The organism is Pseudomonas sp. HP_01 (assembly GCF_055284355.1).
In genome coordinates, this window is record NZ_JBTOPV010000031.1 from 1 (window position 1) to 44,141 (window position 44,141).

Sequence of the window (44,141 nt, forward strand, 5' to 3'; positions counted from 1 at the left end):
CCCGCCCCCCCCCCCCCCCCCTCGCGGGCCGGCGGTGGGCGCGTGCGCCCGGGGCGCCCCCTGTCCGTCCCCCCCCCCCCCCCCCCCCCCCCCCCCCCCCCCCCCCCCCCCCCCCCCCCCCCGCTCCTACCGTCCTGCACAGCTCAATAGTGATACCACTTCAGCTCCAGCATCACTTCATTCACCGGTGAGGTCAGCTGGCTGAAGTCCCGCTGCGCACTGAGCCGCAGCCCGAGGTTGCGCGACAGTTCCCATTGCTGATTGAGGCTGACGTTGCGCCGCACTTCGCCATTGGTGAAGTAATCGCCTTTGGTTTCCAGGCTGAAGTTACCCAGTGGATTGCGCCACAGCACACCGGTGTTGAACCCCGCGGCTGGGGAAATCAACGCGGAGAAATCGTTGTTGTGCTCGACTCGCACCGTTCCCATGGCGAAGCCCAGCACGTCGTCCCCAAGCTTCCACGTGCCGCCGGCGCCGCCGTTGACATGGCTGACCAGGTTCTCGTCGCCGTGCTTGCCCAGTACGCGCTCAAGGCCGCCCGCCACTTGCCATGACCACGGCTGCAGCAGCTCGTTGCGCGGTGTCAGCGAGCGTATTGTCGCCAGATCGAGCCGCTGCACTTGCCAACGATTGTCTTCATATTGGCGCAGCTTGAGCTGGAGGATTTCGATCTGCGCGCCCAGCGGGAAGCCGTACGCGTTGTCGTTCAAATCGTGGTACGCCATGCGCAGGCCGTATTCGGCAAACGCCTTGTCATCCCGCGTCCCCGCACCCAGTTGCCAAGTGCGCGACTCATGCCCGTCTTCCGGCAGTCCCGGCCGCTCAATCTCCAGCGCAGGTGGCGGATTGGTGCTGATCGCGCGCAGTAGTTCATAGCTGCGTTGAGCGCTTGTAGGATCACGCTCCTGGCCATTGGCGCGATACCGCTCCAGCCTGTAGGCCGCGTCCTGAATCATCGCGCGACGTTCCTTAGGCAGGGCGATGTAATCGGCACTCTGCATTTGCTTCTGGTCCGCACTGACTTTCAACACCCATTGCTGCTCGTCGTGATTCAACGGCTCGGCGCGGCTCAGCAGCTCGCGCTCCCGGGACGGGCGATAGTCGATCTTCTCCACAAGTCCTGCTTCTTTCACAGCACGAACGGTGTCCGTGGGAATGGCCGTCAGACGAAACTGCGGCGTCAGGTCCAGGCTCGGGCGAGCCACTTGGAGCAGCTCCAGCAAACGGTAGGAGCAGTTTTCGTCGAAGAAGAAATAGCCGAAGCGAATCTGTTTGAGTTCCCATACGTGCTCGACCATGCGCCGGGTTTCTTCCGGCGTCAGATTGAGGCGGTATTCCCACAGATCACGGTTCTCCAGGCTACGGTACTCGGAGAGTTTTTCCTGATAAGGCACCAGCGCGAACAGACCCGGGTAGCCTCCCGCCAGGCCTTTCCACGCATACAAAATGCTGTTGTCGGAACCCTCGATGTAAGCGCCGAAATTGATCGCGTAGCTGAGCAAGGCAGTCTTGTTGGCCTGCACGTCCGCCTGATCGATGCGCAGCAGCGTGTGGCCGAACATGGAAGACGGGCTGTTGAGGTACGCCGCCGGGAAAATCAGCACCGTGCTGTCCGGGGCCACATCGGAAAACCATTTGTTGAATTCTTTGCAGTCGACCGCAGGCAGATCGGTCAGCTTCAATTCGTCGCGCAAGAAACGCGTGCGGGAGGGATAAACGCATTGCGGATGCGCGTTTTCCTGGCCCTGGGTGACGGGACGGTAGATCGCCTCAAGGGTCGCGGCCAGTTCGGCTTTTGGGTCATGGGCGCCGTTTTGGGCGAGGAAGAACTTCGGATCATCGACATAGCTGCGCCAGCCACCCAGCTTGCCGGCTTCGTAGTGACCAATGGAGATCCAGAATCTGGAATTGGCCAGTTGCTGCAAACGATCATTGTCGACGTGAGGCGAGGCGTACAGCGGGGCGCAGACACAGAGCACCAGCCAGGCAAGGCGTTTGAGCATAGATTGGCAACTAGTCAGAAGTGGGCAGGGCGGAGAACCTGCCTTCCGAGGAGGAAGGCAGGCGGCACGACTTTAAGCTTGGGTCGCGTATTTAGCCAGAGTCGGATCGTTCTTCAGGATGTCGATGGTGTTGGTGTGAACATCTTCAGCAGTGGCGTCGGCCTTGGTGAAGATCTGCTGATAGTGCTCGTGGGTGACTGCGGCGAAATGCGCACGGTCTTCCGGTGCAACGCCCAACACGACCGCGTACGTGGTCAGTGCTTCGCCTTGGCCCATGGCCATGTCTTTGGAGAGCTCGTCCATCATGCCGTTCATGGCAATCCAGGATTTGCCGCCATAAGTCAGTGCGCTGTTGGTGGAGCAACCGTTAGTGCCCGAGGTCATGCCGAAGGTGGCGTTACCCGAAGTACCGTTGGTGGTGGAAGCGAGGAAGTGAGCGGGAGTACCGCGTTGACCTTCAAACAGCATGTTGCCCCAACCGCAGTCCGGACCGCCAGGAGCTTGAGCCATGGCGTTGATGGACACAGCGGCGAAGAGAGTACCAAGAAGAATCCGTTTCATAGCTTTAGTCTCTGTTGTTTCAACCAAGGGTCGGATTCCTGGCCGGAAGTGCGCCAGGGCGAACCGGCTATTTAAATTGTTGCCGGTCGCGCAACTTGGAGTTTAGGCACGATATGAACGTTCCGTCAGTAATTACAGATTGTTGCGTGTAATCCGCTTCCGCCGGGTGTGTAGGTCGCTTCCTCATACGGAAAAGCGATCAGGCGGTTCATGCCTTGCCAGTGCGGTGCGGCGAGCGCCAGAATGCGCCCATCTGCCCCGCCTGATGTAAGGATGTCCGATGCCCGATTCTGTTGCTGCCAGCTTGCGACTTGCGCCTGAAGCGCTGACCCGTCCCTTTTCCGCTGAACAGTTCAGCTTCACGACAACCAACGATCTGGAACCCTTTCGCGGCGTGCTCGGTCAGGAACGAGCGGTCGAAGCCCTGCAATTCGGCGTCGCCATGCCGCGCCCCGGCTACAACGTGTTCGTCATGGGCGAGCCCGGCACCGGCCGTTTTTCCTTCGTCAAACGCTACCTCAAGGCCGAAGCCAAGCGCATGCAGACGCCGTCGGACTGGGTCTACGTCAACAATTTCGACGACGCCCGTGAGCCGCGCGCACTGGAACTGCCACCCGGCAGCGCCAGCGCTTTCATTGCCGACATCAACGGACTGATCGACAACCTGCTGTCGACGTTTCCTGCGGTGTTCGAGCATCCGTCCTACCAGCAAAAGAAGAGTTCGATCGACCGCGCCTTCAATCAGCGCTACGACCGCGCCCTCGATGTCATCGAGCGTCTTGCGCTGGAAAAGGACATCGCGCTGTACCGCGATAACACCAACATCGCGTTCACCCCGATGCTCGAAGGCAAGGCACTGGACGAGGCCGAGTTTTCGCAGTTGCCGGAAGCCGAGCGCGAGCGTTTTCACACCGATATTTCGACGCTGGAAGAGCGGTTGAATGAAGAACTCGCCAGCCTGCCGCAGTGGAAGCGCGAGTCCAACAACCAGATGCGTGAGCTCAATGAAGAGACCATCATCCTCGCGCTTCAGCCGCTGCTGGCACCGTTGTCGGAGCAGTACGCGGAAAACGCCGCAGTGTGCGCCTACTTTCAGGCGGTGCAGGTCAACCTGCTCAAAACCGTGGTCGAGCAACTGGTCGACGACAGCAAAACCGATGCCCAGGCGCGCAAGCTGCTCGAAGAGCAATACTGCCCAAGCCTGATGGTCGGCCACTCTGTCAGCGGTGGCGCGCCGGTGGTGTTCGAGCCGCACCCGACCTACGACAACCTCTTTGGCCGCATCGAATACAGCACCGATCAGGGCGCGCTTTACACCACGTTCCGGCAAATGCGGCCTGGGGCATTTCACCGGGCCAACGGCGGTTTCCTGGTGCTTGAAGCCGAGAAAATGCTCAGCGAGCCGTTCGTGTGGGACGCCCTCAAGCGCTCCCTGCAATCGCGCAAGCTGAAGATGGAAGCGCCACTGGGTGAACTGGGCCGTCTTGCCACCGTGACCCTGACCCCGCAGACCATCCCGCTGCAGGTCAAAGTCATCATCATTGGCGCGCGGTCGCTGTATTACACGCTTCAGGACCTCGATCCGGACTTCCAGGAGATGTTCCGGGTGCTGGTGGATTTCGACGAAGACATTCCTATGGTCGACGAGAGCCTGGAGCAATTCGCCCAGTTGCTCAAAACCCGCACCTCGGAGGAGGGCATGGCGCCCCTGACGGCGGATGCGGTTGCGCGCCTTGCCACGTACAGCGCGCGTCTCGCCGAGCACCAGGGGCGCTTGTCGGCGCGTATTGGCGATCTGTTTCAACTGGTCAGCGAAGCGGACTTCATCCGCAGCGTGGCCGGGGACGAACGCACCGACGCCGGGCACATCGAGCGCGCGTTGAAAGCCAAGGCCACCCGCACCGGTCGCGTTTCCGCACGCATTCTCGACGACATGCTGGCGGGCATCATCCTGATCGACACCCATGGGGCGGCAGTCGGCAAGTGCAACGGCCTGACAGTGCTGGAAGTGGGGGATTCCGCGTTCGGTGTGCCGGCGCGCATTTCGGCGACGGTCTACCCGGGCGGCAGCGGTATTGTCGACATCGAGCGTGAGGTCAATCTGGGCCAGCCGATCCACTCCAAAGGCGTGATGATCCTCACCGGTTATCTGGGCAGCCGTTATGCCCAGGAATTCCCGCTGGCCATTTCCGCGAGCATCGCGCTGGAACAGTCCTACGGCTACGTCGATGGCGACAGCGCTTCCCTCGGCGAGGTCTGCACGCTGATTTCCGCACTCTCGAAAACCCCGCTCAAGCAGTGCTTCGCCATCACCGGTTCGATCAACCAGTTCGGCGAGGTTCAGGCGGTCGGCGGCGTCAACGAGAAGATCGAAGGCTTCTTCCGACTCTGCGAAGCCCGAGGTCTGACGGGTGACCAAGGCGCGATCATTCCCCGTGCCAACGTCGCCACGCTGATGCTCGACGAGCGCGTGCTGCAAGCCGTGCGCGCCGGGCAGTTCCATGTGTACGCCGTGCGTCAGGTGGACGAGGCGCTAAGCCTGTTGGTGGGCATGCCGGTCGGTGAAGCGGATGAAGACGGTCAATTCCCCGATGATTCAGTCAACGGCAGGGTAGTGGACCGCCTGCGCGACATCGCTGAAATGCTCAGCGACGACGACCTCAAAGAGCTCGAAAAGGAGGCGCCACAATTACAGCCCGAGCTGAAAAGCTAGGCCTTTGACGTCAATGAAACGGGGCGCTTGATGGCAAAATGACCATTCGGCGCCCTTTTCGTTTTCGCGCTTTTCCAACGGGGTATTTGTTCGATATTGTCGGGTTGCAGCAGTTGTCAAAGGGACTGACGCGTTTCCCTCGTTATGCGAAGGAGATGAATACTGCAATCAATAAGGAGCTCGCCATGCCGCGCAGCCTCTGCCTTACTCGCCAATGCCTGGGTCTGGTGACCCGAATCGAATGTGTCGTTCGCCCGCTGTCAGGCGATAAAGGAATGTGGACCTTGTTGTTCGCCGCCGGGATGTCTGGCGAGCAGCCCTCCGCACTGAAGGCTCAGGGGCCTTTTCATGGACCGGTTGCTGCCGAATCGGTGCTTGATGCCATTGCTGAAAGCCTGGTGTTGCATGGCTATCAAGCGGCAGAGGAAATCCCGATCTGGGGGCTTCACCTGCAGGGGGAGCTGCGAAGAATCAACAGCGACGCCGCCCAGAGTCAGCGCACTTCTCCGGCCAGCTGACCCTGCGTTTCGACGAGTCCCGCGTTTGTTGTCTGCAGTCTGCACATGCGGATTCGTCGAGCGTTCCCTAAGCCTGATCTCGCGTTATTGTTTCAACTCTTTTCGCGGTGGGTTGTGCTAATCGGCCTTCCCCCTATACTCGCGGGCTTTTAAATTATCTGTGAGCTTCAATGGAACGTTTTATCGAAAATGCCATGTACGCATCGCGCTGGTTGCTGGCGCCGATCTACTTTGGTTTGTCTCTGGGGCTTCTGGCGCTGGCGCTGAAGTTTTTCCAGGAAATCTTCCACATCATCCCCAATGTCTTCGCTCTGGCTGAGTCGGACCTGATCCTGGTGCTGTTGTCATTGATTGACATGGCACTGGTCGGCGGTTTGCTGGTGATGGTGATGATCTCCGGCTACGAGAACTTCGTGTCCCAGCTGGATATCGACGAAGGCAAGGAAAAGCTCAACTGGCTGGGCAAGATGGACTCTTCGTCGCTGAAGATGAAAGTCGCCGCGTCCATCGTCGCGATTTCGTCCATTCACCTGTTGCGGGTGTTCATGGACGCCAAGAACATCGAGCCGCAATACCTGATGTGGTACGTAATCATCCACATGACCTTCGTGGTCTCGGCCTTTGCGATGGGCTATCTGGACAAGCTGACCAAGCACTGAGTGCCTGCGCTTGTGGCGGCGCGGCGATAGCAGCGTTCTGAGCAAATATGACCAGTGGCACTGCTGGTCCCTTGCGCTCAGGCCAGGGTCAGCGAGACTTGGGGTTCGCTCATTCAGCCAGTGATCACGAGGCTTAGCCATGAACTTGCAGGAACTCAACTCACACGCCGGCGCAGGCCGCATCGACGAACTCAACCTCATCTCCATCGAAGGCGGCATCTACCTGCTGGAAGCACGGATGCAGGGCGTCGCACACCGTCTCGTCGACACCCATAACAAGGCGTTGCACCTGCGTTCCGTCGAGCACGCGCGCGAGCTCTTGCAGTCGGTGCCGCCTTTGCCGTTCAGTCTGGTTCACGCCGTGGTTCACGATGAGATGTGCGGCGTACACGATGACCTGGATCAGAACGTCAAGATTCCCCTGTCCATTCGCTCGGCCTGGTAGAGGTTACGGGTATTACGCTTTGTGCTAGGCTGCCCGGCCTTTAAATACGGGCGCCCGAGGGCGCTCTTCAGCGGAGCAGTGTCATGTCCGAAGTCAATCTGTCCACCGACGAAACCCGCGTCAGCTACGGTATTGGTCGTCAGTTGGGCGACCAACTGCGTGACAACCCGCCACCGGGTGTCGACCTCGACGCCATTCTGGCCGGCCTGACCGACGCTTTTGCCGGCAAACCGAGCCGTGTTGGCCAGGAAGAAATGGGCGCGAGCTTCAAAGTCATTCGCGAAATCATGCAAGCCGAAGCAGCCGCGAAGGCTGAAGCAGCGGCCGGCGCCGGGAAGGAATACCTGACCGAGAACGCCAAGCGTGATGGCGTGACCACTCTGGCCTCCGGTCTGCAATATGAAGTGGTCACTGCGGGCGAAGGCGCTCAGCCGACCCGCGAAAGCAACGTGCGCACGCATTACCACGGCATGCTGATCGACGGCACTGTGTTTGACAGCTCCTACGATCGTGGCGAGCCAGCTGAATTTCCGGTTGGCGGCGTGATTCCAGGCTGGACCGAAGCCCTTCAACTGATGAAGGCCGGCAGCAAATGGCGTCTGTATGTTCCTAGCGAACTGGCGTACGGCGCTCAGGGCGTTGGCAGCATTCCGCCGCACAGCGTTCTGGTCTTCGACGTCGAGCTGCTGGACGTTCTGTAAGATTCTGTAGCGACCGCTTCACGCTCGACAGATGCCGAGTCAGCCCCGCGCTGGCTCGGCATTGTCGTTTTTGCTGTTCCCATCAATGCAGCTCATTGGCCGGACGCAACGCCCGCGCATAGCAGAACAGAAACAAACTTCGCACCATCTCCTTTTGAACACCGGGTTCGCTGGAACTCAGGCTGCTGACATCCAGATCCCCCTGATCGCGCAATTCGTCGAGCGCCTCTTCCTCCAGCACCGCACACACTTTCCCCGTCTCGCGATCGAGGATGCGCAGGTAGGGCTGTGGCCGATCAAGCCAGGCATCAATCAGATAGGTCATGTGATTCTCCTTGAATGTTTCAATGAGAATAATTCCTATCTGAGGAATAGCAAGGATCTATTTGAGATTAATTCGCATCGGCTGCTTGGAGATCAGTGGGCGGCCCTGAGTCGCGCGCAACAAAAAGCCCGTCATGTGGACGGGCTTTCAGCGGAGCAGGGCAGGGCAGGGCAGCGGTCAGTGTGTGCGAGCGACCGCAAATTCGCTCAGCTCGACCAGTGCGTCGCGATAGACGCTCGGCGGCAGTACATCCAGACAGGCAATGGCGCGAGCGATGTAGTCGCGCGCCAGTTGTGCGGTGTACTCGAGGGCCCCTGATTTTTCCACGGCATCGCGAATGCTTTCGAGATCTTCCAGGCCACCTTTCTGAATGGCCTGACGAACCAGCGCGGCTTGTTCAGGCGTACCTTCGCGCATGGTGTAGATCAGTGGCAGAGTAGGCTTGCCTTCAGCGAGGTCGTCGCCGACGTTCTTGCCAAGGGTTTCCGCATCGCCCCGATAGTCCAGCAAGTCGTCGACCAGCTGGAAAGCGACACCCAGATGATCACCGAAGGTGCGCAGCGCTTCGCTTTGCTCCGGGCCAGCGTTGGCCAGGGCTGCGGCGCTGTGGGTAGACGCTTCGAAGAGCATCGCGGTTTTGCCGCGGATGACTTCCATATAGGTTTCTTCGGAGGTGCTGGCGTCGCGCACTTTGGACAGCTGCAGGACTTCACCTTCCGCAATGATCCGGGTGGCCTTCGACAGGATCTGCATCACCTGCATCGAGCCCAGTTCAACCATCATCTCGAACGAGCGCGAATACAGAAAATCTCCTACCAGCACGCTGGGTGCGTTGCCCCACATCGCGTTGGCGGTCGAGCGGCCGCGGCGCATGCCGGACATGTCGACCACGTCGTCGTGGAGCAGAGTGGCGGTGTGCAGGAATTCGATGGTCGCCGCCAAAAGGCGCAGGTCATCACCGCCAGAACCCAGCGCTTTGCCGCACAACAGAACGAGCAACGGACGCAGGCGTTTACCGCCGGCAGAAGTGATGTAGTCGCCGATTTTGGAGACCAGCGGCACGCGCGATGTCAGCTGCTTCTTGATAATGTGGTCGACGGCTGTAAAGTCGTCCGCCACAGCGGTGTAGAAGGCTTGGGGTTGCATCAGCGAGACGTGCTCCAGAAGGGTTGCGCGGCATGCTAGGTTGCAGGCCCCACCCTGTCAAGGCGTGACATAACGCAGCTTGCAAGGCGTTGATCGCTTGCGTACAATCGCGCACCCTAACTTCCTGGGCAGCACCTGCCTTACGCAATTGCATGTCGGCCTTCCAGCCTTGTGCAGCCATGCCAGCCAATACCTCTTCCTATAAAGAGCTGGGTGAGCAGGATTATCGGAGATACACCATGTCTTATGCAGTAATCGTTACTGGCGGCAAGCAATACAAGGTCGCCCCAGGTGAATACCTGAAGATTGAGAAACTGGAAATCGCTACCGGCGAATCCGTTACCTTTGATCGCGTTCTGTTGGTTGCCAATGGCGACGACGTGAACATCGGCGCTCCAGTTGTTGCAGGCGCTACCGTTGTGGCTGAAGTGATCTCCCAAGGTCGTCACGATAAAGTCCGCATCATCAAGTTCCGTCGTCGTAAGCACCACATGAAGCGTATGGGCCACCGCCAGTGGTACACCGAGATCAAAATCACCGGTATTCAGGCTTAATTTCAGCCTAATCCTCACTAGGAGAATTGACTCATGGCACACAAAAAAGCTGGTGGTAGTACCCGTAACGGTCGCGACTCAGAAGCCAAACGCCTTGGCGTGAAGATGTATGGCGGCCAGGTTATCGTTCCGGGCAACATCATCGTGCGTCAGCGCGGCACCCAATTCCACGCTGGTTACGGCGTTGGCATGGGCAAAGATCACACCCTGTTCGCTAAAGTCGAAGGCGTGATCAAGTTCCAGGTTAAAGGCGCCTTCGGTCGTCGCTATGTAAGCATCGTGCCAAAGACTGAAGTCGCGGCATAATCTTGCGTTCAGGGGGTTTGAGGGCCTGACCTTCACGCCTCCTGAGCTGAAAAGCCCTGTCGATGACAGGGCTTTTTCGTTTGTAGAAGGTCCTGTTTCTGGTGAGTCTCTTGCAAAGCTGTTTGTGTGGGCCGTTGTGGTGTGAAGTCGCTGGTTTTTGATCGGTATCGCAACGCTCATCTTTGCAAGAGCCTTATGAATCTATGTTGTTTGCTCGTCTTTTTGACGGGAGGCGTGCGCTATGAAATTTGTTGATGAAGTATCCATTCGAGTAAAGGCCGGTGATGGCGGTAACGGTTGCATGAGCTTCCGTCGCGAAAAATTCATCGAGAACGGTGGTCCAAACGGTGGTGATGGCGGTGACGGCGGCTCGATCTACATGATCGCCGACGAAAACCTCAACACTCTGGTCGACTATCGCTACACCCGCCATTTCGACGCCGAGCGCGGTTCGAACGGCGGCAGCACCGACTGCACCGGTCGCAAGGGTGAAGAGCTGGTACTGCGTGTGCCGGTCGGCACCACCGTGATCGACGCCGGTACCCAGGAAGTCATCGGTGACCTGACCAAAGCCGGTCAGCGTCTGCTGGTGGCCCATGGCGGCTGGCACGGTCTGGGTAACACGCGTTTCAAGTCCAGTACCAACCGGGCACCGCGTCAGACCACGCCGGGCAAGCCGGGTGAGCAGCGTGACCTCAAGCTTGAGCTGAAAGTGCTGGCTGACGTCGGTCTGCTCGGGTTGCCGAATGCTGGCAAGAGCACGTTCATTCGTTCGGTGTCCGCTGCCAAGCCAAAGGTTGCTGATTACCCGTTCACCACGCTCGTGCCGAACCTGGGTGTCGTCAGCGTCGATCGCTGGAAAAGCTTCGTCGTCGCCGATATTCCCGGCCTGATCGAAGGCGCTTCCCACGGTGCGGGCCTGGGGATTCGTTTCCTCAAGCACCTGGCGCGTACGCGTCTGTTGCTGCACCTCGTCGACATGGCGCCGCTGGATGAAAGCAGTGCGCCGGATGCCGCTGAGGTCATCGTCACCGAGCTGTTCAAGTTCAGCCCTGCCCTGGCTGACCGTGATCGCTGGCTGGTGCTGAACAAGTGCGACCAGATCCTCGAAGAAGAGCATGAGGCCCGCAAGCAGGAGATCATTGATCGCCTGGAGTGGACCGGCCCTGTCTACGTGATTTCGGCCATCGCCAAAGAAGGCACCGATCGCCTGACTCACGACATCATGCGCTATCTCGAAGATCGCGCTGATCGTCTGGCCAATGACCCGGCGTACGCCGCTGAGCTGGCTGAGCTGGATCAACGCATCGAAGACGAAGCTCGCGCTCAGTTGCAGGCGCTGGATGATCAGCGTGCCCTGCGCCGTAGCGGCGTGAAGAGCGTGCATGACATCGGCGATGACGATTGGGATGAGGAGGACGTGGATGACGAAGATGGTCCGGAAATCATTTACGTCCGCGACTGATCGACTGAAGTAAACTACGACGCCGCTCTTGAAGCGGCGTTTTGGTATCTAGAATTCGGACTCTCTGGCTTAAGGTTGAAAGATCATGCGGAGCAAGGTGACAGGTGCCCAGCGTTGGGTTGTGAAGATCGGAAGTGCGCTGCTGACAGCGGACGGCAAGGGTCTGGATCGCAACGCGATGGGTGTTTGGGTCGAGCAGATGGTGGCCCTGCATGAGGCGGGTGTCGAACTGGTCCTGGTGTCGTCCGGCGCGGTAGCGGCCGGCATGAGCCGTCTGGGCTGGACTGCGCGACCGAGTGCCATGCATGAGCTTCAGGCCGCTGCGGCAATCGGTCAGATGGGTCTGGTGCAGGCGTGGGAGTCCAGTTTCGCCGAGCATCAGCGGCACACCGCGCAGATTCTTCTCACCCACGACGATCTGTCCGACCGCAAGCGCTACCTTAACGCCCGCAGCACGTTGCGTACTTTGGTTGAGCTGGGAGTCATCCCTGTCATCAACGAAAACGACACCGTCGTCACCGACGAGATCCGTTTCGGCGACAACGACACGCTGGCGGCGTTGGTGGCCAACCTGGTTGAAGCTGATTTGTTGGTCATTCTGACTGACCGTGACGGCATGTTCGACGCCGATCCTCGCAATAATCCCGAGGCGCAGCTCATTTATGAAGCGCGCGCCGATGACCCCGCCCTTGATGCAGTGGCTGGCGGCACCGGCGGTGCGCTGGGTCGTGGTGGCATGCAGACCAAGTTGCGTGCTGCACGACTCGCCGCCCGTTCCGGTGCACACACCGTCATTGTGGGTGGCCGCATCGAGCGCGTCCTCGCGCGCCTGAAAGCCGGTGAGCGCTTGGGCACGTTGCTGTCTCCTGAGCGCGAAATGCTCGCGGCTCGCAAGCAATGGCTGGCCGGGCACCTGCAAACCCGTGGCACGCTGGTGCTGGACGAGGGTGCGGTAAAAGCGCTGACTCAAAGCCACAAGAGTCTGTTGCCGGTCGGCGTCAAGCTGGTGCAGGGCAGCTTTCGTCGTGGCGAGATGGTGGTGTGCGTGGCGGCTGACGGTCGCGAGATCGCTCGGGGTCTGAGTAATTACAGTGCGCTCGAAGCGCAGAAGATCATAGGCCTGCCCTCTGACGCCATCGTCAAGGAGCTGGGTTACATGGCCGAGCCTGAGCTCGTGCACCGTGACAACCTGATTCTGGTCTGAAGTGCATCATCAAAAAGAAGGAAGCATACATGCGAGTCATGAAAGGGCTGGTAGGCGCGTTGCTGATGTTGCCGTTGCTGGCATCGGCTGAAGAGATCGGCCAGGTATCGACTGTGTTCAAGATGGTGGGTCCGAACGATCGGATCGTGGTCGAAGCATTTGACGACCCCAAGGTCGACGGTGTGACGTGCTATCTGTCTCGCGCGAAAACCGGCGGGGTGAAGGGTGGGCTGGGCCTGGCTGAAGATCGTGCCGAAGCGTCCATCGCTTGCAGGCAGGTCGGGCCCATTCACTTCAAGGAGCAGTTGAAGGATGGCGACGAAGTGTTCAAGGAGCGGACTTCGCTGGTGTTCAAGACCATGCAGGTCGTGCGATTCCTCGACAAGAAGCGCAACACGCTGGTGTACCTCGTCTATAGCGACAAGGTGATCGAGGGCAGCCCGCAGAACGCCGTGACTGCGATTCCGATTCTGCCATGGACGCCTGCGCCGGCGCCTTGAAGCTGTAGAGGCGAATCGAAGAGAGGCAAATCGAAGGCAATAAAAAACCGACCCTGGGGTCGGTTTTTTAACAAGCGAATCGCTTAGGCTGCAGCAGCAAGGTTCAGAGCCTTGATGTGGCCATTCAAGCGACCTTTATGGCGAGCAGCTTTGTTCTTGTGGATGATGCCTTTATCGGCCATACGGTCGATAACTGGCACAGCCAGAACATAAGCAGCTTGCGCTTTTTCAGCGTCTTTAGCGTCGATGGCTTTAACTACATTCTTGATGTAGGTACGAACCATGGAACGCATGCTGGCGTTGTGGCTGCGACGCTTCTCAGCCTGTTTTGCACGTTTTTTGGCGGAAGGTGTGTTGGCCACCGTCGAGCTCCTCGAAAGACTTGGGAAATAGCTAACAAAATAGGCCGCGAATCATGCCGATGAGTTTGACACTTGTCAAGGGCAGTTGATGCGTTCCGCTGAGTGGTCGCCGTGTGGTGCCGAGGTGATTTCTTTCCGGCGTGCGACCTGTAAACTCGCGGGCTTTGGCTCTGAGCTGTTTTGCGGCGCGGAGTATCGCATATATGGAACGCGCTTTGGCGCTTCCTTTAGTCAGGCGTACAACCTTTCGATGAATCTACTCAAATCGCTTGCCGCCGTTAGCTCTATTACGATGCTTTCGCGGGTGCTGGGCTTTGTCCGCGATACCATCATCGCGCGTGCATTTGGCGCCGGCATGGCCACTGACGCCTTCTTTATCGCTTTCAAGCTGCCCAATCTGCTGCGCCGGATTTTTGCCGAGGGCGCCTTCTCTCAGGCATTCGTGCCCATCCTCGCGGAATACAAAAGCCAGCAGGGCGAAGAGGCGACCCGCACATTTGTCGCGTATGTCACCGGCCTGCTAACCCTCGCCCTGGCGATCGTCACCGTGCTGGGCGTCGTGTTCGCCCCATGGGTCATCTGGGCCACCGCGCCGGGCTTTGCCGATACGCCGGAAAAATTCCAGCTCACCTCGGATCTGCTGCGGGTCACCTTTCCTTATATATTGCTCATCTCGCTGTCGTCGCTGGCCGGCGCGATCCTCAACACGTGGAATCGCTTCTCCGTTCCGGCGTTCGTGCCGACGCTGCTCAATCTGGCGATGATCTTCTTCGCGCTGTTCCTCACGCCGTATTTCCACCCGCCGGTGATGGCGCTGGGCTGGGCGGTGCTGGCGGGCGGGCTGCTGCAGCTTCTTTATCAACTGCCGCACCTGAAAAAGATCGGCATGCTGGTGCTGCCGCGCCTGAACCTGCGCGACACCGGTGTCTGGAGGGTGATGAAGCAAATGCTGCCGGCCATGCTCGGCGTTTCCGTCAGTCAGATTTCGCTGATCATCAACACCGTATTCGCCTCGTTCCTTGTGGCCGGATCGGTGTCCTGGATGTACTACGCCGACCGTCTGATGGAGCTGCCTTCCGGTGTGCTGGGCGTGGCGTTGGGGACGATTCTGCTGCCGATTCTCTCGAAAACCTACGCCAGCCGGGATCGTCAGGAATACTCGCGTATCCTCGATTGGGGCCTGCGCTTATGTTTCCTGCTGGTGCTGCCGTGCACCCTGGCGCTAGGGCTGCTCGCCGAGCCGCTCACCGTTTCGCTGTTTCAGTACGGCAAGTTCGACGCCGTGGATGCTGCGATGACCCAGCGTGCGCTGGTCGCGTATTCGGTCGGGCTGCTGGGCATTATCGTGATCAAGGTGCTCGCCCCGGGTTTCTATGCTCAACAAAATATCCGCACGCCGGTGAAAATCGCGATCTTCACCCTCATAGTGACTCAACTGTTCAACCTGCTTTTCGTCTACGTCATCCACCTTGCACATGCCGGTCTGGCGCTGGCCATCAGTGTCGGAGCGTGCCTGAACGCTTTGCTGTTGTTCTGGCAGCTTCGCAAACAGGATCTGTTTCAGCCGCAGCCGGGGTGGCCGGTGTTTCTAGGCAAGCTGATTGTCGCCGTGGCGGTCATGTCCGCCGTCCTGCTGGGCCTGATGCATGTGATGCCCGCCTGGTCGGACGGTGAGATGCTGCAGCGATTCCTGCGCCTGGGCGTGCTGGTGCTGGCGGGTGTCGTGGCGTATTTCGGCACCTTGCTGGTGTTGGGTTTCCGGGTCAGGCATTTCGCTCGCAAGGCGATCCTGTAGGATCAGTCGTCGTTTTCTGCCGGTTAACGTCGATTGTTGTGGTTTGCCCGGATGTGTCGCCTGTCGTAGACGGCGGTGTGTGGTTATAATCGGCCACTTTATGAGCAAGAAGCGCGTTATGCAGCTGGTTCGAGGCCTTCACAATCTGCGCCCGCAGCACCGGGGCTGCGTCGCCACCATCGGCAATTTCGACGGTGTACACCGGGGTCATCAGGCTATCCTGGCGAGACTGCGTGAACGCGCCGTCGAGCTGGGCTTGCCCAGTTGTGTGGTGATCTTCGAACCGCAACCGCGCGAGTTCTTCGCTCCCGAGACGGCCCCGGCCCGTCTGGCCCGACTGCGCGACAAGCTCGATCTGCTGGCTGGCGAGGGTGTTGATCTGGTGCTGTGTCTGGCATTCAACCAGCGCTTCAGCAAGCTCAGTGCATCGGAGTTCGTCGACACCGTGCTGATCGATGGCCTGGGCGTGAAGCATCTGGAAGTCGGCGACGACTTCCGCTTTGGTTGTGACCGAGTGGGCGATTTCGATTTCCTGCAAAAAGTCGGCGCCGAACAGGGCTTCACCGTCGAAGCGGCGCAGACCGTCGAGATCGATGGCGTGCGCGTCAGCAGCACCAAGGTGCGCACGGCGCTGGCCGCCGCAGACTTCACCCTGGCCGAGCATTTGCTGGGCCGCCCGTTCGAAATCTCTGGCCGGGTACTGCATGGTCAGAAGCTGGCGCGTCAGTTGGGTACGCCCACGGCCAACGTGCAACTCAAACGTCGTCGCGTGCCATTGACCGGTGTCTATCTGGTCAGCGCACAGATTGACGGCAAGGTATGGCCGGGCGTCGCCAACATTGGCGTGCGTCCCAGCGTGGCGGGCGATGGACGTCCCCACCTGGAGATTCACCTTCTGGATTTTACCGGCGATATTTATGGCCGGCGTTTGACGGTGGTATTCCACCAGAAGCTGCGTGATGAGCAGCGCTTTGCCTCCCTTGAGGCGCTCAAGACGGCGATCGATGCGGATGTCGCTGCCGCTCGTGCCCACTGGCACGACCAACCGCTAAACTTTAGAGCCTGAAATGACCGACTACAAAGCCACGCTTAATCTTCCGGACACCGCCTTCCCTATGAAGGCCGGCCTGCCCCAGCGCGAGCCGCAAACTCTGCAGCGCTGGGACAGCATTGGCCTGTACCAGAAGCTGCGCGAAATTGGCAAGGATCGGCCCAAGTTCGTGCTGCACGACGGGCCTCCGTACGCCAACGGCAATATCCACATCGGTCATGCGGTCAACAAGATTCTCAAGGACATGATCGTTCGCTCGAAGACCCTGTCGGGCTTCGACGCGCCTTACGTTCCGGGCTGGGATTGCCACGGTCTGCCGATCGAGCACAAAGTCGAAGTCACACATGGCAAAAACCTGCCTGCGGACAAGACCCGCGAACTGTGCCGTGCCTACGCGGCCGAGCAGATCGAGGGGCAGAAAGCCGAGTTCATTCGTCTGGGCGTACTGGGCGACTGGGCCAACCCGTACCGCACCATGGACTTCGCCAACGAGGCCGGGGAAATCCGTGCGCTGGCTGAAATGGTCAAGAACGGCTTCGTCTTCAAGGGCCTGAAGCCGGTCAACTGGTGTTTCGATTGCGGCTCGGCACTGGCTGAAGCGGAAGTCGAATACCAGGACAAGAAATCGTCCACCATCGACGTCGCCTTTCCGGCGGCCGATGGCGACAAGCTGGCTGCCGCCTTCGGTCTGCCAAGCCTGGGCAAACCTGCTGCCATCGTGATCTGGACCACCACCCCGTGGACCATCCCGGCAAACCAGGCGCTCAACGTTCATCCGGAATTCACCTACGCGCTGGTCGACACCGGCGAGCGTCTGCTGGTGCTGGCTGAAGAGCTAGTTGAGTCCTGCCTCAAGCGCTGGAACCTCGAAGGTTCGGTGCTGGCGACTGCCGAGGGTTCAGCGCTTGAGCTGATCAACTTCCGTCATCCGTTCTACGATCGTCTTTCGCCCATCTATCTGGCGGACTACGTCGAGCTGGGCGCGGGTACCGGCGTCGTTCACTGCTCGCCCGCCTATGGCGTCGACGACTTCGTGATCTGCAAGGCCTACGGCCTGACCAACGACGACATCATCAGCCCGGTGCAAAGCAACGGCGTGTACAGCCCGTCGCTGGAGTTCTTCGGTGGCCAGTTCATCTTCAAGGCCAACCAGCCCATCATCGACAAGCTGACCGAAGTCGGCGCGTTGCTGCACACCGAAACCATCACCCACAGCTACATGCACTGCTGGCGCCACAAGACGCCGCTGATCTACCGCGCCACCGCGCAGTGGTTCGTCGGCATGGACAAGCAGCCGACGTCGGGTGACACCCTGCGCAACCGCGCCGTGAAGGCCATCGAAGAAACCAAGTTCGTCCCGGCATGGGGGCAGGCGCGCCTGCACTCGATGATCGCCAACCGCCCTGACTGGTGCATCTCCCGGCAGCGCAACTGGGGCGTGCCGATCCCGTTTTTCCTGAACAAGGAAAGCGGCGAGCTGCACCCGCGCACTGTCGAGCTGATGGAAGAAGTCGCTCAGCGGGTCGAGCAGGAAGGCATCGAAGCCTGGTTCAAGATGGACGCTGCCGAGCTGCTGGGTGACGAAGCGCCGCACTACGACAAGATTTCCGACACCCTGGACGTCTGGTTCGACTCCGGCACCACTCACTGGCACGTCCTGCGCGGCTCGCACCCGATGGGCCACGAAAGCGGTCCTCGCGCCGACCTGTACCTGGAAGGTTCCGACCAGCACCGCGGCTGGTTCCACTCGTCGCTGCTGACCGGTTGCGCCATCGACAATCACGCGCCGTACCGTGAGTTGCTCACCCATGGTTTCACCGTGGACGAAAACGGCCGCAAGATGTCCAAGTCGCTGGGCAACGTCATTGCCCCGCAGACCGTCAACGACACGCTGGGCGCCGACATCATGCGTCTGTGGGTTTCGGCGACTGACTACTCCGGCGAGATGGCCGTCTCCAACACCATCCTGCAGCGCAGCGCCGATGCGTATCGACGCATTCGCAACACCGCGCGCTTCCTGCTCTCGAACCTGACCGGCTTCAACCCGGCCACCGACTTGCTGCCAGCCGAAGACATGCTGGCGCTGGATCGCTGGGCCGTGGATCGCGCGCTGCTGCTGCAACGTGAGCTGGAAGAGCACTACGGCGAGTATCGGTTCTGGAACGTCTACTCGAAGGTGCACAACTTCTGTGTGCAGGAGTTGGGCGGTTTCTACCTCGACATCATCAAGGATCGCCAGTACACCACCGGCGCCAACAGCAAGGCGCGTCGTTCTTGCCAGACCGCGCTGTTCCACATCTCCGAAGCGCTGGTTCGCTGGATCGCACCGATCCTGGCGTTTACCGCCGATGAGCTGTGGCAGTACCTGCCGGGCGAGCGCAACGAGTCGGTCATGCTCAACACCTGGTACCAGGACCTGACCGAGCTGCCGGAAGGCTTCGAGCTGGACCGCGCCTACTGGGAGCGGATCATGGCGGTGAAGGTGGCGGTCAACAAGGAAATGGAGAACCTGCGCGCGGCCAAGGCTATCGGCGGCAACTTGCAGGCCGAAGTCACGCTGTACGCCGAAGACGCGCTGGTGGCGGATCTGTCCAAGCTGAGCAACGAGCTGCGTTTCGTGCTGATCACCTCAACGGCCAGCGTCGCGCCTTTCGTCAGCGCGCCTGCCGATGCCGTGGTCACCGAAGTGGCCGGCCTGAAGCTCAAAGTCGTCAAATCCGGCCACGCCAAGTGCGCGCGCTGCTGGCATCACCGCGAGGACGTCGGGGTCAATCCTGAGCATCCAGAGATCTGCGGTCGTTGCGTCGACAACATCAGCGGCGCAGGCGAGGTTCGTCACTATGCCTAATGCATCGGCTGGCCGTATGGGCCGACTGGGTTGGTTGTGGCTGAGCGTGCTGGTGGTGGTCATTGACCAGGCCAGCAAGTTCTACTTCGAAAACCGCCTGGAGTTGTACGAGCAGATCGTCATCCTTCCTGACTACTTCAGCTGGATGCTGGCCTACAACACCGGGGCTGCGTTCAGCTTCCTGGCCGACAGCTCCGGCTGGCAGCGCTGGTTGTTTGCGCTGATTGCGGTCGTGGTGAGTGCGGTGCTGGTGGTCTGGCTCAAGCGGCTCGGGCGAGACGAAACCTGGCTGGCGGTTGCCCTTGCCCTGATCCTGGGCGGGGCGCTGGGCAATCTGTATGACCGAATCTTCATCGGTCATGTCATAGACTTCATATTCGTGCATTGGAAAGAACACGGCTTCCCGGCCTTCAATGTCGCGGACAGCGCCATTACCGTTGGCGCGATCATGCTGGCTCTGGACATGTTCAAGAGCAAGAAAACCGGAGAAACCGTCAATGACTGATCAGTTGATGACCGAACAGGCTACTCAGGAAACACGCATCGGTCAGAACACGGAAGTCACCCTGCATTTCGCGCTGCACCTGGAAAATGGTGACACCGTCGACAGCACGTTCGACAAGGCCCCGGCGACCTTCAAGGTCGGCGATGGCAGCCTGCTGCCGGGCTTTGAAGCGCTGATCTTCGGCTTCAAAGCCGGAGACAAGCGCACCCTTCAGGTACCGCCGGAAAACGCTTTCGGTCAGCCGAATCCGCAGAATGTGCAGGTCATGCCGCGTTCGCAGTTCCAGAACATGGAGCTGTCAGAAGGGCTGCTGGTGATCTTCAACGATGCGGCGAACACTGAGCTGCCGGGCGTGGTGAAAGCGGTGGACGATGATCAGGTCACCGTCGACTTCAACCATCCGCTCTCCGGCAAGACGTTGACCTTCGAAGTGGAAATCTTCGAGGTGAAGGCACTCTGAGCATTGCCAGAGCGCTTGGCCCCGGCACTGTTCGGGGCCTTTTCGTTTATATGTTTCATTGCGCGTAGACACGAGGCACATCATGCAAATCAAACTCGCCAACCCACGTGGCTTCTGTGCCGGGGTGGACCGTGCGATCGAAATCGTCAATCGCGCGCTGGAAGTGTTTGGCCCGCCGATCTACGTGCGCCATGAAGTGGTTCATAACAAATTCGTCGTCGAAGACCTGCGCAGCCGTGGCGCGATCTTCGTCGAAGAACTTGATCAGGTGCCGGACGACGTCATCGTGATCTTCAGTGCCCACGGCGTGTCGCAGGCGGTGCGTACCGAGGCGGCAGGCCGTGGTCTGAAGGTGTTCGACGCCACGTGTCCGCTGGTGACCAAAGTGCATATCGAGGTCGCGCGCTATAGCCGTGACGGCCGCGAGTGCATCCTGATTGGTCATGCCGGCCACCCTGAGGTCGAGGGCACAATGGGGCAGTACGATGCCAGTAATGGTGGCGCGATCTATCTGGTCGAAGACGAAGCGGACGTCGCCAATCTCCAGGTGAGCAATCCCGAGAACCTGGCTTTCGTGACCCAGACCACGCTGTCGATGGACGATACCAGCCGTGTCATCGACGCCTTGCGCACACGATTCCCGGCCATTGGTGGCCCGCGCAAGGACGACATCTGTTACGCCACCCAAAACCGCCAGGACGCGGTCAAGGTATTGGCCGATGAGTGTGACGTGGTGCTGGTGGTCGGCAGCCCGAACAGCTCCAACTCCAATCGCCTGCGTGAACTGGCTGAACGCATGTCGACCCCGGCCTATCTGATCGATGGCGCCGAAGACATGCAGCGTAGCTGGTTCGACGGCGTTGGACGCATCGGCATTACCGCCGGCGCTTCGGCGCCTGAAGTGCTGGTGCGTGGCGTGATCCAGCAGCTGCACGCCTGGGGAGCTACCGGCGAAGACGAGTTGGCCGGGCGCGAGGAAAACATCACCTTCTCGATGCCCAAGGAATTGCGCGTCAAGTCGCTGCTGTAATCCGGTCATCCTGTCACCGCATCATGCACAGGGCTCGCTGCCGAATCCTTCGGATCGCAGCGTGACCCTGCCGGTCACCGCAATCGCCAACTGATAGCGACTGGCGGGTGCGTCTTTGAGGCACACCGCCAGTGTCCCGTTGGCGTTGTTCAGCAGCCGCCCCGTGTTATCGAAACCAATGCGCACGGCCACCTTGGTGTTGCCGACGACCCTGACGTTGCGGTGGCTGGCGAACTCGGCGAGCGACAGCTCACCCTCGTCCTTGAACTGGTTGCGGTTGCTGTCGACGAACACATTCCAGCCTCGGCTCCAGTCATTTTCCAGCGCCTGCATCACCACCGGCTGACTGCGCAGAATCGCCTCTGTGCGAGCCATGCGCAGCCCGCTGGCCAGTTGCTGAGCGGTGTCCTGACGTCGCTGTGAGTCGATCAATTGGCCGAAGGCGGGGATCGCCAGGGTCGCGATGATGGCGACAATCACCAACCCAGCCAGCAGTTCAATCAGCGTCAATCCTTGCTGTTTCACGAGCGTCTTCCGTTGAGTGCGGCGCCCAAGGAAACACCCCCTCAGCCGCGCTGACAACCGGGTCGATTGTCAGCCGGTATGTCCGCAAGGCGCCGTTACACATCCTCCGGGCAAACTGCCGCGCATCGTCTTCACTGTTGGCTGCAAAGCGGACGGCAGAGGTGGGCGATGGCAGGGAAGGCGATGCAATCAGGCATGACACTGATCGAAGTGATGGTCGCGCTTTTGATCTTCAGCGTTGGCATTTTGGGTGTGGCGATGCTGCAGCTCAACGCGCTGAAGTACACCGACAGCTCGATGCGCAGCCTGCACGTCAGCTTCATCGCCCATGATCTTTTCGAGCGCATCCGTGCCAACTCTCGAAGCAGTTACGCGCTGGCTTCGCTGAGTCAGGCGCCAACGTCCGGCAGTCTCGCCGTCCCTCGACAGCAAGACTTGTACGACTTCGCTACACAGTTGAAGCGCGCCGTCGGTGACGACGCCGAGGCATCAATTGCGGTAGCGGGATCGAGCGTGACCCTCACATTGAAGTGGGACGATTCCCGTGCCAGCCAGAATGCCGCACAGAAGCAAACGCTGACGTTGACCGCAGATGTCTCCGCCAAGTGGGGGCCACGACCATGAAGAGTCTGGAGAAGGGCTTTGGCCTCGTCGAAGTGATGCTGGCGCTGGTGCTGGGATTGGTGATGTCGCTGGCCTTGGCGCAGATATTCATCAGTTCGAAGAGCAGCTATGCCAGTCAGACATCGTCCGCCAGCCTGCAGGAGGACGCGCGATTTGTGCTCAGCAAAATGGTCCAGGAAGTGCAGTTGGTAGGAATGTTCGGCTGTTTGGGGAAAGTCGACGACGCCAGTGTCGGCACTGGCTTCTCCAAGGCGTTTGAGGAGCCGATCCACTGGGACGCCAGCTCGCAGACATTGAGTCTCGCCACGGCCGGAACCGGGGAGGGTGGCGGCTGGTCGACCTGGGTCATTCACACCGACTGCGTGTCATCCGCCACCGCTTACTCCAACGGCCGAGCGCCCCGACTTGCCGCGGATGAAACAGCGTTGCCAGTTCACCGGCAGGTCTATCGCTTCAACAAGGCGCGCAATGAACTTTCGCTGAACGGCCAGCCTCTGGTCAGTAACGTGCGCGCGTTCAGCGTGCTGTTCGGCGTTGCCGGCTCGACCAGTGACCGGTCAATCGCCCGATATGACGCCACTGCCGAGCCCTCGCTGATCCGCAGTGTGCGATTGACTCTGACCCTGTTCGACCCCGCAGACCGAGCCCATGAACAGACCATTGATGTTGTCGCCGCCATCCGTAATCGACTGGGGTGAGCGCATGAACGTGAATGCACAACGTGGGGCCGTGTTGATCGTTAGTTTGGTGTTCCTGTTGTTGCTGACCCTGTTGGCCACATCATCGATGCAGAACGCCACGCTCCAGGAAAAAGTGGCCGGCACGCTCAAGCTACGCGATGCATCGTTTCAGTCTGCCGAGACAGCGCTGCGCATTGCGGAAGCGAGAATCGTAGCGCCGGGTTTTTCCCTGCCGCCCTGTCCGTCGCCAGCGAGATGTTTGCCTCCACCTGAAGCGCTGACACTTTCCAGTAGCGGAACGGGCGGGGACTCGGGTGTGAGTTGGGTCGCAACACGCGGTGGCTTCTACGGTATTCAGCATGTCGGCAAAACTGATCAACCAGCAGGTGGCGGAGACGGTCAGCTCTGGAGTTTGTACCGCGTGACCGCTGTTGGCATTGAGGGCGAATCACGCACCGTGCTCGAAAGCATCCACACCCAGGAGCGCCGCGTGATGTGGCGGCAGCGGCAATGAATAGACAAACCGCGGGCTTCACCCTGATCGAACTGCTGATTGCCGTCGCCATCGTCGCGATTCTCGCCGCCGTCGCGTATCCGCAATACAACGAATACACCCGGAAAACCCGCCGCTCGGAGATTGCTGGGGTGCTGGTTGAAGAGGCGCAGAAACTGGAGCGGTTTCACTCGAGGGCAGGGCAATACTCGGACGTCAGCGGGCCGCCGGCGTTTAGTCATGTGGTGTCGGTTGGGAATGGGGTTTATCGGATAGGGGCAGAGCGCAAGGAGCGGACGTTCACGCTGACCGCGTCGCCGATTGACGGGGGGATGATGGGAGGCGATGCGTGTGGGAGTTTTGTGCTGGAAAACACTGGCAAGCGCGACAATCTCGGGATGTCGGGGGCTGCCAGTGTGTCGGGGTGTTGGGGGCGCTGAAGTGACTTAGGTCGGCTAAGGCGCCGCGGGTCAGGGCGTTCGTCCGTCGAAAACAGCCACACATCCCCCCGGTAAATATTGAAACAACCGGTTGCTATATAGTTTCTCCATTAAGGAGAGATTAAATGGCTAAAGGGTGTCGGGGTTTTACGCTGGTCGAGTTGCTGGTGACCATCACATTGGTCGGCATCCTCGCCGCGATCGCCGTTCCGAGTTTCAGCACGGCGATCCAAAACACCAAGGCAGATACGGAGGTCAGCGACTTTCAGCGTTTCCTTAATTACGCCCGCCAACAGGCTATAAATAGCGGCACTGTCATCCGTGTAACACCATCGGTGGCGGGCACCGCCTGGAATACTCAGCTGAGTGCCATTGATCCTGCGGCAACGGCGCCGATTCCCATTCTGCGAGTTTTGCCAGCGATGGACTCTGCATCGGTGCTTACAGTGAGCGGAAATCCTACAGCGATTGACTTCAACAACTTGGGCGGTTTGGCCGCCCCGGTGCCGACGGCGGCCGCTGCCGTCAGCGTTACCTACACACGCGGTACCATTACCCGAGTGATCAACATATGCCTGAGCGGCCGTATCGTATTGGGCGGTTGCTGATGAACGCTATTATGGATTCCAGGCAACAAGGCACGACGCTCATTGAAGTATTGGTCGCCCTGCTTGTTCTGGCGATTGGGCTTCTGGGCGCGGCGGCACTCCAGTTGAATGCGTTGAAGTACACCGACAGTTCAAGGCTCAGCAGTCAGGCCAGCTTTATTGCGTACGACATGATGGATCGGATCCGTGCCAATCCTGATGCTGACTATAGTCTGGCATCCTTGGCGGATGTGGCCTCTGGTCCCAATTTGAGTGTTCCGCGCACGCAGGATCTCTACGACTTCAAGACCAATATCCAAACTCTCGACCCCGTCACGGGCGATGGGACCATTACGGTGGATCCGACGTATAAGAGGCTGGTCACCATTACGGTGACCTGGAGTGATGCCCGGGCCGCCAACCCGGCAACTCCCTTGCAGACCTTTACTGTGAAGAGTCGTGTGGCGATAGACGCGAAGGTGACGCAATGAAGCACCGCGCCAGGGGCTTCGGCCTGATCGAGATCATGATCTCGCTGCTATTGGGTTTGCTTATAGTGGCGGGTGTTATTCAGATTTTCATTTCAGCCAAGAACACCTATCTGTCACAGAACGCCTCGGCGGTCATGCAAGAGGATGCACGTTTCATCCTCACCAAGATGGCTCAGGAAATACGCATGGTCGGAATGTTTGGCTGTCTGGCGACGGTCAAAGACTCAAGCGCCAACAGTGACTTCGCCGCTGCGCAAATGACGCCAGTTCGGTGGGATAACGCAACGTCGAAATTGACGCTGGTAACAGCCGACGTGGGAAATAATGGTGGTGTTCCGACCTGGACCGTTGTCTCCGATTGCAAGTCAGGAGCGACCGCTCGGACCGGAACGGCCATCCCTGCCGCCACCGAATTAGCATTTCCAATACGCCAACTCGTCTACCAGTTTGCGAATAAGCAGTTACTTCTTGGGGGGGCTGTCATCGTCAATAACGTGAATGACTTCTCGGTGATGTTTGGTACTGCCAATACGGCGTCGGACACAACGGTTACAGCGTACACCGCGACGCCCGCCAGCATGGCTACGGTGCGCAGCGTCAGGCTGACCCTGGAACTGCAGGACGCAACAGGTCGAGTTAAAAACCAGAAGTTCAGCGTTATGACCGCTTTACGTAACCGTCTCTACTAGGTGTTGCCATCTTGAATGTAACCAGACACAGAGGTGTACAACGTACCCGGGCCCGCGAGCGCGGAATGGCGCTTATCGTCAGTCTGGTGTTTCTGTTGCTGCTGACGTTGATCGGGATTTCATCAATGCAGAACGCTACGCTTCAGGAAAAGATGTCCGGCAGCGTCAAGTTCCGCAACGAGTCTTTTCAGATTGCGGAGGCGGCTGCGCGTATGGGGGAGTCTGCAGTTCAGGCCACTAATTACAAGCTGGCGACATGCATAAAATGTGCTCCACCTCCGGAAGCTACAAGCGTAACGGGACCGGGTGCCAACAGTACCTCGGGAGTGACCTGGTTCGCGACGACAGGCACGACGGGAGGTTTGTGGGCTGTCCAGAAAATCGCCACAACCAAGGACCCGGTTAACATCAATTCTGTGGGGTGGGATGAAAGTAAGTCGTGGACGCTTTATCGCATCACAGGCGTTGGCATCTCTGGTAACTCACGAACTGTAGTGGAAAGTATTTATGCCAAACGTTGAGTGGTGCCGCAGGGCAAGGCTTTATCTGTGCAAGCTGATGATGGGCGCACTGCTTGGCCTTTATGGCTCGGCCACCGCTTTCGCCGCATTTGTGCCGTCTGATTCTCCCTTGTTAACCGTGGGGTCGGTGACGCCGAACGTCATGCTGCTGGTGGATGACTCCGGGAGTATGAACAGCATCATTTGGGCTTCAGGGTTTGATCCCAATGCGGATCCGGTGCAAGTGTACAACTGCAGCTCGGACTCTAACTGCCTCTTCATCAATGCCCTGGACATGACTGACACCAACTTTTTTGTAGGAAATCTGCGCGCTGGGGGATGTGCTTTTGGGTACGATGGCTTTTATAAAGCCTCAACCGGCAGCGTCGTTTGCCTTAAACTGCCCGACCCCGTGGGAAACGGGAATACCCGGTACACCACCGCTTATATCAGCTATTTGATTTCTGCGACGTCTGCATCCAGAAAAGACTACACAGATGGAACGGTCCCCAACGATTACCGAATCAACGTCGCTCGGACGGTGTCCGCGGCGCTAGTCGCCAGCAACCGAAATCTGCGAATAGGCTTAGCTACCTTCAATCCCCCAACGACCGGTAACCCTGGGCCCGGCGGCAATATCGCCAGAGCGATTAGCGACTTATCACAGACCACTTCCACAACGTCCAGCCAAGCCACCACCAACTACAACGCACTGATTTCTTCTATCAACGGCCTCGCAGCAATCGCGAATACGCCACTGGCTGAAACGTATTACGAAGTGACCCGCTATTTTCGTGGCATGGCGCCTTATTACAACACCACGCCTACCACCTACACGAGCCCCATTCAGTACCGGTGTCAGCGCAACTATGGCGTCGTTATCACCGACGGGCTGCCGACTTATGATCGAACTTTCCCCACTAATGATCCGCTAGGTGGTGCAAGCCTTCCCAACTGGGACGGCAAGAATAACGATGGTGATAACCTCAATGGCGATGGAGAGGGTGACACCCTTTACCTGGACGATATCGCGAAATTCGCCTACGACATCGATATGCGAACGGGCGGGACCGATGCCGCCAATAAGGGGTGGGATGCCACCGATTTCCCCAAGCAGAACATGTTTACCTACACAGTTGGATTCACAGCCGCTAATGCCATGCTTTCCGACGCAGCGGTTTACGGAAAGGGTATCTACTATCAAGCGACTGACAGTGCGGGTTTGAATACGGCCTTGTCAGCAGCCCTGAATGACATCACCTCCCGTGCAGGAACCGGGGGAGGTGTAGCGTCGAATTCACCCACACTGTCGAGCTCATCGGTTTATTTCCAGACCCAATACGATCCGACTGACTGGCGGGGCACAATCAAGGCTTCGGCAATTTTGGCTGATGGAACCGTAAACACCGCATCGCCTATCTGGTCCACCGACAAACAAATCATTCCGGGCATTACAGCTACTTACGAGTCCTGGAACTCCCTGACCAATGCCGTTATTCCGTTGTCCTTTCCAAGCTTTTCATTGCCCCAACAGACCGTGCTCAACGCCAATCTGCCGCTTGGGATTTCTGGGCTGGATTTAGTGCAATGGAGTAAAGGGACGAACAAGACAGGATTGAAAACGCGTACGGTGTTGCTCGGTGATGTGATCAACTCGCCCTTGACGTACGCCTCACCTACGGACAACCCAGCGTCGGACCCTGCCTCTGATAATAGCTATTCCACGTATTTGGATATCAAATCAAACTCAATGAGTCCCTCCCTCGTGGTCAACGCCAATGATGGGTTGGTCAACGTGATCGACCCGTCGACGGGTAACAGGCTTTATGGGTACATGCCATCCACCGTTCTCGCGAACCTGCATTACGTCGCTGACCCTAACTACATCAACGGCGTATCTCACAAATTTTTGGTGGATGGGCAAATTTCCATCGTAGATGTCCAGTTTGCTTCGTCCTGGAAAACTCTAGCCATCGGGGGGACGGGCTCCGGTGGCAAGGGATTTTATGCGCTGCAGCTGTTTAATGCCGGTGCTTCTAATACGGTTAAAGCGCTTTGGGACATCAGCAGCGTTAGCACAGGTTTTGCCAACATGGGGTACGCGTATGCCAAACCGGAGGTGGCTCAACTGCCAGACGGCCGATGGGCAGCATTCATCTCTAATGGCTATGGCAGCACCAATGGCGTGGCGTCACTCTTTGTAGTTGATGTCAGCAATGGGGCTCTGATAAGAGAGATCGCCGTCGATACCTCAGGCAACAATGGATTGTCTTCAGTCAAGTTACGCGTCAATGCACAGAGTGTTGTTCAGTACGCTTATGGCGGTGATTTGAAGGGTCAGATGTGGAAGTTTGACTTCACGGGGCAAACCTCATCCACCTGGAAAGTAGGGCTGGGTGGAAGTCCACTGTTCACTGCCTCAGGAGGGGCGAATCAGCCGATCACTGCTCAGCCGGTCGTGGGAAATAATCCGAACGGCGGCAAGATGGTTTATTTTGGCACGGGCAAATTGCTCGAAACCGCGGACAAGACCACGACCGCGACTCAAGCGTTTTATGCGGTCTGGGACAATGACGGGACGGGTGCCAACTATCGCGAAAGCGACCTTGTAGCGCAGGCTATAAATGGGGTCTCAAGCGGAGCTTCTGGGCAGTTTTTTACCACTACCCAAAATGATGTGAATTATGCAGCCAAGAAAGGCTTCTACCTTCCGTTGATCTATAACACCGTCGCGACGGGGGAGCGTGTCATCTATCCGGCGACACTCGCGTTCGGCCGGGTTCGATTTACCACGGCTATCGTCGACACAGGTGATCCATGTTCAAGCTCTGGATCGGGTAGATATGCTGAACTTGATGCATTAAGCGGGCGGATGCTTAGCTATCCGGTTCTGGATACAAACGGTGATGGGCAGGTCAACAGCGCTGACGCTAATTCAAGCGGTATCCTGATAAGCGGTGGCGTGCCTAACGCAGCCGTTACGCTTGATAAAGAGAACGGCAATCAAGCAATTCCTTTGGGCGGTTTAGGTACCCCTCAAACCATCACTGATTTGGGCGGGGTGTCAAACCGACGCATCATGTGGCGACAGATCAGATGAGGAAAGAAAAAATGATGGGCAGTAAAACGAAGGGATTCACGCTTATAGAGCTGATGATCGTGGTCGCCATCGTCGGCATTCTGGCGGCGATCGCTTACCCCAGTTATACCGAGTACGTGCGGCGCACTCACCGGACCGAAATAGCCGGAATCCTGATGGAGCAAAGCCAGGTGCTGGAGCGTTACTTCACAAAGACCGGTAGCTATAAAGACGCGACGGTGCCAGTCTCCAACGACTGGTACAAAGTTGCGTTAGTATCCGACGCAACAACCTTTACCTTGACGGCAACACCCATTCCCGCCTCCATGATGAACGGCGACAAGTGCGGCATCTTCACTATCTTCAATACCGGCATCCGCACTAACTCCACCGGGCTGTCGAACAAAGACTGTTGGGGCCGTTGAATCCATGCAGATGAACAAGCCGTGGCCGCTGTGCTAAATCAAGACATAGTCATCATCGGCGGCGGCGTCATCGGCCTCCTGACCGCCTTCAACCTTGCCTCCAAAGTCCGAAGCGTAACGCTGCTCGACCGCTCGGAAGTCGGCCAGGAATCCTCATGGGCTGGCGGCGGCATTGTGTCGCCACTTTACCCATGGCGTTACAGCCCGGCCGTTACGGCACTCTCGCACTGGTCGCAGGATTTTTACCCACAGCTCGCCGAGCGCTTGCTGGCAATGACCGGCATCGATCCGCAAGTCCACAAGACCGGCCTTTACTGGCTGGATCTAGACGACGAAGCAGAGGCGCTCGAATGGGCATCGCGTCTGAATCGTCCGCTGACATCGGTGGATATTTCTTCGGTGTACGACGCCGTCCCCGTCATGGGCGGTGGCTACTCACGTGCAGTGCACATGGCCGACGTCGCCAACGTCCGCAACCCGCGTCTGGTCAAGTCGCTGAAGGCTGCGTTATTGGCGTTGCCCAATGTGGTCATTCGAGAGCACTGCCAGGTCATCGACTTCCTGCGCGAGGGTGATCGCGTACTGGGTGTCACGACAGACGAGGGCGATGTGCTCGGCGACAGCGTGGTGCTGGCGGCAGGGGCATGGAGCGGCGATCTGCTCGGCAAACTGGGGCTGGCGCTGCCCGTTGAGCCGGTCAAAGGGCAGATGATTCTCTACAAGTGCGATGCCGACTTTCTGCCGAGCATGATCCTCGCCAAGGGTCGTTACGCGATTCCCCGGCGCGACGGGCATATCCTCATCGGCAGCACGCTCGAGCACGAAGGGTTTGATAAGACACCCACCGAAAATGCTCTGGAAAGCCTGAAAGCCTCGGCGGTGGAATTGATTCCCGCTCTGGCTGACGCACAGGTGGTGGGACACTGGGCAGGGCTGCGGCCGGGCTCGCCGGACGGCATCCCTTTCATCGGCCCTGTGCCGAATCATCAAGGCTTGTGGCTCAACTGCGGCCACTACCGCAACGGCCTGGTACTGGCGCCGGCCTCGTGTCAGTTGCTGACGGATTTGCTGGTGGGGGATGAGCCGATTATCGATGAGGCGCCGTATGCGCCTGCTGGAAGGTTTAACGCTTGAGGGGTTCAGCCGGATAACAGGTCCCAAAAAGGGAACGATCGGTCCCTTTTTGGGACCTGTCCAGCGCCGCGGAACCCGTCACTCCAGCCCAAGCTTCTTCAACCGATAACGCATCGACCTGAACGTCAAATTCAAACGCTGCGCTGCCGCCGTGCGATTCCAGCGGGTTTCCTCCAGCGCCTGCAGGATGAGCTTGCGCTCAATGCTTTCCAGATAGTCTTCCAGGTTATCGATGTTGGCAAGGCTCGGGCCGTCCTCCTCGGCGGGGCGTGACGGCTCGGCCAGGCGCAGATCGGCGGTGTTGATCTGGTCGTCTTCGCACAGCGTGTAGGCCCGCTCAAGCATGTTTTCCAGCTCGCGCACGTTGCCGGGAAAGCGATAGCCCTTGAGGGCCGCCAGCGCGTGGGGAGGGAGGACGGTGGCTGGTTCGCCAGCGGATTCCGCCAGGCGGCGCAGCACGCTGTTGGCGATCTCTTCGATATCCTCGCGGCGTTCGCGCAGGGGCGGTACTCGCAGCTCGATGACGTTCAGCCGGTAGTACAAATCCTGACGGAAACGCCCGGCGGCCACTTCCTGATTGAGGTCCTTGTGGGTGGCGCACAGCACGCGAACATCCACTACTTGCTCCTGCTGGCCGCCAATCGCGCGGACGGATTTTTCCTGGATCGCGCGGAGCAGTTTCACCTGCATCGCCAGCGGCAGGTCAGCCACTTCATCGAGAAACAGCGTCCCGCCGTTGGCGACCTGAAACAGCCCGGGCTTGTCTTCGTGGGCGCCGGTGAAGCTGCCTTTGCGATGTCCGAAGAATTCACTTTCCATCAGCTCTGACGGGATCGCGCCACAGTTGACCGGCACGAACGGCTGCTCGGCGCGCGGGCCTTGCTCATGAATAAGCCGGGCCACCAGTTCCTTGCCGCTGCCTGATTCGCCGCTGATGTAGATTGGCGCCTGGCTTCGCGCCAGTTTGGCGATCTGCTTGCGTAGCGACTGCATCGGCGGAGAGCTGCCCAGCAGGCGATGGTCGATGCGGTTGTCTTCGGCAGGCGCTAGGCGCAGGCGCAAGGCACTGGTCACCAACTCACGCAACCGCGTCAGGTCGACCGGCTTGGTCAGGAAGTCGAACGCGCCGGCTTTCAGGGCATGGATCGCCGTGTCGAGGCTGCCGTGGGCGGTGATCATCGCCACCGGCACCTGGTTGTGGCGCTTCTGAATGTGCTGCACCAGTTCCAGGCCATTGCCATCTGGCAGGCGCATGTCGGTCAAGCACAGGTCAAACGCCTCGCGCGCCAGCCACTCTTGGGCTTCCTTGACGTTTCGCGCGCTGCGGGTGTCCAGTTTCATCCGTCCAAGCGTGATTTCCAGCAACTCACGAATGTCCGGCTCATCGTCGACGATCAGGATCTTTTGCCGTTGGCTCATGTTCAGCTCAGCTTGAACGGATGGGCGAAGGTAATTCGCATGCAGCTTCCGCCACCTTCCCGTGGAATGTAGTTGAGGCTCGCCTGATTGCTTTCGCACAACTCGCGCGACAGGTACAGGCCCAAGCCGGTTCCTTTGCTTTCGGTGGTGAAGAAGGGTTCGAAGATTTTCGGAAGATGCTCTTCGGCAACGCCCGGCCCGTCGTCGATGACCTCCAGCGTCGGCAGCTCACTGAACGGTGCTTGAAACAACCTGAGCCAGACTTGCGCCTGTTCGTGCCGCTGGCCGCTGTAGCGCAACCCGTTTTGCAGCAGATTGCTCATCACTTGCTGCAACTGCTCGGCGTCCATCTGCGTACTGAGCACGCCGGGGCCGATGTCCAGATGCACGGCCTGATTAGCGGTCAGCTCGTCGCGCAGGTTCCGGACGAACGCCTCAAGCCACTGCTTGAGATCCAGCAGATGGGGTTCGGTCTGACGTCGACGAGACAACTGCAGAACGTTCTCGATCACCAGATTCATCCGCCGCGATTGATCGTGAATGATCTGACTGAGACGCCGGTCCGGAGCGGTCAGTTCCTCGGATTCCAGCAGCAGCTGGGCGGCATGACTGATGGCGCCCAGCGGGTTGCGGATCTCGTGGGCGATACCGGCGGTCAGTCTGCCCAAGGCAGCGAGTTTGAGCTGCTGGGCCTGTTGGGAAATCTGGGAAAGGTCGTCGAGAAAAACCAGCGTGTGGCGATGACTGCCTCGCGTCAGTGCGATGAAACCCGGACGCAGCACCGGACCGACGGCCGAAGTGGTGATGGCGCGCGGTGCCATCGATGGATTGGTTGTCCACTGACCCAGGCGCTCTACCAGTTGCGGCGAATACGCGTCGACGATTTCGCCCAGCAAGCGCTCGTGCCCCAAGAGGTTCAGCGCGCTCTGGTTGGCGAGCAGCACTTTGTGATCCTCGTCGAGCACCAGGATGCCGGTCCGCATGCGTTGCAGGATCAGCGCATTGAGCTCTTCAAGGTTGTCGACGTCAGCAGCGCGACGTTCGGCGATGTCTTCGCTGAGCTGAAGTCGTCGTGCGAGGGCCTGTACCAGCAGTGCCGCCGCGAAGCACAGAGCGCCCAGCGAGCCGGCCTGTACGAAATGATTAGCCGCTGAAGGCTTGTGATAGCTGATGTAGAAGGTCAGATAGATGATGCCGATGGCTGACAGCGCGGCAATCAGCAGCCCGGTTCGCTTGCGCAGCAACACATTGCTGATCGCCACCGAGGCAATGATCAGGTTACCAATGCCGCTCGGTGCACCGCCCCCGGCGTAGAACAGCGCCGCCAGCATCAGCGTGTCAGCCATGGCCAGGGAGAACAGTTGCCCCTGGCGGCTCGGGCGTTCGAGCAGCACCACGACAAGGATGTTGAACACCAGATACAGCCAGCAGCCGATGCGGAACAGCTCGATATCGGCCAGCTCCAGCAGTTCGGCATCCAGGCTGCTGGAGATCAGCAGCACCAGCAGCACACCAATGCTCAGACGGTACAGGTGATACAGCCGCAATATGCGCTGGGCCTGAGGCGTCGTCAGCGAAAGGCTGTCAGCGGTCACGTGCAGCGGGGCCCTGCAAACGGTGCGCTTCGGTGCAGTACCATCGCTGGTCCTGGCTTAGCGCGCGATCGCGGAGGACATGCACGCCACATTGCGCGCAACGCACCATGGGCGCGGCGTCGAGTTCCGGCGTTGCGGGTTTCGGGCGTGGGGCAGGGCCTTTCACCAAGCGTTTGAAAAACCAGATGGCCGCCGCGATCAGGGCGATCCACATAATCAAGCGAATCATGTCTGTCAGCTTATGAAGTGAAGAGCGCGCAGTGTAGCCAAGCGGGTGTCGGCCGCACAGTCATCTCCATCGCCGTATGCTGTCGGAAAACGGTCAGGCATTAAAAAAGGCCCCGAAGGGCCTCTTTTAGCTGACATTTGGCGGGGACTGAATCAGTCGAACAGGCCAAAGGTCATGTAGCTGAAGATCGAGCGGCTTTTCGGCGTGCCGTCGTCGTCACTGTTTTTCTTCTCTTCGTCAGCCGACTGGTTCTCAGGCAACAGGTCGGCAGGGATGGCTTCCTTGGCGTCCTGATATTGCTTGATCACGTCCTGGTTGGCGCGGGTTTGTCCTGGCGGCAGCGGCGGACGGCTTTCGATCAGGCCCAGCGTCGCCTTGGACAGCCACGAGCGGTTGTCGGCTTCGGCCGTGCGCGCTTCGAACTTGCCGTCGACCAGTTGCGGGTGATCCGGGTAGTTGGTCTTCAGGACTTGCAGGCTGGTGTCAGCCAGGTCGTCCAGGTGCAGGCGCTGATAAGCCTCGACCATGACCGCCAGGCCGTCACCGACCGATGGGGTTTCCTGGAAGTTTTCGACCACGTAGCGACCACGGTTGGCCGCTGCCACGTAGGCCTGACGGGTCAGGTAGTAGTCGGCAACGTGAATCTCGTAGGCCGCCAGCAGGTTGCGCAGGTAAATCATGCGCTGCTTGGCGTCAGGGGCGTAGCGGCTGTTCGGGTAGCGGCTGGTCAGCTGGGCGAACTCGTTGTACGAATCGCGAGCGGCGCCCGGGTCACGCTTGGTCTGATCCAGTGGCAGGAAGCGGGCGATGATGCCGACGTCCTGGTCGAACGAGGTCAGGCCCTTGAGGTAGTAGGCGTAGTCGACGTTCGGGTGTTGCGGATGCAGCCGAATGAAACGCTCGGCCGCCGACTTGGCAGCTTCGGGCTCGCCATTCTTGTAGTTGGCGTAGATCAGCTCGAGTTGCGCCTGGTCAGCGTAGCGACCGAACGGATAACGCGACTCCAGCGCCTTGAGCTTCTCGGTGGCGCTGTTATAGCTGTTGTTGTCCAGATCGGCCTGCGCCTGCTGGTACAGCTCGACTTCACTGAGGTTTTCGTCGATGACTTCTTTCTTCGAAGAACAGGCAACAGTAAGTCCGAGGATGGCTATCAGCAGCAGGTGTTTCACTTGCATGGCGGCTTGCGTCCCTATAACGGCCTGCTGTCTTGCGCAGGACCGTCCTGTTATGATGGGCGCCCCGTGGAACCCCCGGGACAAAAGACGCCGTATTTAACCACAAGCGCACAGCCGAAACCAAAGGCCAGTGCCACCTCCTAGTTTGAGCATGTCTGAGATCATAGAACTCCGCGCAGAGGTGCCGTCCGAATTGGGCGGTCAACGCCTCGACCAAGTCGCCGCCCAACTATTCGCAGAGCACTCGCGCTCGCGCCTTTCCGCCTGGATCAAAGACGGCCGCCTGACTGTGGACGGAGGCGTTTTGCGCCCGCGTGACATCGTGCATGGCGGCGCCGTTCTGCTCCTCAAAGCCGAGCAGGAAGCCCAGGGCGAGTGGATCGCGCAGGACATCGAGCTCGACATCGTCTACGAAGACGACCAGATCCTGGTGATCAACAAGCCGTCCGGCCTGGTTGTGCATCCGGCAGCAGGTCACGCCGACGGCACCCTGCTCAATGCCTTGCTGCACCATGTGCCGGACATCATCAATGTCCCGCGTGCCGGCATCGTGCACCGTCTGGACAAAGACACCACCGGTCTGATGGTGGTCGCCAAGACCATTCAGGCGCAGACCCAGCTGGTCACCCAGCTGCAGAACCGCAGCGTCAGCCGCATCTATGAGTGCATCGTCATCGGCGTGGTGACTGCCGGCGGCAAGATCAACGCGCCGATCGGTCGTCACGGCCAGCAGCGTCAGCGCATGGCGGTCATGGAAGGCGGCAAGCCTGCGGTCAGCCATTACCGGGTTCTGGAGCGTTTCCGTTCGCACACCCACGTGCGGGTCAAGCTGGAAACCGGGCGTACCCACCAGATTCGGGTGCACATGGCCCACATCAACTTCCCGCTGGTCGGCGATCCTGCCTACGGCGGTCGCTTCCGGATTCCACCTGCGGCCAACGTCAACATGGTCGAATCGCTGAAACATTTCCCGCGTCAGGCGCTGCATGCGCGTTTCCTTGAACTGGATCATCCGACGACCGGTAAGCGAATGAGCTGGGAATCGCCGCTGCCGGACGACTTTGTCTGGCTGCTGACCCTGCTCAAGCAAGACCGCGAAGCGTTCATCGGATGACTGAGCGCGTGGCGGACTGGCTGACTCCCGACTGGCCTGCGCCGGCGGGTGTCAAAGCGTGCGTCACAACGCGGGCTGGCGGTGTCAGTGTGGCGCCGTTCGACAGCTTCAATCTGGGCGATCACGTTGACGACGATCCGGCAGCCGTTGCGCATAACCGTTCGGCACTGACCACGCGCCTGCGCATTCAGCCTGCGTGGCTGAAGCAGGTTCACGGTATTGATATCGTCGAGGCCGCGCCGGCAGAAGTGCTTCAGGCTGATGCCAGCTGGAGCAACACACCGGGCTTGGCCTGCACCATCATGACGGCCGATTGCTTGCCCGCACTGTTCTGCAATAAGTCGGGCACCCAGGTCGCCGCTGCCCATGCGGGCTGGCGCGGTCTGGCGGCGGGTGTGCTTGAGGCGACTGTGGACAGCTTTGCCGATCCGCCGTCCGACATTCTTGTCTGGCTCGGCCCTGCTATCGGGCCGCAGGCGTTCGAAGTCGGTCCCGAAGTGCGCGAAGCCTTTATGGACACGCACCCCGAGGCGATCCAGGCGTTTGTACCCAGTGCCAACGCCGGCAAATTCATGGCCGACATCTACCAGTTGGCGCGCACTCGTCTGGCATCCTACGGCGTGACGGCGGTGTACGGCGGAGGCCTTTCGACCTACAACGATGAGCGCTTCTTCTCCTATCGTCGTGGCGCACGTACAGGACGGTTTGCTTCGCTTGTCTGGATCGAAGCCCGATAGCCTCAGTTGCGCTTCTGCACTAATTCGTCCCGAATCCCTTCCTTCAAGCTAATGTTGATCCACGTCAACCCGTCAGCGCTTGAATCCTGCCTAATCGTCCGCATCTTAGAACCATCTGGCAGGTTTTCTTTATTAGGTGTGTTCATTGCTCCGGCCTGCCCATATAGGAAGGTGACGAATGCGTATTGACCGTTTAACCAGCAAATTACAACTCGCTCTATCAGATTCCCAATCACTGGCGGTGGGCCTTGACCACCCGGCCATTGAGCCCGCGCACTTGATGCAGGCACTGCTTGAGCAGCAGGGCGGTTCGATCAAGCCTCTGCTGCTGCAGGTGGGCTTCGACATCAACAGCCTGCGCACCGCGCTGACCAAAGAGCTCGACCAGCTGCCGAAGATCCAGAACCCCACCGGCGACGTGAACATGTCCCAGGATCTGGCGCGCCTGTTGAATCAGGCCGATCGTCTGGCTCAGCAGAAGGGTGATCAGTTCATCTCCAGCGAGCTGGTGCTGCTCGCAGCCATGGACGAAAACAGCAAACTCGGCAAGCTGCTGCTGGGTCAGGGCGTCAGCAAGAAAGCGCTGGAAAACGCCATCAGCAACCTGCGTGGCGGCGATGCCGTCAACGACCCGAACGCCGAAGAGTCCCGCCAGGCGCTGGACAAGTACACCGTTGACCTGACCAAGCGCGCCGAGGAAGGCAAGCTTGACCCGGTGATTGGCCGCGACGACGAGATCCGTCGGACCATTCAGGTGCTGCAGCGCCGGACCAAGAACAACCCGGTGCTGATCGGTGAGCCTGGCGTGGGTAAAACCGCCATCGCCGAGGGCCTTGCCCAGCGCATCATCAACGGCGAAGTGCCGGATGGCCTGCGCGGCAAGCGTCTGCTGTCCCTGGACATGGGCGCGCTGATCGCGGGTGCCAAATTCCGTGGCGAGTTCGAAGAACGGCTGAAAGGCCTGCTCAATGAACTGTCGAAGCAGGAGGGGCAGATCATCCTGTTCATCGACGAGCTGCACACCATGGTCGGTGCCGGCAAGGCCGAAGGCTCGATGGACGCCGGCAACATGCTCAAGCCGGCGCTGGCCCGAGGCGAGCTGCATTGCGTGGGCGCCACGACGCTCAACGAGTACCGCCAATATATAGAGAAGGACGCCGCTCTCGAGCGTCGCTTCCAGAAAGTGCTGGTGGATGAGCCGAGCGAAGAAGACACCATCGCCATTCTGCGCGGCTTGAAAGAGCGCTATGAGGTTCACCACAAGGTGGCGATTACTGACGGTGCGATCATCGCGGCCGCCAAGCTCAGCCACCGGTACATCACCGATCGGCAACTCCCGGACAAAGCGATCGACCTGATCGACGAAGCGGCCAGCCGCATCCGCATGGAGATCGACTCGAAGCCGGAAGTACTCGACCGCCTTGAACGTCGCCTGATCCAGCTGAAGGTAGAAGCGCAGGCGCTGAAGAAAGAAGACGACGAGGCCGCAATCAAGCGCCTGGAAAAACTCCAGGAAGAAATTCAGCGCCTTGAGCGGGAATATGCCGACCTCGAAGAAATCTGGACGTCCGAAAAAGCGGAAGTGACCGGCTCTGCGCAGATTCAGCAGAAGATCGAGCAGTCGCGCCAAGAGCTGGAAGCCGCGCGGCGTAAGGGCGACCTCAATCGCATGGCTGAATTGCAGTACGGGGTCATTCCCGATCTGGAACGCAGCCTGCAGATGGTCGATCAGCACGGTAAGCCGGAAAACCAGTTGCTGCGCAGCAAGGTGACCGAGGAAGAAATTGCCGAAGTCGTGTCCAAATGGACCGGCATTCCGGTGTCGAAGATGCTTGAAGGCGAGCGTGACAAGCTGCTGAAGATGGAAGAGCTGCTGCACCAGCGCGTGATCGGCCAGAACGAAGCGGTCGTCGCGGTGGCCAATGCTGTGCGCCGGTCGCGTGCCGGGCTGTCGGACCCTAATCGTCCGAGCGGCTCGTTCATGTTCCTCGGCCCAACCGGTGTGGGTAAGACCGAGCTGTGCAAGGCGCTGGCGGAATTCCTGTTCGACACCGAAGAGGCCATGGTGCGGATCGACATGTCCGAGTTCATGGAGAAACATTCCGTGGCTCGACTGATCGGCGCACCACCGGGGTATGTCGGGTACGAAGAAGGCGGTTATCTGACCGAAGCGGTTCGCCGCAAGCCTTACTCGGTCATCCTGCTGGACGAAGTCGAGAAAGCGCACCCGGACGTCTTCAACGTCTTGCTGCAAGTGCTTGAGGACGGGCGTCTGACCGACAGCCACGGGCGTACGGTTGATTTCCGTAACACCGTGATCGTCATGACCTCCAACCTGGGCTCGGCTCGCATCCAGGAGCTGGTGGGCGATCGGGAAGGGCAGCGCGCGGCGGTCATGGACGCGCTCACTACGCACTTCCGTCCGGAGTTCATCAACCGGGTGGACGAAGTGGTGATCTTCGAACCGCTGGCCCGCGATCAGATCGCAGGCATCACCGAGATCCAGCTGGGCCGTCTGCGCCAGCGTCTGGCGGAGCGCGATCTGGGTCTGGAGCTTTCCAGCGAGGCGATGGACAAGCTGATCGCCGTCGGCTACGACCCTGTGTACGGCGCACGGCCGCTTAAACGAGCGATCCAGCGCTGGATCGAAAACCCGCTGGCTCAGTTGATCCTGTCGGGTGGCTTCATGCCAGGCACCAGCATCAGAGGCACGGTGCAGGACGACGAGATCGTCTTCGGCTGATCCCGCGCTTCTGTATGGAGGCGCAAAGGGCTCTCCAGGTGAGGGCCCTTTTTTATGCGCGGCGATTTATTCACTGAACCGCAGGATTTTCGGGGGGTTAAGGGTGATCCGCAAAAAATTCGCAAATCATTGTCTTGAAAGCAATTTAGAGGGTTGACAGGTGTTTCTGGAAATGTAGAATAGCGCGCCTCAGAGACGTGAACGCAGCGATGCAAACAGGTCGAAGAGGCTGAAAATGCGGTAGGTTCAGTGAGGTAAGTGCCAGATTCATCTGGTGAAGATTTACTGAATTTGTTGTATTGAAGCGCGTCAAACGCTGCATCTGAAATTGATAGATTTGAAAAGATCGTTCCGTGATAGCTCAGTCGGTAGAGCAAATGACTGTTAATCATTGGGTCCCAGGTTCGAGTCCTGGTCACGGAGCCAATTTCAAGAGGTAGTACCGTCGGGGTATAGCGCAGTCCGGTAGCGCGCCTGCTTTGGGAGCAGGATGTCAGGAGTTCGAATCCCCTTACCCCGACCATTATTTGGGTCGTTAGCTCAGTTGGTAGAGCAGTTGGCTTTTAACCAATTGGTCGTAGGTTCGAATCCCACACGACCCACCATTTTTGACCTGGCTTCATCGGGTTGGATCTTAGGGAGTGACGCCATTCGCGTCACCCGCTCTGGAAACGCCTTAGGGTTTTTTCATGTTTCACCGGGGTATAGCGCAGTCCGGTAGCGCGCCTGCTTTGGGAGCAGGATGTCAGGAGTTCGAATCCCCTTACCCCGACCATTTTCGCCTCAGCTGTATCCGGGCAGAAAATACCGCCGAAGCGCCACTCGCGCTGAAGCTACAAAAAAGCGTCCTTCGGGACGCTTTTTTCGTTTCTGGCATTTACTGAACCTTGGCAGTGTTCGCCCAGTATGCCTCGATCTGATTCTTCAGGTCATCCGGGATCGGGGCGAAATCCAGCGAGCGTGCGTGTTCCTGCCCGCTCTCCAGCGTCCAGCGAAAGAAATCCTGAACGGTCTTCTGCCGGTCCGCGTCTTTGGGCTGCTTGTACATCACGATGAACGTCGCGGCGGTAATCGGGTAAGCGTTTTCCCCCGGCGCGTCTAGCATCGACAGGTCAAAATCCTTCGCGCTCTTCCAGTCTGCCGTAGCGGCTGCCGCCTGAAAGCTCTCAGTGCTCGGCGTGACGAACGTGCCGGCAGCGTTCTGCAACAGCCCATAATTTAACTTCTGCTGTTTGACGTAGGCGTACTCGACGTAGCCGATCGAGTTCGGCACCTGCTTCACGTACGTCGCCACGCCTTCGCTGCCTTTGCTGCCCATGCCCACCGGCCACTTGACCGAAGACCCAGCGCCGAGCTGACTCTTCCATTGCGGGCTGACCTTCGCCAGATAACTGACCCAATTGAACGTAGTGCCGGAATCATCCGAGCGATACGCGACGCTGATTTTCGCGTCAGGCAATGTCACGCCCGGGTTCAGGGCGGCGAGGGCCGGATCATTCCATTTGCTGATCTTGCCCAGGTAGATGTCGGCCAGCACCGGGCCCGTGAATTTCAGGGTGCCCGGTTTGACCGAGGCGACATTGATGACAGGAACAATGCCGCCGATCACCGAAGGGAACTGCTGGAGGCCGAACGTTTGAATGTCTGCCGAGCTCATCGGGCGGTCAGTCGCGCCGAAATCCACGGCACCTTCCTTAATCAACGCAATGCCTGCGCCAGAGCCGATGTACTGGTAGTTAACCTTGATCTGGGTCTTCTGGTTGTAGTCGGTGGCCCACTTGTACAGCACCGGATAAATGAACGTGGAGCCGGCGCCGGTAACCTCGGACGCTGCGCCTGCCGTGGCGATCATGGATAGATTGAGCGCGATGCCAAGGCCTGCGGCCAGCATCAGTCGGGAGAGCTGCAACATGGATGACTTCCTGTTATCGAGCGGCATCGGGTGAGATGCGCTGATGGGATCACAGCAAGCAGCACATTTTTATGACAAGGGGTGACAGATTCTCTTCATCGGCAGGTTGATCAATCGCGGCGGCCAGCTCGGTTATTTACACGTCGCTTCGGGTGCGGATTCAATAGGGCCGGTATAGACTTCAGGCAGTCTTCCAAGGATCGGCCGTTATATGAAGTCGGCAACTCCCTCATTCGAGCAACAGCGACTTGAAGCGCTGCATCTTCTCGAAGTACTCGACACGCCACCCGAGATCGCGCTGGACCGGATCACGCGTCTGGTTGCGCAAGTGCTGAACGTGCCGATCGCGCTGATATCGCTGGTGGATCAGGACCGCCAGTGGTTCAAGTCCCGCGTGGGGCTTGAAGCGGTCGAGCTGCCCCGGGAGGTCGCGTTCTGTGCCCACGCCATTCTTGAAGCCACCGAGCTTGTGGTGCCCGATGCCATCGAAGACGCGCGGTTCCGCGACAATCAGTTGGTCACCGGCGATCCCCATGTCCGCTTTTATGCTGGCGTGCCGATACGCACCAGCGCCGGCTTTGCAGTAGGCACGCTTTGCGCCATCGATGCGCGTCCCAGAACTCTCACCCCTGACGAGCTCGGCATCCTTCACGATTTGGCCGAAATCGTCAGCCGTGAAATGCAGTTGCGGGAAAACCTGATGCTGGCGCGGTTTCAGAAGAGTCGCTCCGAAGCGATGTTCCAGGCCAGCGAGGCAGGCTATCGCTCGATGTTCGAGCTGGCCTCGGTGGGCATTGCACTGGTCGCGCCGGACGGTGGCTGGATCAGCGTCAACGCCGCACTGTGTGACATCCTCGGCTACGCGTCTGAAGAGCTGAGAGATCTGACGTTTCAGGACATCACTCACCCCGACGATCTGGACAGTGATCTTGAGATGCTGCATCAGCTGAGTGTTGGTCAAATCAACAGCTACCAGATGGAAAAGCGTTACCTACGCAAAAGCGGCTGCGCTGTCTGGGTCAATCTAAGCGTCACGAAGAAGCTCTCGGAGGCGGGCGGGCTGGAATATTTCATCTCGATCATTCAGAACATTCAAGCGCGCAAAGAGCTTGAGCAGGAGGCCCGGCATGATTCGCTGACCGGCCTGCACAATCGTCGCGCGCTGGATGCGCTGTTGCCCATCGCTCAGGCCCGGGCTGACCGCTCCAGATTGCAAATGGCGTTGATGTTCATTGACTTGGATGGGTTCAAAGCCATCAACGACAGTTATGGGCACGATGCCGGTGATGATCTGCTGCGCGCTATTTCCACACGTTTACAGAACTGCATTCGAAGGACCGACAGCCTGGTTCGGCTGGCCGGTGATGAATTCATCGTGATTCTGGAAGGCATCACGCCGGGCGTGGAAGAAGCCCGCGAGGTGGCTCATAAACTCCTCGCCGCGATCGCACAGCCCCTCACGATCAAGGACGATGTCATTCGCAGCAACGCCAGCATCGGCTTTTCCATGTACGAACCCGGCTCGGGCAAGGCCCCTGACGAACTCATGCGCGAAGCCGACCGCTGGATGTATAAAGCCAAGCATCTGGGTAAAGGCAGGGTAATGCCGTAGCGGGCTGTGGTTCAGCGCGGTGACTCAAGCAAAGCGCCTACGCCTCGAAACCAGACGCATATCCCGCAGCACCACCGCCTTTGTAGGAGCGCGCTTGCCCGCGAAGACTGGGGTACAGCCGATATAGATGCGTCGGGTGTACCAACGCTTTCGCGGGCAAGCGCGCTCCTACGCCTTCGGCAGAAGCAGGGCGGGGTAGGCCTGAACTCTGGTGTTTGATTATGGCCTGATGGCGTAGGAGCGCGGCTTGTCCCGCGATCTGCCGGGAACCGGCAGTCAACCAGACGGCACTGTTCCATCGGGTACACAGCATTGGCCAGTTTGCTGCCGCTACGCGCCAGATCGCGGGACAAGCCTCGTTCCTACCGAACTTGCATGCGCCGGACATCCAGCGCCTGGCACAGATCATTGTAGGAGCGCGCTTGCCCGCGAAGGCTTACGTACATTCGATAGAGATGCGTCGGGTGTACCAAAGCGTTCGCGGGCAAGCGCGCTCCTACGCCTTCGGCAGAAGCGGGGCGGGGTATGCCTGAACTCTGGTGTTTTGTCTGGCCGCAGGGTTTAGGAGCGCGGCTTGTCCTGCGATCTGCCGGGAACCAGAGTCAACTAGACGGCACTGTTCCATCAGGCACACCGCATTGGCCAATTTGCTGCCGCTAGGCGCCAGATCGCGAGACAAGCCTCGCTCCTACCGAACTTGCATGCGCCGGACATCCAGCGCCTGGCACAGATCATTGAAGGAGCGCGCTTGCCCGCGAAGGCTTACGTACATTCGATAGAGATGCGT

General features: G+C 59.2%; 42 protein-coding genes and 4 tRNA genes. 35 read left to right on the plus strand and 11 right to left on the minus strand.

Going from position 1 to position 44,141, the window contains the following annotated elements; genetic code table 11:
* Positions 1–143: 143 nt before the first annotated feature.
* Positions 144–2,003, minus strand: a complete 1,860-nt coding sequence (locus ACYAR8_RS16790; protein WP_463580474.1) for an Lnb N-terminal periplasmic domain-containing protein — start codon at positions 2,001–2,003, stop codon at positions 144–146.
* Between the two features lie 72 nt (positions 2,004–2,075).
* The gene (locus ACYAR8_RS16795) at positions 2,076–2,564 is read right to left on the minus strand and encodes a DUF3015 domain-containing protein (RefSeq protein WP_065987685.1); all 489 of its coding nucleotides are present in this window, start codon (positions 2,562–2,564) and stop codon (positions 2,076–2,078) included.
* Between the two features lie 280 nt (positions 2,565–2,844).
* Between ACYAR8_RS16795 and ACYAR8_RS16800 the strand changes: the two genes are divergently transcribed.
* The 5 genes from ACYAR8_RS16800 (at position 2,845) to ACYAR8_RS16820 (ending at position 7,600) form a co-directional block, all read left to right on the plus strand.
* Positions 2,845–5,277: a Lon protease family protein gene (locus ACYAR8_RS16800; RefSeq protein ID WP_463580475.1), complete on the plus strand. Its 2,433-nt coding sequence runs from the start codon at positions 2,845–2,847 to the stop codon at positions 5,275–5,277.
* Positions 5,278–5,462: 185 nt separating this feature from the next.
* Positions 5,463–5,795: a PA4575 family protein gene (locus ACYAR8_RS16805; protein WP_074890560.1), complete on the plus strand. Its 333-nt coding sequence runs from the start codon at positions 5,463–5,465 to the stop codon at positions 5,793–5,795.
* Positions 5,796–5,965: 170 nt separating this feature from the next.
* Positions 5,966–6,454, plus strand: coding sequence for a TIGR00645 family protein (locus ACYAR8_RS16810; protein WP_065987683.1), 489 nt, complete (start codon positions 5,966–5,968; stop codon positions 6,452–6,454).
* Positions 6,455–6,593: 139 nt separating this feature from the next.
* A complete protein-coding gene (locus ACYAR8_RS16815; protein WP_074890500.1) occupies positions 6,594–6,899 on the plus strand; it encodes a DUF6482 family protein in 306 nt (101 codons plus the stop codon).
* Positions 6,900–6,982: 83 nt separating this feature from the next.
* Entirely contained in the window at positions 6,983–7,600 is a 618-nt protein-coding gene (locus ACYAR8_RS16820) for an FKBP-type peptidyl-prolyl cis-trans isomerase (RefSeq protein ID WP_074890502.1), read from the plus strand.
* An 82-nt stretch (positions 7,601–7,682) separates the two neighbouring features.
* Here the strand turns inward: ACYAR8_RS16820 and ACYAR8_RS16825 are convergent, their stop codons facing one another.
* Together ACYAR8_RS16825 and ACYAR8_RS16830 are read right to left on the minus strand one after the other, a co-directional pair.
* Positions 7,683–7,925: a PA4570 family protein gene (locus ACYAR8_RS16825; RefSeq protein WP_108118989.1), complete on the minus strand. Its 243-nt coding sequence runs from the start codon at positions 7,923–7,925 to the stop codon at positions 7,683–7,685.
* A gap of 177 nt (positions 7,926–8,102) precedes the next feature.
* Positions 8,103–9,071, minus strand: a complete 969-nt coding sequence (locus ACYAR8_RS16830) for a polyprenyl synthetase family protein (RefSeq protein ID WP_108118988.1) — start codon at positions 9,069–9,071, stop codon at positions 8,103–8,105.
* A 239-nt stretch (positions 9,072–9,310) separates the two neighbouring features.
* On the opposite strand from ACYAR8_RS16830, the gene rplU reads away from it, so the two are divergent.
* The 5 genes from rplU (at position 9,311) to ACYAR8_RS16855 (ending at position 13,100) form a co-directional block, all read left to right on the plus strand.
* Positions 9,311–9,625 (plus strand): 50S ribosomal protein L21, encoded by a 315-nt coding sequence (gene rplU, locus ACYAR8_RS16835; RefSeq protein WP_003176051.1) that lies wholly within the window; start codon positions 9,311–9,313, stop codon positions 9,623–9,625.
* Between the two features lie 33 nt (positions 9,626–9,658).
* On the plus strand, positions 9,659–9,931 hold the full coding sequence (gene rpmA / locus ACYAR8_RS16840) for a 50S ribosomal protein L27 (RefSeq protein WP_037015434.1): 273 nt from the start codon (positions 9,659–9,661) through the stop codon (positions 9,929–9,931).
* Positions 9,932–10,172: 241 nt separating this feature from the next.
* Positions 10,173–11,396, plus strand: a complete 1,224-nt coding sequence (gene cgtA, locus ACYAR8_RS16845; RefSeq protein WP_463580476.1) for an Obg family GTPase CgtA — start codon at positions 10,173–10,175, stop codon at positions 11,394–11,396.
* Positions 11,397–11,481: 85 nt separating this feature from the next.
* Positions 11,482–12,600 carry a glutamate 5-kinase gene (gene proB / locus ACYAR8_RS16850; protein WP_074890509.1) on the plus strand — a complete coding sequence of 373 codons (1,119 nt, stop codon included), beginning with the start codon at positions 11,482–11,484 and terminating at the stop codon, positions 12,598–12,600.
* A 29-nt stretch (positions 12,601–12,629) separates the two neighbouring features.
* Positions 12,630–13,100, plus strand: coding sequence for a CreA family protein (locus ACYAR8_RS16855; protein WP_108118986.1), 471 nt, complete (start codon positions 12,630–12,632; stop codon positions 13,098–13,100).
* Positions 13,101–13,183: 83 nt separating this feature from the next.
* Here the strand turns inward: ACYAR8_RS16855 and rpsT are convergent, their stop codons facing one another.
* Positions 13,184–13,462, minus strand: coding sequence for a 30S ribosomal protein S20 (gene rpsT, locus ACYAR8_RS16860; RefSeq protein WP_037015424.1), 279 nt, complete (start codon positions 13,460–13,462; stop codon positions 13,184–13,186).
* Between the two features lie 250 nt (positions 13,463–13,712).
* Between rpsT and murJ the strand changes: the two genes are divergently transcribed.
* The 6 genes from murJ to ispH all read left to right on the plus strand — a co-directional run bounded on the left by murJ (position 13,713) and on the right by ispH (position 21,151).
* Positions 13,713–15,257: a murein biosynthesis integral membrane protein MurJ gene (gene murJ, locus ACYAR8_RS16865; RefSeq protein WP_463580477.1), complete on the plus strand. Its 1,545-nt coding sequence runs from the start codon at positions 13,713–13,715 to the stop codon at positions 15,255–15,257.
* Between the two features lie 118 nt (positions 15,258–15,375).
* Positions 15,376–16,323: a bifunctional riboflavin kinase/FAD synthetase gene (gene ribF / locus ACYAR8_RS16870; protein WP_074890515.1), complete on the plus strand. Its 948-nt coding sequence runs from the start codon at positions 15,376–15,378 to the stop codon at positions 16,321–16,323.
* A gap of 1 nt (position 16,324) precedes the next feature.
* A complete protein-coding gene (gene ileS / locus ACYAR8_RS16875) occupies positions 16,325–19,156 on the plus strand; it encodes an isoleucine--tRNA ligase (protein ID WP_074890516.1) in 2,832 nt (943 codons plus the stop codon).
* Positions 19,149–19,661 carry a signal peptidase II gene (lspA, locus tag ACYAR8_RS16880; protein WP_463580478.1) on the plus strand — a complete coding sequence of 171 codons (513 nt, stop codon included), beginning with the start codon at positions 19,149–19,151 and terminating at the stop codon, positions 19,659–19,661. Before ileS ends, lspA begins: the two co-directional genes overlap by 8 nt.
* 7 nt (positions 19,662–19,668) lie before the next feature.
* Positions 19,669–20,121 carry an FKBP-type peptidyl-prolyl cis-trans isomerase gene (gene fkpB, locus ACYAR8_RS16885; protein ID WP_074890562.1) on the plus strand — a complete coding sequence of 151 codons (453 nt, stop codon included), beginning with the start codon at positions 19,669–19,671 and terminating at the stop codon, positions 20,119–20,121.
* 82 nt (positions 20,122–20,203) lie between these two features.
* Positions 20,204–21,151, plus strand: coding sequence for a 4-hydroxy-3-methylbut-2-enyl diphosphate reductase (ispH, locus tag ACYAR8_RS16890; RefSeq protein WP_065987671.1), 948 nt, complete (start codon positions 20,204–20,206; stop codon positions 21,149–21,151).
* A 21-nt stretch (positions 21,152–21,172) separates the two neighbouring features.
* Here ispH and ACYAR8_RS16895 read toward each other — a convergent pair whose 3' ends face one another.
* The gene (locus ACYAR8_RS16895; RefSeq protein WP_463580479.1) at positions 21,173–21,676 is read right to left on the minus strand and encodes a GspH/FimT family pseudopilin; all 504 of its coding nucleotides are present in this window, start codon (positions 21,674–21,676) and stop codon (positions 21,173–21,175) included.
* 183 nt (positions 21,677–21,859) lie between these two features.
* Between ACYAR8_RS16895 and pilV (ACYAR8_RS16900) the strand changes: the two genes are divergently transcribed.
* The 11 genes from pilV (ACYAR8_RS16900) (at position 21,860) to thiO (ending at position 30,818) form a co-directional block, all read left to right on the plus strand.
* Positions 21,860–22,300, plus strand: coding sequence for a type IV pilus modification protein PilV (gene pilV, locus ACYAR8_RS16900; RefSeq protein WP_463580480.1), 441 nt, complete (start codon positions 21,860–21,862; stop codon positions 22,298–22,300).
* The gene (locus ACYAR8_RS16905) at positions 22,297–22,998 is read left to right on the plus strand and encodes a PilW family protein (RefSeq protein ID WP_463580481.1); all 702 of its coding nucleotides are present in this window, start codon (positions 22,297–22,299) and stop codon (positions 22,996–22,998) included. Before pilV (ACYAR8_RS16900) ends, ACYAR8_RS16905 begins: the two co-directional genes overlap by 4 nt.
* A gap of 4 nt (positions 22,999–23,002) precedes the next feature.
* Positions 23,003–23,494 (plus strand): pilus assembly PilX family protein, encoded by a 492-nt coding sequence (locus ACYAR8_RS16910; protein ID WP_463580482.1) that lies wholly within the window; start codon positions 23,003–23,005, stop codon positions 23,492–23,494.
* On the plus strand, positions 23,491–23,913 hold the full coding sequence (locus tag ACYAR8_RS16915) for a type IV pilin protein (protein ID WP_463580483.1): 423 nt from the start codon (positions 23,491–23,493) through the stop codon (positions 23,911–23,913). The genes ACYAR8_RS16910 and ACYAR8_RS16915 overlap by 4 nt, the downstream gene beginning before the upstream one ends.
* A gap of 125 nt (positions 23,914–24,038) precedes the next feature.
* Entirely contained in the window at positions 24,039–24,521 is a 483-nt protein-coding gene (locus tag ACYAR8_RS16920) for a GspH/FimT family pseudopilin (protein ID WP_463580484.1), read from the plus strand.
* Positions 24,521–24,991 carry a type IV pilus modification protein PilV gene (gene pilV, locus ACYAR8_RS16925; protein ID WP_463580485.1) on the plus strand — a complete coding sequence of 157 codons (471 nt, stop codon included), beginning with the start codon at positions 24,521–24,523 and terminating at the stop codon, positions 24,989–24,991. The genes ACYAR8_RS16920 and pilV (ACYAR8_RS16925) overlap by 1 nt, the downstream gene beginning before the upstream one ends.
* The gene (locus ACYAR8_RS16930) at positions 24,988–25,680 is read left to right on the plus strand and encodes a PilW family protein (RefSeq protein ID WP_192133144.1); all 693 of its coding nucleotides are present in this window, start codon (positions 24,988–24,990) and stop codon (positions 25,678–25,680) included. The genes pilV (ACYAR8_RS16925) and ACYAR8_RS16930 overlap by 4 nt, the downstream gene beginning before the upstream one ends.
* A gap of 65 nt (positions 25,681–25,745) precedes the next feature.
* Positions 25,746–26,201, plus strand: coding sequence for a pilus assembly PilX family protein (locus ACYAR8_RS16935; RefSeq protein WP_463580486.1), 456 nt, complete (start codon positions 25,746–25,748; stop codon positions 26,199–26,201).
* Complete coding sequence (locus ACYAR8_RS16940; RefSeq protein WP_463580487.1) at positions 26,188–29,280, plus strand: pilus assembly protein; 3,093 nt, start codon at positions 26,188–26,190, stop codon at positions 29,278–29,280. Before ACYAR8_RS16935 ends, ACYAR8_RS16940 begins: the two co-directional genes overlap by 14 nt.
* A gap of 14 nt (positions 29,281–29,294) precedes the next feature.
* Positions 29,295–29,684 carry a type IV pilin protein gene (locus ACYAR8_RS16945; RefSeq protein ID WP_463580492.1) on the plus strand — a complete coding sequence of 130 codons (390 nt, stop codon included), beginning with the start codon at positions 29,295–29,297 and terminating at the stop codon, positions 29,682–29,684.
* Between the two features lie 30 nt (positions 29,685–29,714).
* Positions 29,715–30,818 (plus strand): glycine oxidase ThiO, encoded by a 1,104-nt coding sequence (gene thiO / locus ACYAR8_RS16950; protein ID WP_463580493.1) that lies wholly within the window; start codon positions 29,715–29,717, stop codon positions 30,816–30,818.
* Positions 30,819–30,896: 78 nt separating this feature from the next.
* Here the strand turns inward: thiO and ACYAR8_RS16955 are convergent, their stop codons facing one another.
* The 4 genes from ACYAR8_RS16955 to ACYAR8_RS16970 form a co-directional block, all read right to left on the minus strand.
* Complete coding sequence (locus tag ACYAR8_RS16955; RefSeq protein ID WP_463580488.1) at positions 30,897–32,237, minus strand: sigma-54-dependent transcriptional regulator; 1,341 nt, start codon at positions 32,235–32,237, stop codon at positions 30,897–30,899.
* A gap of 2 nt (positions 32,238–32,239) precedes the next feature.
* Positions 32,240–33,832 carry a sensor histidine kinase gene (locus ACYAR8_RS16960; protein WP_074890537.1) on the minus strand — a complete coding sequence of 531 codons (1,593 nt, stop codon included), beginning with the start codon at positions 33,830–33,832 and terminating at the stop codon, positions 32,240–32,242.
* A complete protein-coding gene (locus ACYAR8_RS16965; protein WP_074890538.1) occupies positions 33,822–34,061 on the minus strand; it encodes a PP0621 family protein in 240 nt (79 codons plus the stop codon). The genes ACYAR8_RS16960 and ACYAR8_RS16965 overlap by 11 nt, the downstream gene beginning before the upstream one ends.
* A gap of 152 nt (positions 34,062–34,213) precedes the next feature.
* Positions 34,214–35,236: an outer membrane protein assembly factor BamD gene (locus ACYAR8_RS16970; protein WP_108118973.1), complete on the minus strand. Its 1,023-nt coding sequence runs from the start codon at positions 35,234–35,236 to the stop codon at positions 34,214–34,216.
* Positions 35,237–35,387: 151 nt separating this feature from the next.
* Here ACYAR8_RS16970 and rluD point away from each other — a divergent pair, with 151 nt between their 5' ends.
* From rluD to ACYAR8_RS17005, 7 genes are all read left to right on the plus strand, one after another.
* Positions 35,388–36,350: a 23S rRNA pseudouridine(1911/1915/1917) synthase RluD gene (gene rluD, locus ACYAR8_RS16975; RefSeq protein ID WP_074890541.1), complete on the plus strand. Its 963-nt coding sequence runs from the start codon at positions 35,388–35,390 to the stop codon at positions 36,348–36,350.
* On the plus strand, positions 36,347–37,087 hold the full coding sequence (gene pgeF / locus ACYAR8_RS16980; protein ID WP_463580489.1) for a peptidoglycan editing factor PgeF: 741 nt from the start codon (positions 36,347–36,349) through the stop codon (positions 37,085–37,087). Before rluD ends, pgeF begins: the two co-directional genes overlap by 4 nt.
* A gap of 178 nt (positions 37,088–37,265) precedes the next feature.
* Positions 37,266–39,830 carry an ATP-dependent chaperone ClpB gene (gene clpB / locus ACYAR8_RS16985; RefSeq protein ID WP_074890543.1) on the plus strand — a complete coding sequence of 855 codons (2,565 nt, stop codon included), beginning with the start codon at positions 37,266–37,268 and terminating at the stop codon, positions 39,828–39,830.
* 350 nt (positions 39,831–40,180) lie between these two features.
* Positions 40,181–40,256, plus strand: a tRNA-Asn gene (locus ACYAR8_RS16990).
* Positions 40,257–40,276: 20 nt separating this feature from the next.
* A tRNA-Pro gene (locus ACYAR8_RS16995) sits at positions 40,277–40,353 on the plus strand.
* A 6-nt stretch (positions 40,354–40,359) separates the two neighbouring features.
* A tRNA-Lys gene (locus tag ACYAR8_RS17000) sits at positions 40,360–40,435 on the plus strand.
* Between the two features lie 93 nt (positions 40,436–40,528).
* Positions 40,529–40,605, plus strand: a tRNA-Pro gene (locus ACYAR8_RS17005).
* A gap of 102 nt (positions 40,606–40,707) precedes the next feature.
* On the opposite strand, the gene pstS is transcribed toward ACYAR8_RS17005, so the two are convergent.
* Positions 40,708–41,742: a phosphate ABC transporter substrate-binding protein PstS gene (gene pstS / locus ACYAR8_RS17010; protein WP_463580490.1), complete on the minus strand. Its 1,035-nt coding sequence runs from the start codon at positions 41,740–41,742 to the stop codon at positions 40,708–40,710.
* Between the two features lie 211 nt (positions 41,743–41,953).
* On the opposite strand from pstS, the gene ACYAR8_RS17015 reads away from it, so the two are divergent.
* Entirely contained in the window at positions 41,954–43,354 is a 1,401-nt protein-coding gene (locus ACYAR8_RS17015; protein WP_463580491.1) for a diguanylate cyclase domain-containing protein, read from the plus strand.
* Positions 43,355–44,141 lie beyond the last annotated feature (787 nt).

Bases quoted from the DNA above. Each gene is read 5' to 3' on its own strand.
- ACYAR8_RS16955 (WP_463580488.1), bottom strand. From the start codon at position 32,237: ATGAGCCAACGGCAAAAGATCCTGATCGTCGACGATGAGCCGGACATT.
- ispH (WP_065987671.1), top strand. From the start codon at position 20,204: ATGCAAATCAAACTCGCCAACCCACGTGGCTTCTGTGCCGGGGTGGAC.
- ACYAR8_RS16815 (WP_074890500.1), top strand. From the start codon at position 6,594: ATGAACTTGCAGGAACTCAACTCACACGCCGGCGCAGGCCGCATCGAC.
- murJ (WP_463580477.1), top strand. From the start codon at position 13,713: ATGAATCTACTCAAATCGCTTGCCGCCGTTAGCTCTATTACGATGCTT.
- ACYAR8_RS16905 (WP_463580481.1), top strand. From the start codon at position 22,297: ATGAAGAGTCTGGAGAAGGGCTTTGGCCTCGTCGAAGTGATGCTGGCG.
- ACYAR8_RS16830 (WP_108118988.1), bottom strand. From the start codon at position 9,071: ATGCAACCCCAAGCCTTCTACACCGCTGTGGCGGACGACTTTACAGCC.
- lspA (WP_463580478.1), top strand. From the start codon at position 19,149: ATGCCTAATGCATCGGCTGGCCGTATGGGCCGACTGGGTTGGTTGTGG.
- cgtA (WP_463580476.1), top strand. From the start codon at position 10,173: ATGAAATTTGTTGATGAAGTATCCATTCGAGTAAAGGCCGGTGATGGC.
- ACYAR8_RS16795 (WP_065987685.1), bottom strand. From the start codon at position 2,564: ATGAAACGGATTCTTCTTGGTACTCTCTTCGCCGCTGTGTCCATCAAC.
- ACYAR8_RS16790 (WP_463580474.1), bottom strand. From the start codon at position 2,003: ATGCTCAAACGCCTTGCCTGGCTGGTGCTCTGTGTCTGCGCCCCGCTG.
- ACYAR8_RS16970 (WP_108118973.1), bottom strand. From the start codon at position 35,236: ATGCAAGTGAAACACCTGCTGCTGATAGCCATCCTCGGACTTACTGTT.
- ACYAR8_RS16800 (WP_463580475.1), top strand. From the start codon at position 2,845: ATGCCCGATTCTGTTGCTGCCAGCTTGCGACTTGCGCCTGAAGCGCTG.
- ACYAR8_RS16920 (WP_463580484.1), top strand. From the start codon at position 24,039: ATGGCTAAAGGGTGTCGGGGTTTTACGCTGGTCGAGTTGCTGGTGACC.
- ACYAR8_RS16935 (WP_463580486.1), top strand. From the start codon at position 25,746: ATGGCGCTTATCGTCAGTCTGGTGTTTCTGTTGCTGCTGACGTTGATC.
- ACYAR8_RS16965 (WP_074890538.1), bottom strand. From the start codon at position 34,061: ATGATTCGCTTGATTATGTGGATCGCCCTGATCGCGGCGGCCATCTGG.
- rluD (WP_074890541.1), top strand. From the start codon at position 35,388: ATGTCTGAGATCATAGAACTCCGCGCAGAGGTGCCGTCCGAATTGGGC.
- ACYAR8_RS17015 (WP_463580491.1), top strand. From the start codon at position 41,954: ATGAAGTCGGCAACTCCCTCATTCGAGCAACAGCGACTTGAAGCGCTG.
- rpmA (WP_037015434.1), top strand. From the start codon at position 9,659: ATGGCACACAAAAAAGCTGGTGGTAGTACCCGTAACGGTCGCGACTCA.
- ACYAR8_RS16910 (WP_463580482.1), top strand. From the start codon at position 23,003: ATGAACGTGAATGCACAACGTGGGGCCGTGTTGATCGTTAGTTTGGTG.
- pgeF (WP_463580489.1), top strand. From the start codon at position 36,347: ATGACTGAGCGCGTGGCGGACTGGCTGACTCCCGACTGGCCTGCGCCG.
- ACYAR8_RS16820 (WP_074890502.1), top strand. From the start codon at position 6,983: ATGTCCGAAGTCAATCTGTCCACCGACGAAACCCGCGTCAGCTACGGT.
- ileS (WP_074890516.1), top strand. From the start codon at position 16,325: ATGACCGACTACAAAGCCACGCTTAATCTTCCGGACACCGCCTTCCCT.
- clpB (WP_074890543.1), top strand. From the start codon at position 37,266: ATGCGTATTGACCGTTTAACCAGCAAATTACAACTCGCTCTATCAGAT.
- ribF (WP_074890515.1), top strand. From the start codon at position 15,376: ATGCAGCTGGTTCGAGGCCTTCACAATCTGCGCCCGCAGCACCGGGGC.
- ACYAR8_RS16810 (WP_065987683.1), top strand. From the start codon at position 5,966: ATGGAACGTTTTATCGAAAATGCCATGTACGCATCGCGCTGGTTGCTG.
- ACYAR8_RS16825 (WP_108118989.1), bottom strand. From the start codon at position 7,925: ATGACCTATCTGATTGATGCCTGGCTTGATCGGCCACAGCCCTACCTG.
- ACYAR8_RS16855 (WP_108118986.1), top strand. From the start codon at position 12,630: ATGCGAGTCATGAAAGGGCTGGTAGGCGCGTTGCTGATGTTGCCGTTG.
- ACYAR8_RS16945 (WP_463580492.1), top strand. From the start codon at position 29,295: ATGGGCAGTAAAACGAAGGGATTCACGCTTATAGAGCTGATGATCGTG.
- fkpB (WP_074890562.1), top strand. From the start codon at position 19,669: ATGACCGAACAGGCTACTCAGGAAACACGCATCGGTCAGAACACGGAA.
- ACYAR8_RS16930 (WP_192133144.1), top strand. From the start codon at position 24,988: ATGAAGCACCGCGCCAGGGGCTTCGGCCTGATCGAGATCATGATCTCG.
- ACYAR8_RS16940 (WP_463580487.1), top strand. From the start codon at position 26,188: ATGCCAAACGTTGAGTGGTGCCGCAGGGCAAGGCTTTATCTGTGCAAG.
- proB (WP_074890509.1), top strand. From the start codon at position 11,482: ATGCGGAGCAAGGTGACAGGTGCCCAGCGTTGGGTTGTGAAGATCGGA.
- ACYAR8_RS16915 (WP_463580483.1), top strand. From the start codon at position 23,491: ATGAATAGACAAACCGCGGGCTTCACCCTGATCGAACTGCTGATTGCC.
- pilV (WP_463580480.1), top strand. From the start codon at position 21,860: ATGCAATCAGGCATGACACTGATCGAAGTGATGGTCGCGCTTTTGATC.
- pstS (WP_463580490.1), bottom strand. From the start codon at position 41,742: ATGTTGCAGCTCTCCCGACTGATGCTGGCCGCAGGCCTTGGCATCGCG.
- ACYAR8_RS16805 (WP_074890560.1), top strand. From the start codon at position 5,463: ATGCCGCGCAGCCTCTGCCTTACTCGCCAATGCCTGGGTCTGGTGACC.
- rplU (WP_003176051.1), top strand. From the start codon at position 9,311: ATGTCTTATGCAGTAATCGTTACTGGCGGCAAGCAATACAAGGTCGCC.
- pilV (WP_463580485.1), top strand. From the start codon at position 24,521: ATGAACGCTATTATGGATTCCAGGCAACAAGGCACGACGCTCATTGAA.